Source organism: Streptomyces doebereineriae (assembly GCF_031845645.1).
Taxonomy (GTDB): Bacteria; Actinomycetota; Actinomycetes; order Streptomycetales; family Streptomycetaceae; genus Streptomyces; species Streptomyces canus.
Window position 1 is genome coordinate 343237 of sequence record NZ_JAVREZ010000007.1, and the last position, 57072, is coordinate 400308.

Below are 57072 nucleotides of genomic sequence, written 5' to 3' on the forward strand. Positions count from 1 at the left end.
CCAGCTTGAAGTCGCGCAGGTGGACGGCCGGGGTGGAGTAGAGATAGACCGAGCGGAAGATGCCGCTCAGCCGGATCATGTCCTGGTCCTCCAGCCAGTCGCCGTCGGAGTAGCGGTAGACCTCGACCGCGATCTGGTTCGTGCCCGGCTTGAGGTGCGGGGTGATGTCGTACTCGGCGGGCGTGTAGGAGTCCTCGTGGTAGCCGACGAGTTCACCGTTGATCCACACGTAGTGGGCGGACTTGACGCCTTCGAAGTGCAGGAAGGTCCGCCGTCCCGACCAGTCCTTCGGGACGGTGAAGGTGCGTCTGTACTGGCCGACGGGGTTGTAGCGGGTGGGCGCGGCGGGCGGCTGCGCCTCCTCGCCGAGGCCGTTGGGGCCCCACCAGGGGTAGGTGATGTTGATGTAGATCGGGAAGTCGTAGCCATGCACCTGCCATACCGAGGGGACAGGAATGGTGTCCCAGTCCGAGTCGTCGACATCGGTGCGGTGGAAGTCGGTGTCGCGGTCATCGGGGCGGTCCGCGTAGGCGAACCTCCACCTGCCGTCGAGACTCAGGCGGTACGGCGAGCGGGTGCGGTCGGCGGCGAGCGCCTGGCCGGTGCCGGCGTACGGCATGAGGGTGGTGTGCGGGGGCTCGGTGCCCACCCGGAAGAGGTCGATGGCGCCGTTCCACTCCGGGGCGCCCTCCGCCGCGTGGCCGCGACCGGCCAGGGGACCCGAGGAGAGGGCGAGGGCGCCGAGGACGGCGGCCCCCGACTCCAGCAGACGCCGGCGGCTGATGGGGGCAGGCAGATACGGGTGGGGCATCGGTGGAACCTTCCTCGGGACGACAGTGCGGTGTACGTACTGAGGGAGCGTCAATTCCTGTGCGCTATTGGTGACTTTGAGGCACAGGATGCGACTCAACCTAGATCCCGAAGACTTATGAGGCAATGACTCTGTCGGACTTTGTGGGGTCCTGGTGACATGACGACATGCGACACCCCCGCGTGCGCTCACGCGGGGGTGCCGTGGGATGCCGTGGCGTCAGCCGGCGGCCGGCAAGGAGGGCAGTCCGCCGCCGAGGAGCCCGGTGACGGCTCCGACCACGGAGCCCAGGAGGCCGGTGACCGAGCCCACCACACCGCCCAGATCCAGCGAGGTCAGTGACGTGAGCAGGTCGTCGACCGCGGACTGGAGCGCGGCCAGGAGGTCGGAGACCGGGTCGGCCGCCGCCACGGACCGGTCCGTGTCGCTGAGCTGCCGCAGCTGTTCCTGGACCTCGGCGTTCGCCGCCTTCACGGCCTTCGCGTGGGCGGCCGCCTCGCTCGCGTCGAGGTGGGTGCCGTCCAGGGCGGTGAGGTCGGTGACGGCGTCCAGGAGGGGCTGGAGGACGCTGCCGTGCATGGAGCGGTCCAGTGCGTCGAGGCGGTCCGTCAGGGTGTCCGAGTCGTCGGTGCCGTACCAGGTGGCCGCCTGTGCCACACCGTGGTCCGACGCGCCGCGGCCTGCGTCGACGACGGCGGCCGCGGTGCCGACCGGGCCGAGGATCAGCGCGGTACAGACCAGCGTCGGCAGGAGGAGGCCGCGGGAGACGAGGGGGCGCATGCAGGGGTCCTTTCGAAGTGCTTCCTTTGGCCCACCGTGAGAATCCCTCCCGCACCTCGCAACCGGTCACGGGGCCCACACTCGGACGAGCATCGCGCTGAGGCGCCCCTGACCAGCGGTTTTCCCCCGCCTGCACCCCCGCTTTCGGCGCCCGCGGCCATTCGGCCGTCAGGGTAGGAGCCCGGCGAGGTCAGTCGACCTGTCGCGCGAACGCCTGGTACGCCTTCTCGTCGAACAGCACGAACCGGGCTTCCTCGACCCCGGTCTCCGCCTTCCGTACGGTCTCCACGGCGATCCGGGCGGCGTCGTCGATCGGCCAGCCGTAGATACCGGCGGAGACGGCAGGGAAGGCGACGGTCCGGGCGCCCAGTTCGTCGGCGACGCGCAGCGACTCCCGGTAGCAGGAGGCCAGCAGATCCGAGCGGTCCTCCTGCTGGCTGTAGCGGGGGCCGACGGTGTGGATCACCCAGCGCGCGTCCAGGTCGCCCGCGGTGGTGGCGACCGCCTTTCCGGTGGCGAGCCCCTTGCCGTAGTGACCGGCGCGCAGCTTGCGGCAGTCCGCCAGGATCGCGGGGCCGCCGCGGCGGTGAATGGCGCCGTCGACTCCTCCGCCGCCGAGGAGGGAGGAGTTCGCGGCGTTGACGATCGCTTCGGCGCTCTCTCGGGTGATGTCGCCCCGGACGAGCCTGATGGTGGTCATGACCACCACTCTTCCAGCCCGCCCCGCCGGGGGCAGCCCGGTCAGATCTGCTGTCGCAGCCTCCGCCATACGGCCTTCGCGGCGTTGTGGCCCGACATGCCGTGCACGCCCGGTCCCGGCGGGGTCGCCGACGAGCAGATGAAGACGGCCGGGTGAGGGGTGCTGTACGGGGACAGGGAGAGCTTGGGGCGCAGCATGACCTGGAGTCCGCTGACCGCGCCGGAGCCGATGTCGCCGCCGACGTAGTTGGCGTTGCGGGCGGCCAGTTCGGGCGGGCCTGCGGTGGCGCGTGCGAGGACGCGGTCACGGAACCCCGGGGCGAAACGCTCCAGTTGACGCTCCATGGCGTCGGTGAGGTCGCCGGTCCAGCCGCTGGGCACATGGCCGTAGGCCCAGAACACGTGCTTCCCGGCGGGGGCGCGGCCGGGGTCGACGACGCTCGGCTGCACCGTGATCATGAAGGGCCTCTCGGGTGCGCGGTCCTCCCGGGACGCGGCGCGCAGGGCGGTGCCGATCTCCGCGGAGTCGGCGCCGATCTGCACGGTGCCCGCGCCGCGCGCCTCCTTCGCGGTCCACGGCACGGGGCCGTCGAGGGCGTAGTCGACCTTGAAGACGCCCGGGCCGTAGCGGTAGCCCTCGTAGTAGTTGCCGAAGCCGGCGATGCGGGCCAGGGCGGTGGGCGAGGTGTCGAAGACGTACGCGCGCGCGGGCGGCAGGTCGTCGAGCCGCTTGACCTCGTAGTCGGTGTGGACGGTGCCGCCGAGATCCTTGAGGTACGCGGCGAGCGCGTCGGAGATGGACTGGGAGCCGCCGCGGGCCACGGGCCAGCCGCGGGCGTGCGCGGCGAGGGCGAAGACCAGGCCGATGGCGCCGGTGGCGAAGCCGCCGAGCGGGGCCATGACATGCGCGACGAGCCCGGCGAACAGGGTCTTCGCGCGCTCGTCGCGGAACCGGCGCATCAGCCAGGTCGACGGGGGCAGGCCGACGAGACCGAAGCGGGCGAGGGTGACCGGGTCACGGGGCAGCGCGGTCGCGGGCAGGGACATGAAGTCGCGGGCCAGGGTGTCCCACTGGGGCAGGAACGGCTCGACGAGCCTTCGGTACGTCCCCGCGTCCCGCGGTCCGAACGAGGCGGCCGTCTCGGCGACCGACCTCGACAGCACGGCGGCGGTGCCGTCGGTGAAGGGGTGCGCCATGGGCAGCTCGGCATGCAGCCACTCCAGGCCGTAGCGCTCCAGGGGCAGGGCGCGGAACGCCGGGGAGTTGATGCCGAGGGGGTGGGCCGCGGAGCACGGGTCGTGCAGGAAGCCGGGAAGGGTCAGTTCCTCGGTGCGGGCTCCCCCGCCCACGGTGTCTCGCGCCTCGAAGACGGCCACGGAGAAGCCGCGGCGGGCCAGCTCCACGGCAGCCGTCAGTCCGTTCGGCCCCGCACCCACTACGACCGCATCGAGCATCGACGGCACCTTCGGACCCCTTCGTCAGCCGATGGCCAGAGGATCAGGATATGCCGGGGGACCGACAGTCTCGGGGTTCGGGGGTAAGTCGGGGTCGGTTCGGGTTCCGGGGCCGCTCCGGCCCGGCTGCGGCGCCCGACTCGGGGTTCCGGGGGAAGCCGGGGCCGGTTCGGGTTCCGGGGCCCCTCCCGTTCCGACGCATGCACCCGCCTGGGCGTTCGGGGGCAGGCGGGCACGGTTCGGGTTCCGGCGCCCGCTCCGGCTGCGGCGCCCGACTCGGGGTTCGGGCGGAAGTCGAAGCCGGTTCGGGTCCCGGCTCCAGCCCCCACGGCTCCCACTCCGGCGCCCGACTCGGGGTTCGGGCGGAAGCCGAGGCCGGGCCGGGTTCCGGGGCCGCTCCGGCTCCAGCTCCGACGCCAACGCAGGCTCGCTCCAGCCCTGGCCTCCCGGCGTGGGCCCCGCCCGCCCCCGCGGTCGCGTCAGGCCTCGGCCGCCAGCAGCGCCCGCACCCTGCGGGCCGTCGCCGCGTCGCGGGCCGCGGTGAAGGGGAGGGTGTTGCCGCCCTTGATGCGGAACGGTTCGCCGGTGAGGGTCAGGTGGGTGCCGCCCGCCTCCTCGACCAGCAGCAGGCCCGCCGCGTGGTCCCAGGCCGCCTCCCAGGAGAAGGCGACGGCATCCGACTCGCCGCGGGCGACGGCGAGATACTCCAGGCCGGCCGAGCCGCACGCCCGCGGTGTCACGCCGTCCGTCCACAGTCCCAGCAGGCCGCGCTTCTGCTCGTCCGTCGTGTAGTCCGGGTGGGAGGTGGCCACTTGGAGGTCGCGGCCCGGGTCGGGGACGCCCGCGTACAGCCGCTCGCCGTCGAGGAACGCGCCCCGGCCGCGTATCGCCGTGGCCAGTTGGTCCCGGGCCGGGGCGTACGTCCAGGAAGCGAGCAGAACACCGCTCTTGGCCAGCGCGACCAGCATGCAGAAGCCGGGGTCGCCGTGCACGAACTGCCGGGTGCCGTCGACCGGGTCGACGATCCAGACCGGGGTGTCGCCCTGCAGCGCCTCGTACGACGCCGGGTTGGCGTGGACCGCCTCCTCGCCGACCACGACCGAGCCGGGCAGGAGGGCGCCGAGTGCCTCGGTGAGATACCGCTCGGCCAGCCGGTCGGCGTCCGTCACCAGGTCGTGCGGTCCGGCCTTCTGGTCGACCTCGTGCGCGGCGAGCCGCCGGAAGCGCGGCATGACCTCGGCCGCGGCGGCCTTGCGCACCGCCTCTTCCACGTCGTCCGCGTGCCGGTCGAGAAACTCGTCGATGGTTTCCGTGTCTTCGATCATGACTCCATGAGAGCACGCGGGACTGACAATCCCCACCCGCCCGGTGGAGGGTGAGTGGAATCGCCGTGAACACCGGGATCCGGAAGCAACGAGGCGTATATCGGGGCAAATTACGCAGTCAGGATCCGAGACGCAGACCTCGTCCACACCGGCGGGCCCCGCGCAGCTTCGTCACCGCCCCACCGCATACCCCTGCATCCCTCGCGGATTGGCCCCCGCCGACAGCACCCCCGTCTCCGGGTCCCGGGCCACCGCGCACAACCGTCCCTCCGACCACGGCTCCCCCACCGTCACGTCGTGCCCCCGCCGCCGCAGCCCTTCGACCACCCCGGGATCCGTCCGCGCCTCCACGGTGACGCTCCCCGGCCGCATCCCCCGCGGATAGAACGACCCCGGGAAGCTGTCGTTGTGCCAGTTCGGGGCGTCGATCGCGCCTTGGAGGTCGAGGCCGCCGCGGACCGGGGAGCGCAGGGCGAGGGCCAGGAAGAAGTGGAGCTGCCACTGGTCCTGCTGGTCTCCGCCGGGTGTGCCGAAGGCCAGCACCGGCACCCCGTCGCGCAGGGCGATCGAGGGGGTGAGGGTGGTGCGGGGGCGGCGGCCGGGAGTGAGGGAGTTGGGCAGGCCCTCCTCCAGCCAGGCCATCTGGAGCCGGGTGCCCAGGGGGAAGCCCAGTTCGGGTACGACGGGGTTGGACTGGAGCCATCCCCCGCTGGGCGTGGCGGCCACCATGTTGCCCCAGCGGTCGACGACGTCGAGATGGCAGGTGTCACCCCGGGTCGTGCCGTCGGGGCCGACCTCGGGTTCACCCGGCACGGGGGACGTGGGGTTCTTCGCGACCGTCGGCTCGCCCACGCCCATCGGGCTGAAGCCGGGCTCGTCGGTGACGACCACGCGCGCGTGCGCGCTCAGCCGGGGAACACGCCCACCCGGACCGCCCGGCCGGAGCTCGTGGGAGGCCTTGTCGCCGACGAGCTCACGCCGTCCCGCGTTGTACTGCGCCGACAGCAGCTCACCCAGCGGCACCTCGGCCGCGTCCCCGTACCAGGCCTCCCGGTCGGCCATCGCCAGTTTGCAGCCCTCGACCAGCAGATGGACGTACTCGACGGACCCGTAGCGCGGCAACTCGGGCGGCAACAGCGCGAGCTGCTGGAGGAGGACGGGACCCTGGCTCCAGGGGCCGGCCTTGCACAGGGTCCAGCCGTTCCAGTCGTACGTCGCCGGCGCCTCGTAGGTCGCGGACCACCCGGCGAGATCGGCGGCCGTGAGCGTGCCGGTGTGCCGCGAGCCGCTGGTGTCCATGGTGGGTCGCCGCGCCTGCCGTACGAGCGCCTCGGCGATGAATCCGGTACGCCACACCTCACGCGCCGCGTCGATCTGCGCGGCCCGGTCGCCCGTCCCCGCCACCTCGTCGATCAGCCGCTTCCAGGTGGCGGCCAGGGCGGGGTTGCGGAACAACTCGCCGGGCCGCGGGGCCTTGCCGCCCGGCAGGTACACCTCCGCCGACGAGGTCCACTCCGTCTCGAACAGCTCCCGCACACTCTCGACGGTCGCGCCGACGTTCTCCACGGGCGCGTGCCCGTCCTCGGCATATCCGATGGCGTACTTCAGCACATCGGCGAGGGACTTGGTGCCGTGATCGCGCAGCAGCAGCATCCAGGCGTCGAAGGCACCCGGGACGGCGGCGGCGAGGGGGCCGGTGCCGGGGACGAGGTCCAGGCCCAGCCCCTTGTAGTGGGCCACGGTCGCCCCGGCGGGCGCGACGCCCTGCCCGCACAGCACCCGCACCTCCCCACCGGCGGGCGCGAGCAGGATCGGCACCTCACCGGCGGGCCCGTTGAGGTGCGGCTCGACGACGTGCAGCACGAAGGCCCCGGCCACCGCCGCGTCGTACGCGTTGCCGCCGTCCTCCAGCACCGCCATGGCCGACTGCGAAGCCAGCCAATGGGTGGAGGACACCATGCCGAAGGTGCCTTGAAGAGTGGGACGGGTGGTGAACACGCCTTACACCTCGCAGTTTCCGCGCATCGGCCGGACCTCTCCCCGACAGGCTATCGATCGCCCTTCGCAGGTCGGCACGACGGGAGGTGAGCGTCGTGGTTCTCGCAACGCACAGGCCGGACTACGAAGACTTTGCGATCGCACGAGAAGTCCATGAACCACCCCTCACCTGCACGGAGTCCCTTTTGCCTGACCGTATGGACCGCCGGTAACGCCGAGTTCACCGGACGCCTCTTCCCGCGCGTTCTACGCGCGTGGTGCCATGCGGATGCCCGCGACCCCCACGCGGGCATCAACTCGACCAGGAGTCACGCATGTTGTGGAAGGTCCTCACCCGTACCGGTGTAGCTGTCGCCGCCGGTGCCGCCGTGTTCGCCGCCTCCGTCCCCGCCAGTGCCGCGAGCTACACCGCCTTCGCCTTCTCGCAGAGCGGCGGTCAGCCCACGATCTACGACTTCGTCAATTCGGCGACCACCTCCCTCGACATGACCATGTACGAGCTCGAGGACACCACGGCCGTCAACGACCTGATAGCCCTCAAGAACAAGGGCGTCACCGTGCGGGTCGTCCTGGACCGTGCGCACCAGAGCGCCAACAGCTCGGCCTACACGGCGCTGACGAACGCGGGCGTGGGCGTGGTGTGGTCGCCGTCGAGCTTCGTCTACACGCACCAGAAGACGATCACCGTGGACGCCACCAAGTCGCTGGTCCTCACCGGCAATCTCACCTCCCAGTACTACGCCACCGGCCGTGACTACGGCGTGTTCACCGACGACACCCGCGATGTCGCCGCGATCGAGAAGGTCTTCGCCGCGGACTACGCCGGCACCTCGGTCACCCCCACCGACGGCGACCACCTGCTCTGGTCCCCCACCGATTCCCGCAGCCGTCTGCTGTCCGTCGTCAACGCCGCCACCAAGACGCTCGAGGTCGAGGAACTGGAGTTCAGCGACAGCACGGTGGTGGACGCCATCGCGGCGCGCGCCAAGGCGGGGGTGAAGGTACGGGTGGTGCTGGAGACGCCGGGCGACTACGCGAGCGAGGTCTCCGAGATCAAGGCGGCAGGCGGGACCGTCGTCGGGTACTCCGACCCCGACGGCTTCTACATCCACGCCAAGGCCATGGTCGCCGACTACGGCCTCGCCACCCAGGAGGTGGAGGCCGGCTCCATGAACATCAGCAGCAACTCGCTGTCCAACAACCGAGAGTTGGGCATCGTCCTCACTGGCACCGGTGTGGCGCAGTCCGTGGCCACCACGGTCGAGGGGACGTTCAACAGCGACTACTCGGGCGGTACGGCCGCCTAGTCACCCCCGGGCAGACGGCCGCCCTGTCACGCCGACGGCCGTCTGCCCACGGTGAGCAGATGCCCGCTCGCCCCCAGCAGCGTCGGCTCCGACTCGATGTGCCGGCACGCTGCCAGCACGGTCTCGCGCCGGGCCGGGTCGTCCAGCCAGTCCTCGACGCCGCCCATCAGCCAGGCCACACCCTCGACGCCGTACTGCCCCTCGACGGCCAGCCGCGCGTCGATGAACTCCGCCGTCACCTGGCCCGGTTGGGCGAAGTGGGCGACCGTGAAGAAGCCCTCGTCATGGAACGGATGCCGGCCGTCCGCGAGGACGGCGTCGGTGCGTTCGCGGTGCTCCGGGGTGAAGTAGCGCTCCTCGCGCAGCAGGTCGTGCAGTTGCGCGTACCGGTTGATGCTGGCCGCGACCACCAGCCCGCCCGGCCGGACCACCCGGCCGGACTCGGCCAACGCCCGTACGCGGTCGGTCTGTTCAGGCAGGTGGTACAACGGGCCGAGCAGGAGCACCACGTCGTACGAGGAGTCGGACGCGGCCAGCTCACGCGCGTCCCCGAGTTGAGCGGCCACCCCCGGCAGCCGCGAGGCCTGTTCGACGTGGAGCGGCACGGGGTCGACGAGTTCGACCGCGTACCCGTCCCGCGCCAGCCACTCCGCGTGCACCCCGCTGCCGCCGCCGACGTCCAGCACGCGCGCGGGCGCGGCCGGCAGCAGCCGTCGCAGTACGTCCTGCGTGCGCCAGAACTCCAGCCGTCCGGACGGGGCGCCGCCCGGTCTGAGGCGGGCGTCCTCCTTGCCCCGGGCGTAGTAGGCGAGGATCTCTTCGCGCATCCGCGGTGGTGTCTCGGTCATCGCCTCAGAGTGCTGATCGCAGGCCCTGGCGGGCAACGGAATTTCAGGAGCCGCGTGCCGTCACCAGCCCCGACTCATAGGCGAACACGACCAGTTGGGCGCGGTCACGGGCACCCAGTTTCGTCATCGCCCGGCTGATGTGCGTCTTGGCCGTGAGGGGGCTGATCACCATGTGCTCGGCGATCTCCTCGTTGGTCAGGCCGCGGGCGGCCAGGGCGGTCACCTCGCGTTCGCGGCGGGTGAGGCACTCCAGGCCGGGGGCGGTGGACCGGTCGGGTGGGCGGGAGACGAACTCGCCGATCAGGGTGCGGGTGACCGCGGGGGACAGCAGTGCCTCGCCCCGGGCCACCACCTCGATGGCCTGGAGCAGGTCGGCCGGTTCGGTGTCCTTCAGCAGAAAGCCACTGGCGCCCGCCCGCAGTGCCTCGAAGACGTACTCGTCGAGACCGTAGTTGGTGAGGATCACCACGCGGACCCCCGACAGCTCCGGATCGGCGGCGATCCGCCGGGTCGCTTCGATGCCCGTCATCACCGGCATCTGTACGTCGATCAGCGCGATGTCGGGCACCTGCGCGCGCACCAGCTCCACGCCCCGCTCCCCGTCCGCCGCCTCCCCGACCACCTCGATCCCGTCCTCGGCGTCGAGCAGGGCCCGGAACCCGGCCCGCATCAACGCCTGGTCGTCGACGAGCGCCACCCTGATCACCCCGACACCCCCACGCCCACAGAGAAGCCGCCCCTCGCCTTACTCACGCCGCCCCCCGACACCGGTACTGGGCCCCCGGGAAGCCGCGGCGGTCGATCCCGCGCCCACTGTGAACCCGCCCCGCGTCCTGGCGAGCGATCCCCCGCACACCGTGAAGCCACCCCCCGCCCCGATCACACCGCCTCCCCCACCCCCAAAGGCAGCTCCGCCCGCACCGAGAACCCGCCCTCCGCGCGCGGGCCGGTGTGCAGTGTGCCGCCCAGGGCCGTGACACGTTCGCGCATGCCCGTGAGGCCGTGGCCGGGCTGCGGTGGTCGGTCCGGGTTCGCGGCCCCGTCGTCGTCCACTCGGATCGTCACGTCGTCCTTGCCGTAGGACAGTTCGACCCGTACCTTGGCCGGTCCCGCGTGCCGGGCCGCGTTCGTCAGGGACTCCTGGACGATGCGGTACACGGCCCGGTCGAGCGGAGCGGGCAGGGCGCACTCCTCGCCCGTCACGCTCAGTTCGACGGCGAGGCCCGCCGCCCGTGCCCGCTCCACGAGCAGCGCCGGGGTACCGGTCGGCTCGTCGGTGCGCAGGACCTCGAGAGTCGCGCGCAGCTCGCGCATGGCCTCGCCGCCCGCCTCCTGGATGGCGAGCAGGGCGGGCGGCACCTCCTCGCCCCGCTTGCGGGCCAGATGGACGGCCACGCCCGCCTGGAGCTTGACGATGGAGATGCTGTGGGTGAGGGAGTCGTGCAACTCCCGGGCTATCCGCAGCCGTTCCTCCCCGGCGCGGCGCAAAGCGGCCTCCTCCCGGGTGCGCTCGGCCTCCAGCGCGCGCTGTTCGGTCTGACGCAGATACGCCTGCCAGTTGCGACCGGCGAGGCCCGTCACCACCGCGCACACGAACCAGCCCGCGAGCAGCCCGGTCTTCTCGACCGCATCCTGCATTGTCGGGCCCGTGATCGCGTACGCCCCGAGGAAGACCCCGCTCGCGGCGGCCGCCCAGCCCCGGTGCCCCAGCTGGGACGCCAGGTGCACGGCGGCGAAGACGGACAGCGCGCCGAGGGACCCCGGGTGGGCGTGCAGGACATAGGCCGCCCCGCTCACCGTGGCCACGGCCAGCACCGCCAGCGGCACCGCGCGGTAGAACGCGAGAGCGGCCGCACTCACCACGAGGAGTCCGTAGTCGAGGGCGGTCGTGTCCGCGTCCAGAGCCGCCGCGACCACGACGAGTGCGCCGACCACGACCACGAGGGCCAGATCGGCGAGTCGCTTGGAGGTGGCCGAGTCGACCGCATGCCCGCTCATGCCCACACGCTAGACCGCCGCACCGTCACCGGCGTCAGCCCTGTGGACAACTCCCGCGCTACTCCCCCCGTAGTAGTCCCCGACCTGGCCCGCGCTCACCGATGCAGCACCAACTCCCTTCGACCGTACGACGACCAGGGCCGCGGTCGGGGCGCACGCTGCTGTCCATGTCCACACCCTTCCGCTACACCCGGCCCCTGCCGCCCAAGGCCGCCACCGGCCATGTCGCCGAGGTCTATGAGCAGCTGTCCCGCGACTTCGGCATCGACGAGCCCGTCACCTTCGTGGTCCTCTCCTCCGCGCCGGAGCTCCTCGCCCCCACATGGGCGCTGATGCGCGAGTCGCTGATCGCGGGCCCCGGCAGCCGCACCGGCAAGGAACTGGCCGCGCTCGGCGTCTCGCTGGCCAACCGGTGCCCGTTCTGCGTGGACGCGCACACCATGCTGCTGCACGCCACCGGCGACCACGCACTCGCCGAACGCATCGCCCGAGGAGAGCGGCCGGAGAACGAGGAACACGCGCGCGTACTGGACTGGGGGAGGCACACGCGCGTGCCGGGCGGCCTCGGCGCCGGGCCGTACCCGTTCCCGCGCGAGCACGCTCCGGGCTACCTCGGCACGGCGTTCGCCTTCCACTTCATCAACCGGATCGTGTCCGCCCTGCTCACCGAGAACCTGCTGCCGGGCAACGCCCAGCGCTTCCGGGCCGTCCGCAGCCTCGCGGGCCGCACGCTCGGCCGGACCGTGCGCCGACCCGCCCGGCCCGGCGCGTCCCTCGCGCTGCTCGACCTGCCCGACCCCGGTGAGGCCCCCGCGTGGGCGGACGGTACGCCCGTCGGGCTCGCGTACGCGGCGCTGCTCCGGGCGGCCATGGCGGGCGCCCGCCTCCTCGGCCTCGAGGACCAGGACCTCGTGGAGGAGACCCTGCTGGACTGGGACGGATCACATCCGCCGCTCGACCTGAGCGGCTTCCCGGACCGGCGGGAGCGTCCCGGCGCGCGTCTGGTGCTGCTGGCCGCGCTCGCGCCGTACCGGATCACCGACGAGGACGTGGCGGCCTGGCGGCGGCCCGAGCACACCGACCAGCTTCTGGTGCATCTCGTGGCCTACGGGGCGTTCCTGGCCGTGGACCGCGTCGAATCGGCCCTCTACCGACCCATCGCCCGGACATAAAGGGACACATGACGCATCGACGGCAGGGCACGGTGACGGCTCAGGTACGGAGCGAGTTCACACTTCCACCCCACAGGCAGACGTGTGAAACTGGCGTCCCGTCCGCAGTGCGGACCCGTCCGCACCGTCCGTCCCCCACGAAAAGTGCGCCGTGCGAACTTTTTCCCTGCCGCTCGCCCTCACCGCGCGCATCTCGCCCGTCGTCGTGCTCGCCGCGGCGGGCTGGGCGCTGACGTCAGGCCCGGCCACGACGCCGGCCGCCGAGAAGGAGTCGGCGCCGCAGTCCGCCGACGAGACCCCCTCGGGCGCGTCCACGGCAGCGGCCTCGAAGCAGTACGCCGCTGCCCCCGCACCCTGCGGCAGCATCGCTACGGCCACGATCAAGTCGCTCGTGCCGGGCGCCAAGACGGCCGGCAAGGAGATCCCCTCCACGGACACGGCCCTGCGTCGCACCTGCTCGTGGAACGCGCTCAAAGGGTACGACTACCGCTGGCTCGACGTCTCCTTCGAGATCACGGAGTCCGACGCGGCGGCCGCCAAGTCGTACAAGGAGAACACCGCCGAGAGGAGCGGCGGCGGGAGTGTGCCCGGCGTCGGCGACGCCGGCTACTCGGTGGTGAACCTCACCACCGAGGACAAGCAGCAGACCCGTGAGGGCGTGGTCATCATCCAGGCGTCCAACGCGCTGGTGACCGTGACGTACAACGGCAGCGACTTCGAGTCGAAGAAGGCGCCCAGCACGGACGAGATCAACAAGGGCGCCATCAAGGCCGCCAAGGAGGCGGTGGCGGCACTGGAGAGCGGCCAGAAGGCCTGAGCCGACAGGCCGGGGCCGAGCCCGACCGCCCTCCACGCGCGCGTGACGCGAACCGTCAGGCCGCGATGCCCTCCTGCTCCCTGCCCTTCGGCAGCATCAGCGCGATGTACAGCAGCAGGGACGCACTCAGGCCCACCGCCCAGCCGTAGTCGGCCAGTGGCTTGAGGAACGGGATCAGACCGTCGGTCGGGAACGGCCCCGTCTTCTTTCCGTCCGCGCCCACCCCCGAGTACGAGCCGCCGACCGCGAGCAGACCGCCCACCACGAAGGCGACGATCGCCCGCCAGTTCCAGCCGTTGGTGTACCAGTAGCGGCCGCCGGGTGTGTAGAGGTCCGCGAGGTGCAGGACCGTACGCCGGACGATCCAGTAGTCGGCGATGAGGATGCCCGCGACCGTGCCGAGCAGACCGCCGACCACGCCGAGCCAGGTGAAGATGTAGAACTCCGGCGTGGAGATCAGCTTCCACGGGAAGATCAGGATGCCCACGACACCCGTGATCAGCGCGCCGGTGCGGAAGTTGATGAACTTCGGGGCCAGGTTGGACAGGTCGTACGCCGGTGAGACCACGTTCGCCGCGATGTTCACGGAGATGGTGGCGACCAGCACGATGATCAGCGCGAAGAGCAGCCCGAACGCGTTGTCCGCCTTGGCCGCCAGTGCGACCGGGTCCCAGATGGCCTCGCCGTAGACGACCTCGGAGCCGGAGGTGACCAGCACGGCGAGGACCGCGAAGAGGGTCATCGTGGTCGGCAGCCCCAGGGACTGACCCCAGGTCTGCGCCTTCTGACTGGCACCGAAACGAGTGAAGTCGGGAATGTTCAGGGACAAAGTCGCCCAAAAGCCGATCATTCCCATCAGGGACGGGAAGAAGACCGGCCAGAAGTCGGGGCCCCAGCCCAGCTTCGACGGCTGGTCGAGCAGCGCGCCGAAGCCGTCGGCCTTGACCGCGATCCAGATGAGCAGCACGAGCGCGCCGGCGATCACGAAGGGCGCGGCCCAGTTCTCGAAGTGGCGCAGGAAGTCCATGCCGCGGTAGATGATCGCTATCTGGAGCGCCCAGAACAGCAGGAAGCAGAGCCACAGGGGCCAGGGGTTGCCCGCGATCTTGCCCGCGTTCTCCCAGTGGCCGCCGGTGAGCTTGGAGCCCAGCGCGAAGATGCCGCTGCCGCCGATCCAGGTCTGGATGCCGAACCAGCCGCAGGCCACGGCCGCCCGGATCAGCGCCGGGATGTTGGCACCGCGCAGCCCGAAGGAGGCGCGGGCGAGGACCGGGAAGGGGATGCCGTACTTGGGTCCGGCGTGCCCGGTGGCCAGCATCGGCAGCAGCACGATGATGTTGGCCAGGGCGATGGTGAACACGGCCTGCTTCCAGTCCATGCCGAGGGCGACCAGGCCGGAGGCCAGGGTCCAGCTGGGGATGCAGTGCGCCATGGAGATCCACAGGGCGGCGAAGTTGTACGTCGTCCACTTGCGCTCGGAGACCGGTACGGGACGCAGGTCCTCGTTGGCGAAGGGGCTGTCGGCGGGGAAGGCCTCGGGGGCGAGCTCGACGCGGCCACCGACGGACTGGGATATCGGGGACCCCGTGGGGACTGTTTCGGTCATGGGCAGGCCAATCGATCAGAGCGGGACGGGAAAGGCCGTGCGGGGGCCTTGGGCCCCTCTCCGCCCCGGGACGGCGGGGAGGAGAGGGGGGAACAAGGTGTGGGGGGTCGGGGAGCGAGGGTCGGAAGTCAGGCGTTGAGGGCGGGGATGACCTTCGAGCCGTACGCGTCGATGGTGGCTTCCTGCGCGTCGTGCATGTCGTAGACGGCGAACTGGTCGACGCCCAGCTCGCGCAGCGCGTTCAGCTTCTCGATGTGCTTCTCGACCGGTCCGATGATGCAGAACCGGTCGACGATCTCGTCGGGCACGAACGCGGTGTCCGGGTTGTCGGCCCGCCCGTGGTGCGAGTAGTCGTACCCTTCCCGCGACTTGATGTAATCCGTCAGCTCGTCGGGGACGGCGGCCGAGTGCTCGCCGTACTTGGAGACCAGGTCGGCGACGTGGTTGCCGACCATCCCGCCGAACCAGCGGCACTGCTCGCGCGCGTGGGCGAGTGCCTCGGGGGAGTCGTCCGCGGTGACGTAGGCGGGGGCGGCCACGCAGATCTTGACCTCGTCCGCCGAGCGTCCGGCGGCGACGGCCGCGTCCTTGACCGCCTTCACCATGTACTCGGTCAGGTACAGGTCGGCCAGCTGGAGGATGAATCCGTCGGCCTCCTCGCCGGTCATCTTCAGCGCCTTGGGGCCGTACGCCGCCATCCATACGGGGAGTTCGGCTCCCGGCTTGATCCACGGGAACCTGATGACCGTGCCGCCGAGGTCGGCCTCGTCGCCCCGGCCGAGCGCCCGGATGACCTTCATGGCCTCGCTGATGCGGGCCAGTGTGTTGGGCTTGCGGCCCGCGACGCGCATCGCGGAGTCGCCGCGGCCGATGCCGCAGACCGTGCGGTTGCCGAACATGTCGTTGAGGGTGGCGAAGGTGGAGGCGGTGACCTCCCAGGTGCGGGTGCCCGGGTTGGTGACCATCGGGCCGACCTTCAACTTCGTGGTGTTCGAGAGGATCTGACTGTAGATCACGAACGGCTCCTGCCAGAGCACGGCGGAGTCGAAGGTCCACCCGTAGGTGAAGCCGTTGCGTTCGGCCCGCTTCATCAGGCTGATGACCTTCGAGGCGGGCGGATCCGTCTGCAGGACGAGTCCGAAGTCCATGGGCGCCGCTCCTAGTTGAGGTACTGACAGGTGGAGCGGGGGGTGTAGGTGCCGTGCCCGGCGTGCCCGGTGTACTCCCGCTCGGTGATGACGAGTTCGCCGCGCGAGAGAACCGTCTCGACGCGGCCCGTGAGGCGCTTTCCTTCGTACGCCGAGTAGTCGACGTTCATGTGGTGGGTCTCGGCGGAGACGATCTGCTCGGCGTGCGGGTCGTAGATGACGACGTCGGCGTCGGCGCCCGGGGCGATGGTCCCCTTCTTCGGGTACATGCCGAACATCCGGGCCGGGGTGGCGCAGGCGATCTCGATCCAGCGGCGGCGCGAGATGTGTCCGTCGACGACCCCCTGGTGGAGCAGGTCCATGCGGTTCTCGACGCCGGGGAGGCCGTTGGGGATCTTCGAGAAGTCGCCGCGGCCGAGCTCCTTCTGGCCCACGAAGCAGAAGGGGCAGTGGTCGGTGGAGACGACCTGGAGGTCGTTGGTGCGCAGGCCCTGCCAGAGTTTTGCCTGGTGCTCCTTCGGCCTCAAGGGAGTTGAGCACACGTACTTCGAGCCCTCGAAGTCCGGCTCCGCGAGGTTGTCCGTCGACAGGAACAGATACTGCGGGCAGGTCTCGCCGAAGACGTTGAGCCCCTCGTCCCGCGCCCGCGCCAGCTCGGCCACTGCCTCCATGGCCGAGACGTGCACGACGTAGAGGGGCGCGCCGGCGACCTGCGCGAGCTTGATGGCGCGGTGGGTGGCCTCGGCCTCGAGGAGGGCCTTGCGAACCTCGCCGTGATAGCGGGGGTCGGTCTCGCCGCGCGCCAGCGCCTGCTCGACCAGCACGTCGATCGCGATGCCGTTCTCGGCGTGCATCATGATCAGCCCGCCGTTCTCGGCGGAGCGCTGCATGGCGCGCAGGATCTGGCCGTCGTCGGAGTAGAAGACGCCGGGGTAGGCCATGAACTGCTTGAAGGAGGTGACCCCCTCCCCCACCAGCAGATCCATCTCCTTGAGCGTCTCCTGGTTCACATCGGAGACGATCATGTGGAAGCCGTAGTCGATGGCACAGTTGCCCTCGGCCTTGGCGTGCCAGGCGTCCAGGCCCTCGCGCAGTGAGTGGCCGACGCTCTGCACCGCGAAGTCGACGATCGTGGTCGTCCCGCCCCAGGCGGCGGCCCGGGTGCCGGTCTCGAAGGTGTCGGAGGCGAAGGTGCCACCGAACGGCAGCTCCATGTGGGTGTGGGCGTCGACGCCACCGGGGATGACGTACTTCCCGGTGGCGTCGATGGTCCGGTCGGCCGTGAATGACTCGGCTGCCGAGGTGCCCGAGGCGGCGAGGGCGGCGATGCGGCCGTCCTCGATCAGCACGTCGGCGTGGATCTCGTCGGACGCGGTGATGACGAGGCCACCGCGGATGACGGTACGGCTGCTCATGTTCCCTCTCCTGCCAGAGTGGACGGTTCGGTCAGGGTGCGGTCAGCGGGGGGTATGCGTCCGGACGGCGGTCGCGGTAGAACTGCCAGCGGTCGCGGACTTCCCGCAGCTTGGCCATGTCCAGGTCCCGGACGACCAGTTCGGTCTCCTTGTCGCTCGCCACCTCGCCGACGAACTGGGCCTCCGGGTCGACGAAGTACGTCGTCCCGTAGAAGTCGTTGTCGCCGTACTCCTCGACGCCCACCCGGTTGATGGCGCCGATGAAGTACTCGTTGGCGACGGCCGCGGCCGGCTGCTCCAGCTGCCACAGATAGGCGGACAGACCGCGCGAGGTGGCCGACGGGTTGAAGACGATCTCGGCTCCGGCCAGGCCCAACGCCCGCCAGCCCTCCGGGAAGTGGCGGTCGTAGCAGATGTACACACCGATCTTCCCGACCTTGGTGTCGAAGATCGGCCAGCCGAGGTTGCCGGGTCGGAAGTAGAACTTCTCCCAGAATCCCGGCACTTGGGGGATGTGATGCTTGCGGTACTTGCCGAGGTACGAGCCATCCGCGTCGATCACCGCGGCGGTGTTGTAGAGGACGCCGGGCTGCTCCTCCTCGTACATCGGCAGGATGAGGACGATGCCCAGCTCCTTGGCCAGCGCCTGGAACCGCTTGACGATCGGGCCGTCCGGAATCTGCTCGGCGTACTCGTAGAACGCCTTGTCCTGGACCTGGCAGAAGTACGGCCCGTAGAACAGCTCCTGGAAGCACAGGACCTGAGCACCCTGCGCGGCCGCGTCCCGGGCCGCCTGCTCGTGTACCTGGATCATCGACTCCTTGTCGCCCGTCCACGCGGTCTGGAAGAGGGCGGCACGAATCACTCTGCTCATCGGGACCTCCGGTCACTCGGTGTGCGAGAAGACTAGGAAGTCCGAAAACTGGCTTTGAGTTGCACGGTGTCACGTCTGCGGGCCTTGGGCGTGCCACGGTGTCACCCTGTCGTGAGCCCATGTTTCACCGCCGTTTTCCCAGGTCGTGGCATGTTTCAGCCCTGTTGCGCGTCGTGCGCGAGGAGCGCGATGTGCACGGAGGCCGCCTGTTCGAAGTCGTCGAGGTCGACCCCGAGGCGGCCCTGTATCGCTTCCAGCCGCCGGTAGAGCGCGGGGCGGGAGACGTGGTGGAGCTGGGCGGTGCGGGACTTGTTGCGGCCGGTGGCGAGATAGGTGCGCAGCACCGCCAGCAGATCCGCTCCCGCCCCGCACAGCAGCCCGTCCAGCTCGCGCTCGGCGAAGGACTGGACGTGCGGGTCGTCGCGCAACAGCCGGATCAGACCGCGCAGATGAACGTCCTTGAGACGGACGACGGCCGGGAGATCGAGGACCCCCGAGGCGACGGCGTCCGCGACATGCCGGGCCTCACGCATACCGGCGGGAACGTCGTCCCAGGCGGTCCTTGGATCCGCTGCCGCCACGACCGTCCCCGACAGCCGGGCCGCGAAGTTCGCCGTGAGCACGGTGGCGTCCTGGTCCCGGGCCAGGCTCAGCAGGACGGCGGTGGCTCCGTCGGCGAGCTCGGCGACGATGCCGGGCAGGCCCAGCAGCCGTAGCACCCGGTCGAGTTCGGCCGGATCGCCGTCCCGCACGACGAGCGGCACGAAGGTGCGCCGGTTGACGGGCAGGCCGGCCGCCCGCGCGCGGGGGAGCAGCTGCCTCGCCGGTACGACCCCGCTGACCAGGTCGGTGAGCAGGCTTTGCGCGGACTGCTCCTCCCAGGTGTGGGCGGAGGTGCCGCCCAGCATGCGGTGCAGGACGAGGGCCTCGGCGGCACGGTCGGCGAGCAGCCGCCCGGTGGCGGTGTCGCCCCGGTAGCCGCACAGCATGATCTGACCCCAGCGCTCCCCGCGGCCGCCCAGTTCGGCGCGGATCCAGCCGTCGCCCTCGCTGCCGCCGGCCTGGCGGGCGATGCGTTCCCAGTCGCGCAGCACGTCGTCGACCGCGGAGCGCTCCCCCGCGGTGGCGAGGACGCGGTGGGCGAGGTTGGTGACGACGACGGGACAGCCGCTGTGGTGGGCGATCTCGTCGAGCATCCGCTGGAGCGGGGCGCCCGCGGTGATGAGTCCGGTGAGGGCGGTGCGCACGGCCTCGGACATGCTGACGGCGGCGAACTTCCGCCGGATGAGCCGGGCTTGGACCTCCTCCGTCAACTCCGCGAAGGGGAAGGGCCGGTGGAGGACGACCATGGGCAGCCCGCACCGCTCGGCGGCCCGGCGCATCACGTCCGGCGGGGCCGGGAAGGCGCGGCCGAGTCCGAGGACCACGGCCGCGGCCTCCGCGCGGTGCAGAGACCGGATGTACTCGGCCTGCTTGTCGTCGTCACCGGCGAGCAGCACTCCGGTGGTGAGGACCATTTCGCCGCCGCTGAGCATGACGCCGACGTCGGCGGCCTCCGCCACGTGCACCCAGCGCACGGCCCGGTCGAGCTGGCTCGCACCGGCCACCACCTCGGGCTCCCCGGCCAGGACCCGTTCCAGCATGAGGACCTGACGGACCGACAGGGTCGGCGCCAAGGACTCCAGGGGCTCCAAGGTGGTGCTCATGACGGTGTTCCCTCGCTGTGGACCTACTGGATGGTGCTCCTCAGAGCGTGTTCGAGGATCGCGGCGCCCTCTTCGGCCTCCGCGACGGTCAGAGACAGGGGCGGGGCGATCCGCAGGGCGCTGGTGTTGTGCCCGCCACCCTTGCCGAGGAGCAGCCCCTCGGCGCGGGCCGCCTCCAGTACGGCGGACGCGGCCTGCGGGTCGGCCTCGTCCGTGCCGGGCTTCACCAGCTCGACGCCGAGCATGAGCCCACGCCCACGCACCTCCCGTACGCCCGGAACCTGCGCCGCGACGGCCCGCAGCCGCTCGATCAGCAGCCCGCCGACGCGCCGGGCGTTGCCCTGCAGGTCGTGTTCCAGGAGATACGTCAGGTTCGCGAGGCCGGCCGCCATGGTGATCTGGGTGCCGCCGAACGTCGAAATGCTGTTGGAGTCCAGGCAGTTCATGATCTCGGCGCGGGCCACCACCCCACCGATGGACATGCCGTTGCCGATGCCCTTCGCGAAGGTGAGGATGTCGGGCGGACCCGACCGGTCGTGCGCCTGCCAGCCCCAGAAGTGGTCGCCGGTGCGGCCCCAGCCGGTCTGCACCTCGTCGGCGATCCACAGGATGCCGTGCTCGTCGAGCACCTCGCGGAAGGCCGCGTAGAGGCCGTCGGGCGGGGAGGTGAAGCCGCCGACACCCTGGATCGGCTCGGCGATCAGGGCGGCGGGCGGGCGGGTGTGCCCGAGCAGGTCCTTGAGGTCGTCGACGCAGGCCGCGATGAAGTCGTCGTCGCCGAGGGAGGCGTACGGGCCGCGGGTGCGTACGCCTCCGTGGACGTACAGCGTCTGGAGCGGGGACAGCGAGGTGGGTGACCAGCCGCGGTTGCCGGTGATGCCGACCGCGCTGAAGGAGCGGCCGTGGTAGCTGTTGCGCATCGCCAGGATCGTGTTGCTGCGGCGGTAGGTGGTGGCGAGCATCAGGGCGGTGTCGTTGGCCTCGGTGCCGGAGGTGGTGAAGAAGACCCGGGCGTCCGGGATGCCGGACAACTGAGCGATGCGCTCGGCGAGTTCGACCATCGGACGGTTCAGGTACAGGGTCGACGAGTGGATGATCCGCCCGGCCTGTTCGCTCACCGCCTTGGTGATCTCGGGCAGGGCGTGCGCGGTCATCGTGGTCAGGATGCCGCCGAAGAAGTCGAGGTACTTGTTGCCCTCGGCGTCCCACACGTGCCGGCCCTCGCCGTGTGTGATCTCCAGCGGGTCCTGGTAGTAGAGGGCGAGCCAGTCGGGCAGGACGGCACGGTGACGTCCCAGCAGATCCTCGGTCACGGCTGCACCAGCCCTTCGTAGGCGTCGGGGCGGCGGTCGCGGTAGAACGCCCACTGCTGGCGCACTTCCTCGACGAGGTCGAAGTCCAGGTCGCGGACGACCAGCTCCTCCTCCTTGTCGCTCGCCGTGTCCCCGACGAACTGACCGCGCGGGTCGACGAAGTACGACGTCCCGTAGAAGTCGTTGTCGCCGTACTCCTCGACGCCGACCCGGTTGATCGCGGCGACGAAGTACTCGTTGGCGACGGCGGCCGCGGGCTGCTCCAGGCGCCACAGGTGGGAGGAGAGTCCCCGGTGCGTGGCGGACGGGTTGTAGACGAGCTGGGCGCCGTTCAGGCCCAGCTGCCGCCAGCCCTCCGGGAAGTGGCGGTCATAGCAGATGTAGACGCCGATCTTGCCCACGGCGGTGTCGAAGACCGGCCAGCCGAGGTTGCCGGGCTTGAAGTAGTACTTCTCCCAGAAGCCCTTGACCTGCGGGATGTGGTGCTTGCGGTACTTGCCGAGGACGCTGCCGTCGGCGTCGATCACGACCGCGGTGTTGTAGTAGAAGCCGGACTGCTCGACCTCGAACACCGGCACGACGATCACCATGCCGGTCTCGCGCGCGAGTTCCTGCATACGACTCGTGGTGGGGCCGTCGGGCACCGGCTCGGCCCAGCGGTAGTGCTCCGGTTCCTGGACCTGGCAGAAGTAGGGGGCGTTGAACACTTCCTGGAACCCGATGATCTTCGCGCCCTGTCGGGCCGCCTCGCGGGCGTGCTCCTCGTGTTTCGCCACCATGGACTCGGTGTCGCCGGTCCAGGTGGCCTGGACCAGAGCGGCACGTACGACGTTGGCCATGAGCTGCTCCTTCGGCGGGACGTCAGAGCCTCTACGCCCGTAGATGTAGCCGTAGAGGGACGAACGTAAGCCTCCTGGAGAGGCTTGCCAAGACCATCGTCGTTAACCCGCGAAGTCGATCACGTTTCACACTCCACTGGAGGAGTGACGCGGCCGGTCAGTGGGTTGTGGGGGACCTGTCAGGCGGAGAATCCGGCGACCCGCAGGGCGTGGACCAGGTCCCAGTGCCGCTCGTCCGAGACGCCTCGCGCGGCGGCCAGCAGGAGCGGTACGAGGGTCTGCGGGCCGGGCTCGGCGCTGCGGGCGGCCTCCTCGGGGGTGCGGACCCGGACGTAGGCGTCGAGGAGCGCGGTGACCTCACGGCGGCGGCCCTCGGCGACCAGCCCGAGCACGGCGGTGCCGATCTCACCCGCGGGCCGTGCGACGCCCTGCCGGAGCACCTGCTCCCCGTCCGCGCTCCGCCCGGCCGCGACCAGCGCGTCGGCCGCCGCCACCAGCCGGTCGGCGGGCAGCGAGGCGGCCTCCCACAGCAGGGTCGCCCAGTCGGCGCGGAGACCGGCGTGCTGAAGCTCCGCGGCGAGCAACGGAAAGCGGTCGGCGGGCCAGTGGGCGATCTCGGCGAGCAGCGCGTGTGCCTCGCCGGTCCGTCCCTCCGCGCGCAGCCGCATCAGCGTCGCGATGGTGTCGGCGGTCTCCCTCCGAGCGGCCACGTCCGCCGCCTCGCCCCGCTGTCCCGACCGCTCCTCCACCGCCTCCGCGGCCCCGGCGAAACGGGCCCCGCGCGGGGTGCGCCCCTTCGACACGGGCACGGTGGGCAGATCGGGCACGGCAGCCGGGGGTACGACGACGGGGGCGCCGCCCTCCTCGGCCATACCGGCGAAACGGGCACTGCCACGGCGGCGCTTGCGCTTGGACGTGAGGGCGGGAGCCTCCGGCGGTTGGGCGGCGGGGGTCGGCTGTTGCGGGGCCTCGGCGTCGGGCCGGGTGACTGCGGGCGAGGCCTGCTGATACGGGGCGTACGTCGTGTGGGACGCGTCGGCCTCGCTGTGCTGGTGCGGGCCGGGGCGTGTTGCGTCGGCGGAAGCGGAGGGATGCTGGCTGTATCCCGGACGGACCGCGTCGGAGGAGCCCGACCACTGCGGGGTACGCCCCGAGCGGGCCGCTTCGGCGGGGCCCGGCCACTGCTCGGCGGGGCCGCCGTGGGTCGCTCCGGTACCTGTGGTCGACGTGGTGTCGCGCTGCTGGGGCATGTCGGGGAACTCGTCGCCTCGGCCGTCGGCTCCGCGGACACCCGACTCGTGGCTGCCGAATCCAGTCACGGCATCCCCGTAGCGGCCGGCTTCACGCCCCCTGAGCCCGGTATCACCGGCTACGTGCCCACCACCCCCAGCGGCCTCACCCGCATAGCCGCCCAGCCCACGCCCACCGCTCCCGGCGTCACCCCCGTAGCCCCCGTAACCCCCGGCACCGCCTGGCGCATGCCCGCTCCCCCCGGACGCGTCGCCCCCGCCCTCGTACGCCCCCCGGAACACTCCACCGTCCGCGACCTGTCCCCGCCGGATCGCCCGGGCCCGGCCGCCCATCGACCGGCCGTCCAACTCTGCCATCCGGGACTGGAGTTCGGCGCAACGGCGGACCGCGCGCTCGTGGTCGTCGCGGGCCCAGGCGAGGTCCAGGCGGATGGCGTCGGCCTCCTCCTGGGTGGTGGCGGAGGCGAGCAGGCGGCCCAACTCGGCCTGCCGTTCCGCGGCGTAGCGCTGTTCGCGGAGCATGACGTCGAAGCGGTCGCCGAGGGCGTCCCGGCCGCCGGGGCGGGCGTCATGGGCGGCCTGGGCGGCGGCGTGCAGGGGGCGGGCCCGTTCCGCCTCGACGTGGGCCACCTCGGGGCCGTACGCCGTGGCGAGGTCCTGCAGGAGGGCCTCGACCACGTCCCAGGGCGGCACTTCGCGGCCGTCGAGGCAGGCTTGCATACCGTCCGGGTCGCGCTGCCAGAACACCGCGCACCAGCCGCCGCCCTGATCCAGGCGCGCCAGCAAGCCGTCCAGGTAGGCCACGAACTCCCGCAGCCGCCCCGGGAGTTGATCCACTGCCATCGCTCAACTCCCGTTAGACCGGAGCACTCCGGCCGTAAGGCAACACCAGCAGTGTTACGAACGGGCTACAGCCAGTTTGCAAAGGAGCAGCAGGAGCCTCCTGACGCGATCCCCGGCCGGTGAGCGAACTTCCGTCACACGCCCGCCAACTCGCACAGTCCGGCCAGCTCGTCCATGGAGAGCCCGAGGGCCCGGGCAAGGGCGGCCACCGTGAAGAAGGCCGGCGTGGGAGCCCGGCCGGTCTCGATCTTCCGGAGGGTCTCCGGGGAGATCCCGGCACTCGCCGCGACCTCGGCCATACTGCGGCCGCCGCGGGCTTCGCGCAGCAGCCGGCCGAGCCGCTCGCCGCGTTCGTGTTCTTCGGGAGTGAGAGGGGTGCGCACCATGCCCCCATTCTAATACCGGTATAGTAATTGGCATGGTGGAGCTGAAGACAGACACATCTATCGAGGCCATGTACGAGGCGGGACAGGTGGTCGGGCGCGCCCTGACCGCCGTACAAAAAGCCGCTGACGTGGGCGTTTCCCTGTTGGAGCTGGACGAGGTGGCACATGGGGTGCTGCGGGAGGCCGGGGCGTCCTCGCCCTTCCTCGGCTATCGCCCCACCTTCGCCACCACCCCCTTCCCCGCGGTCATCTGCGCCTCCGTGAACGACGCGATCGTGCACGGCATCCCCACCGGCTACCGGCTGCGCGACGGCGACCTCGTCTCGATCGACTGCGGGGCCCAACTCGGCGGCTGGGCCGGAGATTCGGCGATCAGCTTCACGGTCGGCAGGCCGCGCCCCGCCGACGTCCGGCTGATCGAGACCGCGGAGCAGGCGCTGGCGGCCGGGATCGCGGCGGCGGTCGTGGGCAACCGCATCGGGGACATCGCGCACGCGATCGGCACGGTGTGCCGGGACGGCGGCTACGGCATCATGGACGATTTCGGCGGACACGGCATCGGCCGCCGTATGCACGAGGACCCGCCGGTGCCGAACGAAGGGCGCCCGGGACGGGGCCTCGCACTGCGCCACGGCATGGTGCTCGCGATCGAGCCGATGCTCATCGCCGGCGGCACCGACGAGTACCACGCCGCGCCGGACGGCTGGACGCTGAAGACCAACGACGGTTCGCGGGCGGCACACACCGAGCACACCGTGGCGATCACGGACGCGGGCCCACGCGTCCTGACGGCGCGCTGAGTTAGCCTGCGTCCCTGGTCATCGCCGGCTCGGGGAGGGGCGCACGTGGGGTTCAAGCGGCTGTTCGGGGTCGGGGACACCGGCGACGCGATCGAGGTGGACACACACATCCTCGGCCCGGCGCTGCCCGGCGGGGAGTTGAGGGGCGAGGTCCTCCTCAGGGGCGGTCGACGCGACACGTACATCGACTACGTCGACCTGCACGTCCACGTCCGGTGCACCGACCACGACGGCCGGCAGAGCACGTACGAGATCGACACGCACTCGGCGGAGCCGGGTCGACTGACCCTGCGCAAGGGCGAGGAGCGGCGGCTCACGTTCTCACAGCGGCTGCCCTGGGAGACCCCGCCGAGCGAACTCGGCGGACGGGCCCTGGGCGTCGCACTCTCCGTGCGGAGCCGGATCACGCGCGGCGACGGTGACGACGGCATCGACGTCGACGAAGACCTGCTGCACGTCTCGGCGCTGCCGCTGCACGAGGCCCTCCTCGACCTGTTCGCCGAGGAGGGCTATCTCTGCGACGCGGCGGAGGTCGTCGAGGGGGATGTCCCGGGCACCGAACAGCGTCTCGGCATCATCCAGACCTTCCTGCTCACCGGCCACGTTCCCGGACCGGACCGGCCGGACGCGCTGGAGGTCACCTTCCAGACGAACGCCGTCGGCGCCACGGTCCATGTGCGGCGCGCCGCGCCCGGCGAGCGGTACTGGGAGGACAAGCCGCCCGCCCGCCGCTTTCCGGCCGCCCATCACGAGGTCGGCACCGTCGACTGGCAGCCGCAGGTCCGCGAGGCGCTGAGCGGACCGGCATGGCCGGCCCACCGCTGAAAGTGCCCCACTCCCCCATCCGTGCGAAGGTGTAACCGGCTGACACCCGGGTTACCCGGCCCCGGCACGTCGATCAGCGAGGGCATCCCCGGCCCTCTTCCAGTCCTCGAACGGGCTCGGCCCGGGGGGACCCTCATGGGGATGCCGGATGGGAACGCCATGACCAGCGGATTCAGCGGACCGGAAGGCTACGACGCCTTCGGAGAGTTTCTCGCCCGTTTCTTCGGCGGACCTCGTCCCGGCCCCCGGCAGATCAACATCGGCCAGCTGCTGAGCCAGCCGGCCCGGGAGCTGGTGCGAGGCGCCGCCCAGTACGCCGCCGAGCACGGCAGCCGGGATCTGGACACCCAGCATCTGCTGCGCGCCGCGCTCACCGCCGAGCCGACCCGGACCCTGCTGAGCCGGGCCGGTGCCGATCCCGACTCGCTCGCCTCGGAGATCGACGAACGCTCCGGCCCCGTCCAGCACCAGCCGGAAGAGGCCCCTCCACCCACCTCGCTGTCCCTCACCCCGGCCGCCAAGCGGGCCCTGCTGGACGCACACGACCTGGCCCGGGCCCGGGGCGCCGGTTACATCGGCCCGGAGCACGTCCTGAGCGCCCTGGCCGCGAACCCCGATTCGGCCGCCGGGCATATCCTGAACTCGGCCCGGTTCGCCTCCACCGGTCTGCCTCCCGAGACCGCCCCGGATTCCGGACAGCCCCGCGGCGAGGCACCGCGCAGCACGGGCACGCCCACGCTCGACAAGTACGGCCGCGATCTCACCGACCTGGCCCGCCAGGGCCGTATCGACCCGGTGATCGGACGGGACGAGGAAATCGAGCAGACCATCGAGGTGCTGTCCCGGCGTGGCAAGAACAACCCGGTGCTCATCGGTGACGCGGGGGTCGGCAAAACCGCCATCGTGGAGGGCCTGGCCCAGCGGATCGTCGACGGGGACGTGCCCGACGTACTGACCGGGCGTCGGGTCTTCGCCCTCGACCTGACCGGGGTGGTGGCCGGCACCCGCTACCGGGGCGACTTCGAGGAGCGCCTGACGAACATCGTGGGCGAGATCCGCGACAACTCCGACCGGCTGATCGTCTTCATCGACGAGCTGCACACGGTCGTCGGCGCGGGCGGGGGCGGCGAGGGCGGCTCGCTGGACGCCGGAAACATCCTCAAGCCCGCCCTGGCCCGCGGCGAGCTGCACATCGTGGGCGCGACCACGCTGGAGGAGTTCCGCCGGATCGAGAAGGACGCGGCCCTGGCCCGCCGCTTCCAGCCGATCCTGGTGCCGGAACCCACCGCGGCGGACGCGATCGAGATCCTGCGCGGCCTGCGCGACCGCTACGAGGCCCACCACCAGGTCCGCTACACCGACGAGGCACTGGTGGCCGCCGTGGAGCTGTCCGACCGCTATCTCCCCGACCGCCGCCTGCCGGACAAGGCGATCGACCTCATCGACCAGGCGGGGGCACGGGTACGCCTTCGCGCACGGACCAAAGGCACAGACGTACGAGCCCTGGAGCGCGAGGTCGAGCAGCTGACCCGGGACAAGGACCAGGCGGTCGCCGACGAGCAGTACGAGCAGGCCACACAACTGCGCGACCGCATCACGGAGTTGAAGCAGCGGATCGGCGAGGCCAATGGGCACGACGAGGCCGACGAGGGCCAGAACCTGGAGGTCACCGCGGAGGCCATCGCCCAGGTGGTGTCCCGGCTGACGGGCATCCCGGTGAGCAGCCTCACCGAGGAGGAGAAGGACCGGCTGCTCGGCCTGGAGCAGCACCTGCACGAGCGGGTGGTCGGCCAGGACGAGGCCGTACGGGTCGTCTCGGACGCCGTGCTGCGCTCCCGCGCGGGCCTCGCGAGCCCGGACCGCCCGATCGGCAGCTTCCTCTTCCTCGGCCCGACGGGCGTCGGCAAGACCGAACTGGCCCGCGCCCTCGCCGAGTCCCTGTTCGGCAGCGAGGAGCGCATGGTCCGGCTGGACATGAGCGAATACCAGGAGCGGCACACGGTCAGCCGTCTGGTGGGCGCCCCGCCCGGATACGTCGGCCACGAGGAGGCGGGCCAGCTCACCGAGGTGGTCCGCAGGCACCCCTATTCGCTGCTGCTCCTGGACGAGGTGGAGAAGGCCCACCCGGACGTGTTCAACATCCTCCTCCAGGTCCTGGACGACGGACGGCTGACCGACTCCCAGGGCCGCACGGTCGACTTCACCAACACCGTCATCGTGATGACGAGCAACCTGGGCTCGGAGGCGATCACCCGCAGGGGCGCGGGCATCGGCTTCGGGCCGGGCGGAGCGGACTCGGACGAGGAGGCCCGCCGAGAGCGGATCCTGCGCCCCCTGCGTGAGCACTTCCGCCCCGAGTTCCTGAACCGCATCGACGAGATCGTCGTCTTCCGGCAGCTGACGGGTGATCAACTACGCGAGATCACCAGGCTGTTGCTGGAGCGGACCCGCCGCCTGCTGCACGCCCAGGGCGTCACGGTCGACTTCTCCGACAGCGCGGTGGACTGGCTCGCCGAACGCGGCTACCAGCCGGAGTACGGCGCCCGGCCGCTGCGCCGCACGATCCAGCGGGAGGTGGACAACCAACTGTCCCGTCTCCTCCTGGACGGCAGGATCGCGGACGGCGGCCGGGTGACGGTGGACACGGAGGCAGGCGGCTTGACGTTCACCGCGACTGCGTAGGTACTACGGCGCGGGGTGCACCACTTGCGCGGAGCCCCCACCCCGGCGGACAGTCTCAGCGGCCGCCAACCACTCCCCGCCGGGCAACCGCTGCACGCCTGTCGCCGCCCCGATCTCCGGATTCAGCTTGAACGAGTGCCCGATCGCCTCCAGCTGAGACCGCACCCCACTGCTGTACAGCGCCGGCTCCAGCTCGGTCTGCGCGGCATTGCGCTGACTCGCCCGAGGCGCGGCGATCGCGTCCACCAGCGGCAGGCCGCGATCCACGAACTCGGTCAGCACCTGCAGCACGGTGGTGATGATGGTCGCCCCACCGGGTGAACCCAGCGCCACCACGGGCTTGTTGTGCCGGTCGAGCACGATCGTCGGCGAGATCGAGGACCGCGGCCGCTTGCCGGGGCCGGGCAGATTCGGGTCATGAACAGCCGGGTTGGCGGGTGCGAAGGAGAAGTCCGTCAGCTCGTTGTTGAGGATGAACCCACGCCCGGGCACGGTGATCGCGCTGCCACCGGTCTGCTCGATGGTCAGCGTGTAGGCGACGACGTTCCCCCACTTGTCGGCCACCGTCAGATGCGTGGTGTTCTCACCCTCGTATGTCGTCGGAGCCGCCATATCCCCGTCCGAGCAGGCCGCGGGATCGCGCGGGTCCCCCGGCGCCAGCGGACTTGTGAGCACCGCGTCGTCCCTGATCAGACAGGCCCGCGAGTCGGCGAACCGCTGCGACAGCAGCTCCTTCGTCGGTACGTCCTCGAAGGCGGGGTCGCCGACCCAGCGTCCCCGGTCCGCGAAGGCGATCCGGCTGGCCTCGATGTAGTGGTGCAGGTACTGGACCTCACTGGCCTTCGAGAGGTCGGTGTTCTCAAGGATGTTGAGGGCCTCACCGACCGTCGTGCCGCCGGAGGAGGAGGGCGCGATGGAGTAGACGCCGAGCCCTCGGTAGGAGGTGCTGGTCGGTTTCTGGAGCTTGGCCCGGTAGGCCGCGAGGTCCTTCTCGGACAGGTCCCCGGGCCGCGCGTTCCACCCTGAAGCCGGGTCCACGGGCGGGTTGTTCACGGTGTCGACGATGTCGTCACCGAGGTCGCCGTGGTAGATCGCGCCGACGCCCTTGCGGCCCAACTCCGCGTACGTGCGCGCGAGATCGGGGTTCTTGAAGGTGGAGCCGACGGCCGGCAGTTGCCCGCCCGGAAGGAACAGCTTCGCCGTGTCCGGGAAGTAGCGGAACCGCGTCTCGTTGGACGCGGTCTGCGAGCGGAAGGTGTCGTCGACGACGAAGCCCTGACGGGCGATCCGCTCGGCGGGCTTCAGGACGTTGCCGAGCGATCTGCTGCCCCACTGGCCCAACGCCGTGGCCCAGGTGGCCGGCGTGCCCGGCGTCCCGACGCTCAGTCCGCTGCTGACGGCGTCGGCGAAGGCGAGCGGCTTGCCGTTCTCGAGGAAGAGGTCGGAGTCGGCGGTCAGCGGTGCCGTCTCGCGCCCGTCGATCGTGTGGACCTTACGGGACTTGGCGTCGTAGTAGACGAAGTAGCCGCCTCCGCCGATGCCGGAGGAGTACGGCTCGGTGACACCGAGCGCGGCGGCGGTGGCGACGGCCGCGTCGACCGCGTTGCCGCCGCGCCTCAGGACCTCGATGCCCGCGGCGGACGCGTCCGCGTCGACGCTGGACACGGCGCCGCCGTAGCCGACGGCGACGGGGACTTTCTCGGGTGCCGAGGTGGCTTGGGGCGGCGCTGCCGCCCCCACCGACACCACGGCGGCCGAGACCGCCAGGACCGACAGTTTCCGTGCGACAGGGCGACGCATCCGTACCTCCAGGCCAGGACCGTCCGCGCAGCGTAACCACATCACCGGGGCCCCGACAGCCCTCATCGGGTCAGGTGTCATGCGAATGCCACACTTCGAACACCGGTACGTACCAACCGTGTCGGCCCGCTACCATGCGCGCACATGACTGACGACGTGCGCAATATCGTCCTGGGCGTGGTGGCGGCCGGCATCAGTGCCGCGCTCGGCTGGCTCGCCCGGACGTATCTGTGGAAGCGGAAGCTCCGCCGCAAGCAGGCCTTCTTCGGGCTGCCGGACAACTCCGAGTCGCTCCTGGTCGTGAACCGCGGCGCGAGCGGCCCGGACCTCGCGGTGATGCGCTACGACGTGTTCGCCCTCCTGGAGCTCGCCGCGCTCATCAAGGACTGCAACGCACACGCCCAGGTCCTCCCGCACGACGCGGCACGGCAGGGCTTCGGCGAGCGTACCGAGTTCTGTGTGGGCGGACCGGCCTCGAACCGCCGTATGGCCGCGCATCTTTCGTCCCTGCTGCCCGGAGTCCGCGTGAACGTGGACGCCGAGCCGAGCCCGGACCGCGGCGCCTTCCAGGTCGGCACCGAGCGCTACCGGGTGGAGGTCGGCACGACCGAGTACGCGCTCCTCGGCCGGCTCACCGTCGACCAGAGCAACGGCGCCCGGCCGGTCTTCCTCTTCTGCGGCCAGACTGCGATCACCAACCAGGCGGCGACCCGCTATCTGGCCCGCAATCAGGAGCGGTTGACCCGCAAGTACGGCGACAGCACCTTCGTGCTGCTGCTGAAGGTGGTCAACTCCGGGGCCTACGGGCCGGATGTCGTGGAGCTGGTCGCGGATGTGACTCGGGAGGCCAAGACGCCTCTTCCGGCGTCCGCTGCTCCACGCAACTCCCACCGCGCCTCCTGAATTGATTCACACCACAACAATCGTTACTCCCACGTAACTTACCGACGGGTTACCTCCGGTAAAGCGACGAGGTTACCGTCTGGTCACTTTGCAGTGACACGAGTAGGAAGTGACCCGTGGGACACCCTCGCAAGGCCCTGCGTACGACCACCGTGGGCGCCGTCTCCGCGACTCTGATCGCCGGTAGCGCCCTCGGACTCGCCCCCAACGCCCAGGCGGCGGACGCCATCCGCTTCGTCGACATCGCCGGCGACGGCGGCACGGTCCTCAAGGCGAACGTCATCACGCCCGCCGGAGCCGACGGCACCCGGCGCTACCCGTTGCTCGTCCTGCCCACGAGTTGGGGCCTGCCGCAGGTCGAGTACCTCGCCCAGGCCCAGAAGCTCGCGAACTCCGGCTACATCGTGGTCAGTTACAACGTCCGCGGTTTCTGGCAGTCGGGTGGGGAGATCGAGGTGGCGGGCCCGCCCGACATCGCCGACGCGTCCAAGGTCATCGACTGGGCGCTCGCCAACACCCCTGCGGACGAACGGCACATCGGCATGGCGGGCGTCTCCTACGGCGCCGGCATCAGCCTGCTCACCGCCGCAAAGGACAAGCGCGTCAAGGCGGTCGCGTCTCTCAGCGGCTGGGCCGACCTGATCGACTCGATCTACTCCGGCCGCACCCAGCACGTCCAGGCCGGGGCCCTGCTGGACGGCGCGAGCCTCGTCACCGGCCGCCAGAGCGCCGAGATCCGGCAGATCTTCGACAACTTCTACGCGTCGAACCTGTCGAAGGAACAGGAGATGATCGATTGGGGGAAGAAACGTTCGGCCGCCACATATGTGGACCAGCTGAACCAGAACGGCGCGGCGGTCATGATGGCCAACGCGTGGGGCGACACGGTCTTCCCGCCCAACCAGTACGCGGACTTCTACGAGAAGCTGACCGGCCCGAAGAGACTGGAGTTCCGTCCCGGCGACCACGCCACCGCCGAGCTGACCGGGCTGTTCGGTCTGCCCAACGACGTGTGGACCGACACCGAGCGCTGGTTCGACCACTACCTCAAGGGCGTGGACAACGGGATCAACCGCGAGGAGCCGGTCCGGCTCAAGTCCCGTTCCACAGGCGGCTACGAGGGCTATCCGGACTGGAAGTCGGTCGGCGCGACCCGAAAGAAGATCGCCCTTACGGGCACCACCACGATCCACACCAACGTCGACTCGGGCGCCGACGGCGGGATCGTCTTCCTGTCCAGCATCCTCGACCAGATCGCCCAGGCTCCCCCGGTCGCCTCGATCCCCCTGCTCCCCCGCCGCTGGGCCGCCGTATGGCAGTCGGAGAAGTACACGACCGCCCAACAGGTGCGCGGCACGGCGAAGTTGCACACCACGGTGACGCCCACCAAGGAGAGCGGCACCCTCGTCGCCTACCTCTACGACGTGGGGCCGCTCGGCCTCGGCAAGCTGGTCTCCAACGCGCCCTACACCTTCCACGGGCAGACGCCCGGGAAGCCGATCGGCGTCGACCTGGAGCTGTTCTCCACGGCCTACGACGTCCCGGCAGGGCACCGGCTGGCCCTGGTGGTCGACACGGTCGACCCGCTCTACATCGAGCACAACCCGTCCGGCGCCCAGCTGACCTTCTCCTCGCCGTCGAACGACCCGTCGTACGTGTCGATTCCGCTGCGCGAGCAGTGATCTCCGGCCGGCGCCGGGCGGGTATGGCTCTGTGACTGCCGCCCCCTACGGTTCTCAAGGGCCGTGGGGGTACCCCCAACCCGGCAGCGGCGACCCGGGAGGCTCGGTCGCCATCTCCGTGGGGAGGAGCGGACCATCGTAGTCGAGGTTCAAGGACATGGCCGCGCCCCCTCTCAGTGTTTGAGGATCTTGGAGAGGAAGTCCCTGGCGCGCTCGCTGTCGGGGTTGGTGAAGAAGTCGTCGGGTGCTCGGTCCTCGACGATACGGCCGTCGGCCATGAACACCACGCGGTTGGCGGCCGAGCGTGCGAAGCCCATCTCGTGGGTGACGACGACCATGGTCATGCCCTCCTGGGCCAGTTGACGCATGACTTCCAGCACCTCGTTGATCATCTCCGGGTCGAGGGCCGAGGTGGGCTCGTCGAAGAGCAGAGCCTTGGGCTCCATGGCGAGGGCACGGGCGATGGCCACGCGCTGTTGCTGGCCGCCGGAGAGTTGGGCCGGGTACTTGTCGGCCTGGTCGGCGAGGCCCACCCGGTCGAGGAGTTCACGGGAGCGACGGTCGGCCTGCTCCTTCTTGCGCCCCCGGACCTTGACCTGGGCCAGGGAGACGTTCTGCAGGACCGTCTTGTGGGCGAACAGGTTGAAGGACTGGAAGACCATGCCGACCTCGGCACGAAGCTTCGCGAGGGCCTTGCCCTCCTCGGGCAGCGGCTGCCCGTCGAGCGTGATGGAACCGGACTTGATGGTCTCCAGGCGGTTGATCGTCCTGCAGAGCGTGGACTTGCCCGACCCCGAAGGGCCGATGACCACGACCACCTCCCCCTTGCCGACGGTGAGGTTGATGTCCTGCAGGACATGCAGCTCCCCGTAGTACTTGTTGACGTCACGCAGTTCGATCAACGGATCGACAACGGCCATACCCAGCCCTACCCACTCTCAGCTGTGTCGTGGTTGCCGCAACTTATCGAGGCAAGATCGCACTTAAGGAACGACACGCACTTTTCGGTCATAAGCCGTATTTACGCCGCGCTTACGGCCATGGTTTCACTCCTCGGCGACCTCCGCGTAGAGCTGGGACAGCTCAGGCACCCCGCTCGCGGCCCACTCGTGTCCGGAGGCCACCACGTCGAACTCCCGGCCGGATTCCAGCCGGATCACGGGCTGGCCGTCCGAGCGCAGATCCCAGGCCGCTCCGGGCACGGTCCGCACGATGACCGTGCCCAGGTAGAGCCCGGCGTCGTTGCCCAGCCAGAGCAGGATCTCCTCGTCGTCGCGCCAGCCCGGCACCAGCTGATCGAGCGCCTCCAACGAGGCCGCCGTGTCGTCCAGTCGGACACCCGAACGGGACGCGTGGGAGCGCAGCAGCTCACACTCGGAGAGGAGTTCGGCGATGCCCTCGGGGTCGCGGGTTCCGGGCTTCTCACTCCGGCCGCCCAGAAAAGGGATCTTCATACGCCCAGCGTGTCACTCACCCGGCCGCATGCACCACAGGCGCGCGGGCCCTCGTTTCCGGCCGACTTCGCGCCCACTCCGCGCAGGACGCGTTGACGTGCCGCCGATGTCTCCTTGGCGGCGCGATGCGCCTTTCGTCCCTGTCGTGGGGCCTAGACGTCCAGGTCCACGACCACCGGCGCATGGTCGGACGCGCCCTTGCCCTTGCGCTCCTCACGGTCGACGTACGCGTCGGTGACGGCCTTCGCGAAGGGCTCGTTGCCGTACACCAGGTCGATGCGCATGCCGCGGTTCTTGGGGAAGCAGAGCTGGCGGTAGTCCCAGTACGTGAACGGGTGGTCGTACTTGAGGGGCCGCGGGACCACGTCCGACAGGCCGGCCTCGCGCAGGGAGGCGAGGGCCGCGCGCTCGGCCGGGGTGACGTGGGTGAGACCCTCGAAGGCGGCCACGTCGTGGACGTCGTCGTCCGTCGGCGCCACGTTGTAGTCGCCCAGGACCGCGAAGGGGCGGCTGCCCGCGGCGTCACCCGCCACGGCGGCCCTGAGGGCCTCGAACCACTGGAGCTTGTAGGCGTAGTGCGGGTGGTCGACCTCGCGGCCGTTCGGCACGTAGACCGACCAGACGCGGACCGGGCCGCAGGTCGCGGAGATGGCGCGGGGCTCCGGGGCGCCGTCGTAGCCCGGGTCGCCTGCCAGGCCCTTGACGACGTCCTCCAGGCCGACTCGGGAGATCACCGCCACGCCGTTCCACCGGCCGGTCGCGTGCACCGCCGCCTCGTAGCCCGCCTCGCGCAGCTGGTCGAACGGGAACTGCTCCTCGGCGATCTTGGCCTCCTGGAGGCACAGCACATCGGTGCCGGTGCTCTCCAGCCAGGCCAGCAGCCTCGGGAGACGGGCGGTGATCGAGTTGACGTTCCAGGTCGCGATGCGCATGCCCGACAACCTACCGGGCGGCACTGACACTCAGAGTGCCGTGCTCTCCCTCGGCTGTAGCCGCAGGTGCTCCGCGCCGCCGAGGGCGCCGATCTGGTTGTCGTAGACCGGGCGCGCGAGGTCCGTGAGAAGGGCGTCGTGGATGTCGTAGGCGCGCTGGGGCCTGACCTCACGGACGTAGTCGATGACCTCGGAGATCTTGCTCCAGGGGGCCATGACGGGAAGCATCAGCGTCTCGACGGCATGGTCGGGGACGGTGAGGGCGTCGCCGGGGTGGAAGATCTGGCCGCCGTCGACGAGGTAGCCGACGTTGGTGATGCGCGGGATGTCCGGGTGGATCACGGCGTGCAGTTCGCCGTGGACCTGGACGTCGAAACCCGCGGCGGTGAACGTGTCACCGTGGCCGACGGTGTGCACGCGGCCCGGGAAAGCGGTGGAGATCTTCTCGGCGACCGATTTCAGCGTCCAGATCTCCGCGGCCGGGTTGGCGTCCAGGGCCGTCCGCAGCCGCTCCTCGTTGAAGTGGTCGGGGTGTTCGTGCGTGACGAGGATCGCGTCCGCGCCGAGGGCGGCGTCCTCCTCGCTGAAGGCCCCGGGGTCGAGGACGAGCGTCTGTCCGTCCTTCTCCAGACGGACACAGGAGTGCGACATCTTCGTGAGCTTCATGGGTCCATCCTGCCCCTCGGCGAAGCGCCCGGCTCACTCGGTGGGGGTGGTCTCCTCGCGGATCACCTGCTGGGCCACCTTGAACGCGCTGTTGGCCGCAGGGACACCGCAGTACACGGCCGCCTGAAGGAGCACCTCCTTGATCTCGGACGGAGTGAGGCCGTTGCGCAGGGCGGCCCGGGTGTGGAAGGCGAGCTCGTCCAGATGTCCGCCCGCGACCAGAGCGGTGAGGGTGATGCAGCTGCGCGAGCGGCGGTCGAGGCCGGGCCGGTCCCAGATCTCGCCCCAGGCGTAGCGGGTGATGAACTCCTGGAAGTCACCGGAGAACTCGTCGGCCTGCGCGAGCGCCCGGTCCACGTGCGCGTCGCCGAGCACCTCACGGCGCACCTTGATGCCCGCGTCGTACGGGTCGGGACGAGTCCCGGACTGGGGGGCGGGGGCGATCTCGGCGATCGGCACCGGCTGCGGCGGCGCGGCCGTCAGGACCGCCTGGAGCGGGGTCGCGGGGATCGCGGTCTGGCCGGTGGCCGAGTCGAAGGCGGGCTGCCAGGCGGTGGAGAAGTGTCTGACCAGCAGGTCGGTGACGGCCGCGGGCTGCTCGACCGGCACCAGGTGGGAGGCGCCGGGCACGACGGCGAGCCGGGCGTCCGGAATGCCCGCGACCAGGGTGCGGGCCTCGGCGGGGCCGGTGACCTGGTCGTCGGAGCCGACGAGGACGAGGGTCGGCACCCCGACCCTCGCGAGGTCGGCCCGCATGTCGAACGCGGCGAGCGCCTCGCAGGCGGCGATGTAGCAGCCCGGGTCGGTGGTGCGCACCATCTGCACGGCCCACTCCGTGATCGCGGGCTGGGCGGCGGCGAACCCGGAGGTGAACCAGCGGTCGGGCGAGGTGCGGGCGATGGGATCGAGCCCGTTCGTCCGTACGATCACTCCGCGCTGGCGGAACTCGTCGGCCGTGCCGAAGCGGGGCGAGGCGGCGATCAGCGCGAGCGAGGCGAGCCGCTCCGGGTGGCGCAGCGCCAGCTCCATGCCGACCGCGCCGCCCAGCGAGCAGCCCGCGTAGCCGAAGCGCTGCACGCCGAACTGGTCGAGCGTGGCGAGCAGCCGGTCGGTGAGATCGCGGACCGAGCCCGCCGGGTAGGCGGGCGCGCCGCCGTGCCCCGGCAGGTCGAACCGGAAGATGCGCCACTGCTTGACCAGGTCGGGGACCTGGCGGTCCCACATGTGCCACGTGGTCCCGAGCGACGGCCCCAGGATGAGTACCGGGGCGTCTTCCGGGCCGTCGAAGCGGTACTGGAGGGCGGGGGTCTTCGTCTCACTCACGGCCCCCACGCTAACCGTCTTTTCTTACGTTCCGGACCCTGGGCCCTTGCTCCCCACACCTGGCTCCCGAACATCACCGCCGCACTCTCACACGGCCTTCACCGGGTGCCGGACTGCAGCGGCGTCGAGACGGCTCCTGGCCCGTGGGTGTCGAGGAGGGCGGCGCCCGGACGGGGGCGGTCCGCGGTCTGTGGGCACCGTCGATCCCTCGATCCTGTGGATCCGTCTGCGGAAGTCGGGCCGCAGGTGTCAGGACGCGGGCGGCCGGGCCGGGCACGTGCGGGGCATCGGTCGAGCCGGGTCTCGATCAGGCGCGCGGTCGGAGAGGGAGCGGGACAGGCGAGACGGGGGCCGACCTGGGTGTGGCCCGGTGGGACGGTGTCCCTGACCGACGTCTTGGGCCCGCAATGCCCTCACCCGCGGCATCGAACTCGCCCGAGAAAGTCCCGTCCCCTGCGACCGGAACGGACGAGCGCCGTTCCGGATGCGGCCGGATGGGGCGGACCGGGCGCGGACCCACGGGCAGGAACGATGGAGGGCCAATTCCGCTGTAGTCGGGTGAGACGGTGCCCCTGACCCACACAGCGGTCGGCTCCGGGGGTGGTCGAGTGGGAGGGTCCAGACATGGGGACGAGTCGTCCGGGGGCCCGGGGCGTGGGCGTCGGTCGGGTCAGAGGTCGGTCGGTGTGCCCAGGCCTGTGAGGGCGCCGACCGGGTCGAGGTCGGGGGTGCCGCGGGGCCACCAGTCGTCGTGGCCCGGTTCGGACTCGTAGGCGTACCACAGGCCGTCGCGGCCGAGGCGGAGTTGGATGTGGCCGCGCGGATGGGTGAGGTGGTTGTGCCAGGGGCGGAAAGCGGGGAGGTCGGCGGCGAGGAGGAGGGGGCGGGCGCGGTCGAAGCGGCCGGCCGGTGGGTCCCAGGGTTCTTCGAGGACGGCGAGTCCTTCGATCCCGCCCTGTCTCCAGGCGGCGACCGCGCGGGCCAGATCGGCCGGGGTGCGGTCGGTGGCTGCGGCGAGGGAGGCGTAGAGGGCTCGGGTGCCGGCGGTGAGGCCGGAACCGGGGCGGGCGGCGGCGAGGCGTACCGCGTCCTGCCACAGGGTGAGTTCGCCCACCGGATCGCGGCCGGTGCCGAGCAGAGCGTGGGCGCGGGCGGCGGCGTCGGTGGCCAGCTGGTCCAGGGCGAAGGGGTCGGGGCCGCCCGGGGACGCGGGGTAGGCCGGGGGCTGCTCGGGGTGCGCGGGGGCGGGCAACGGGGCCGGAAGCGGCGGGAGTCGGCGGGGCGCGAGGGCTTCACTGGCCCGTACGCCGGGCAGTGGCGCCGGTTCCTGTTCCTGGGCGGCACGGGCCGCGCGGGCGGCGCTGAGGCGGGACAGGGCGTCCAGCAGTTCCCGTTCGCCCCGGCCGCGCAGCAGGAGCAGGACGAAGGGATCGGCGTCGAGCAGGCGTGCCGTCTGGTAGCAGAGGGCGGCGGCGTGCTTGCAGGGGTGACCGCGGTCGGGGCAGCTGCACTGCGGTTCGAGGTCGCCCGGACCGGGGAGCAACGGCACTCCGCACTCGGCCAGCGCCTGAGGCATCTCCTTGTCGAGGAGTGCGGCGATGTGTCCGGTCCGGTCGGCGGCGAGGTCCAGGAACCGGTCCCAGTCGGCATCGCCGAGCGTCCGCAGCCGCACCTGCACGCGGTACGGCCGGGGGCGGCTTCCCTGGACATAGGCGAGCACCAGCCCCGGCGTCACGGTGATCGCGTCCACATGCCCCTGCTCGGCATAACTCCGGCCGCGCGCAAGCCGCTTGGCGTCCAGCGCGCCCTCCTCCAGCGCGGAGACCCAGGCGTTGCCCCACCAGGTGGCGGCGAACCGGGCGTCCTCGGAAGTCCGGGGAGGGAAGGCGGGGAAGGTGCGACGCAGGTCGTTGTCCCGGTTGGGGGCGGCCATGGAGTGGGGGCGTTGTGGGGAGGCCGGGGTCGGCGCGGGTGCGGGTGCCGGGAGGAGCCAGTTCTGGTCAATGCCGGTGTCCGTGGGGGCGTCGCCGGGCGGGCCCGACGGAGCCGTGCCGGTTCGGTTGCCGGTGCTCGGAGAGCTGTCGTCGGCAGCGGGTGGCCGTGGAACGTAACTCCCCTGCCGCATACCGTCGTTGGTCTCTGGGTCCTCCCCCGGCAGATCCACATCGTCGGGCATCCGGAACGCGTCGGCCAGCAACTCCCGTACATCACGCGCCCGGGCGCCGGCGGCTGGACGCGGTGCGGGGCTTGCGTCGCGGGATGCGGCCGGGGTGGTACGACGCGGCCGACCCGCGAGTGCGGCCTCGGCGGCATCGGCGGCCGCCCGCCTCTTGCGTGCCTCACGCAGCGCTTCACGGGCGGCATCCGCAGGGCGCGCCTCGGGACGCGCGGGCGCGGCGTCGTGGACAGCCGGGGCAGGCGGAGCCGGCTCGGCGACTTGCGTTTCCGCACCCGGGGAGTCGGCGGAAGCCACGGAGGGAACACCCGCTTCAAGCCGACCCGAGTCGACGTCCGTATCCGCACTCGGGGCACTCCGGGCCGCGACGGCTCCCCGTAGGGCCGCGCGGGCCGCGTCGGCTGGGCGGGACTCGGGCGGGGCCGGGTCGGGCACGGCGTTCTCGGGCGCCGCGCCCTCCGGGTCCTGATCGCCGGGTGTCCCTGGCTCATCGGCATCCGCGTGCGCCCGGTGAGCCGCACTCCCGGCCTCCGAGCGGTTCACCCCTTCGGCCACGAGACCATCGGCGTCCTTCGCCGCGGGACCTCCGACCCCGTCGCCCTCATGGCCCCCCGCGCCCCGCACCGCGAAGCCACCGACCCCCTCGGCAGCGGGGCCCTCCGTCCCCTGCACCGCAGAGCCGCCCGCCTCCTGCGCTTCCCCGCCGTGCGCCCCGGTGACCGTCTGCCCGCCCGCGTCCTCCGTCCCCTCCCGGCCCGCCCGCTCCCGTGCCGCTCGCAGGGCACGGCGGGCCTCGTCGGCGGGGCCGGGGGTCATGACGGCCTCCGGAGAGAGACCAGGTCGGACAGGTCGCGGTCGGTGAGTTCCGTGAGGGCGGACTCGCCGGAGCCGAGGATCGCGTCGGCGAGAGCGCGCTTGGACTCGAGCATCTCGGCGATACGGTCCTCCACCGTGCCCTCGGTGATGAGGCGGTGGACCTGGACGGGCTGGGTCTGGCCGATGCGGTAGGCGCGATCGGTGGCCTGTTCCTCGACGGCCGGGTTCCACCAGCGGTCGAAGTGGACGACATGGCCCGCGCGGGTGAGGTTGAGGCCGGTGCCCGCCGCCCGCAACGACAGGACGAGGACCGGAATCGCGCCGCTCTGGAAACGGTCCACCATGCGCTCGCGCTCCGGAACCGGCGTACCGCCGTGCAGCAGGTCCACCGGGACCGCGCGGGCGGCGAGGTGGGCGGTGATCAGACGGGCCATCCCCACGTACTGCGTGAAGACGAGCGCGGAGCCGTCCTCGGCCAGCAGGGTGTCCAACAGCTCGTCCAGCAGGGCGAGTTTGCCCGAGCGGGCGACCAGCCGCTCGCCGGCCGTCGGCGGGACCTCCTCCTTCAGATACAGCGCGGGGTGGTCGCAGATCTGCTTCAGCGCCCCCAGCAACTTCAGCACCAGGCCCCTGCGCGCGATGCCCTCCGCCGTCTCGATCGCCAGCATCGACTCGCGCACCACCGCCTCGTACAGCGAGGCCTGTTCGCGCGTGAGGGGGACCGGATGGTCCGTCTCCGTCTTGGGCGGCAGCTCGGGGACGATCCCGGGGTCGGACTTCTTGCGGCGCAGGAGGAAGGGCCGCACCAGTCTCGCCAGCCTGGTCACCGCCTCCTCGTCCTCGCCGTTCTCCACCGCGCGCGCGTGGCGGGCGCGGAAGGACTTCAGGGGGCCGAGGAGTCCGGGGGTCGTCCAGTCGAGCAGTGCCCACAGTTCGGAGAGGTTGTTCTCGACCGGTGTGCCGGTCAGGGCCACGCGCGCGGGCGACGGGATCGTGCGCAGGGCCTTCGCGGTCGCCGAGTACGGGTTCTTCACGTGCTGGGCCTCGTCCGCCACCACCATGCCCCAGCGCTGCTCGGCCAGCCTCACCGCCGCCGCCCGCATGGTGCCGTACGTGGTGAGGACGAAGCCGCCGTCCAGGTCGTCCAGGCTGCGGTCCGTGCCGTGGAAGCGGCGGACCGGGACGCCGGGCGCGAACCGGGTGATCTCCCGCTGCCAGTTGCCCAGGAGCGAGGCCGGGCAGACGACGAGGGTCGGCTCGCGGCGCGCCCGGCGCAGGTGGAGGGCGATGACGGTGATCGTCTTGCCGAGTCCCATGTCGTCGGCGAGGCAGCCGCCGAGGCCCAGGGAGGTCATGAGGTCCAGCCAGGCCAGGCCGCGGAGTTGGTAGTCGCGGAGGGTGGCGTGCAGGCCCGCGGGCGGTTCGGCGGGGTGGACGCCGGTCGTCAGGCGGTCACGCAGGGCGGCGAGCGCGCCGGCCGGCACCGCCTCCACCGTCTCTCCGTCGACCTCGGCGCTGCCGGTGAGGGCGACGGAGAGCGCGTCGACCGGGTCGAGCAGGCCCAGTTCACGCTTGCGGGCCTTGCGGACGAGGGCGGGGTCGACCAGCACCCACTGGTCCCTGAGGCGTACGACGGGGCGGTGGGCCTCGGCCAGCGCGTCCATCTCGGCCTCGCTGAGCGGGTCGCCGCCGAGCGCCAACTGCCAGCGGAACTGGAGGAGTTCCTCGCTCTCGAAGAAGCCGGTGCCGTCGGTCGCCGAGCCCGGCGCGGGTCGTACCACCGCCGCCGCGGTGAGGTCCTGGGCCAGGTCCCGCGGCCAGTGCACCGCGACTCCGGCAGCCGCGAGCCGGGGCGCCGCCACGCCGAGCAGGTCGCCCAACTCCCCGTCGGACAGGGCCAGTACATCGGGGACGTCCTGCTCGGCAAGCCGGTCCAGGGGCGGCCACACCCGGGCGGCGCGCCGCACCGCGAGGGCCGCGTCGACGCGTGCGCGTGGTCCGAAGACGGCGTCGGCGTCCCCCGCCCACAGGGCCGCCGCGTCGGCCACGAGGGTCGGGTCGGCGAGGCTGTGCACCTGGACGATCGCGGCGCCCGCGCTGCGCGCACCGTCGGCGTCGGCGTTGAACAGGTTGTACGCCGACAGGTCCAGGCGGAGCGAGATCCGCACGCCCGCGTCCATCCCGGCGGCGACCTCCGCGGCCCAGTCGTGGGCGTGCGGCAGCCGCTGCGGTGCGCGGGCCGCGAAGGGCTTGCCGGAGGCGAACGGCGCGGCGCGGGTGCGGGGCAGGGTGTCGGCGACCGCGTCCAGGAAGGAGCGCATCAGTGCTTCCGGTTCCGGCAGCCGGAGCGGGCCGGGGCCGGGCAGCGGGACCGCGTGGCCCTCGTGGGGCAGGGCGGCCGCGACGGCGCGGAGGTGGGCGATGTCGTCCGGGTCCAGCGGTCCGGCCCGCCAGGCGTCGTGGCCGGTGGCGGTGAGTCCGGGCAGCAGGCGGCCGCGGACGGTGAGCCGCAGCGCGTGGAGGGCGGCCGCGCCCCAGCAGGCTGTGGCGGGATGGGCGGCGGGATCGCGCCGGGCCCGGACCAGCAGGGGAAGGGCCGCGCCGACCGGGAGCGAGAGGGCGGGGGCGGTGCGACGTCGGACTCCCGCTCCGTGCGGTCGTACGACAGTGAGCTCGGTGCGCTCGAGCGACGCGGCGTCGGCCTCGGCCTCGGGGCTCTCGGCCGGCAGGGGCGCGCCTTCGGGATCCCAGAAGGCGATCCGCCCCTCACGGGGAAGTGGTGCGGGCAGGAAGACGGCTGCGAGCCGGACAGGAACGGCCGCCCTCTGCTGCTCGCCCGTGCGCTCGGCCACCACGGCGCTGTCGCTCATACGTCCTGTCACCTCCCGCCCGCATGTCGGATCACTCGTCTTCGACTCTACGGGCGAGGTCTGACAATCGGCTCCGGCGACGGGATCAGGGAACCGTGCGCGAGACGACGTACACCTTCGGGGCGTTCGGCACGGTCAGGTTGACCATGACGTCCTGCGTGGGCGCCGGGTCCTTCTGGGAGTGGCTCAGCCCCCACCAGGAGCGCGGTCCGTCGAACCGCCAGCCGCTGACCTTCTGGTCGCGTTCGCTGATGGAGATGTCGCCCTTCTTCAGGTCGGCGCGGCTGACACCCATGCCGGTGAGGAAGGCGGCCAGACCGGCGTCGGTCGTCCGGAACTTGACGTAGAGGCGGCTGGTCTTCCAGTTGTTGGTCTCGTAGGAGGCGACCAGGTCCGCGGGGTGCGGGACCGGCACCTGGTAGAGGCGGCGCTGGACCTTGGACGGCCAGCCGGGCGTGAGGCCCGTGGCCGAGTACTTCGCCTCCTTGTCCTTGCCGCTGTCCCGGCTCTGGTTGGCGGAGATCACCAGATAGCCGGCCGGGACGCCGATGAGCAGACCGATGATGAGCAGCGTGATCGCCCGGCGGCGGATCTTGTGACGGCGGTCCTCGGGGGGCCGCTCCGGCCCGCCGGGGGGCGCCGAGGCCTGGTGTGGCAAGGATGCCGTCATGCGGTGTCCCGGGACGTGCGGCGGGCCTCCACGTACCGTTCGTAGCGCTCGTGCCGCTCCACCCGGCGCCGGTTGGCACGCCGGAAGCGGCGGGCGACCAGGCGGGCGAGGTCGGCGGCGCCGACCATGCCGGCCTCGGGGCCGAGCTGGGCGCGGGCGATGCGGGCCTCGGGACGGTAGCCGCGGCCGGTGAGCTGGCGCTTGAAGGCGTCCCGCGCGGGGCCGATCAGCAGGTCGTCGGCCGCGCTGACGCCGCCGCCGATGACGAAGCAGGACGGGTCCAGGGCGGCCGCGAGGTTCGCGATGCCGACGCCGAGCCACTGGCCGATGTCCTGGAGCAGCTCGATGCACATCGCGTCGCCGTCACGGGCCAGCTCGGTGATCATCGGACCGGTGATGTCGGCGATGTTGCCCTTGACGTGCTCGATGATCCCGTACGCCACCGGGGAGTCCGCGGCGGCCAGCTCCCTGGCCTCCCTGACCAGCGCGTTGCCGGAGCTGTACTGCTCCCAGCAGCCGCGGTTGCCGCACGGGCAGCGGTGGCCGCCGGGGACCACCTGCATGTGACCGAACTCGCCGGCGACACCGTACTTGCCGCGCTTGACCTGGCCGTCCTCCAGGATCGCGCCGCCGATGCCGGTGCCGAGCGTGATCATGACGAGGTGGTCCTCGCCACGCCCTGCGCCGAAACGCCACTCGGCCCAGGCGGCGGTGTTCGCGTCGTTGTCCACCAGGACGGGGACCGCGAGGCGCCCGGCGATGCGGTCGCGCAGCGGCTCGTTGCGCCAGGACAGGTGGGGGGCGAACAGCACGCGGTTGCGGTCGGCGTCGACCCAGCCGGCCGCGCCGATGCCGACCGCGTGCACGTCGTGGCGGTCGGACAGGTCCAGGACCAGTTCGACGATGGTGTCCTCGACGACCTTGGGGCTCTTGGACTTGTCCGGGGTCTCGGTGCGGACCTTCTCCAGGATGTTGCCGTCGGCGTCGACGACACCCGCCATGACCTTGGTGCCGCCGATGTCGATGCCCACCGTCGGCACGCGGGGTGCGGTCAGGTGTGAGCGGCGTTCCCGCGTGCCGACGGTCCGCAGGGCGGGGGCGCGGCGGGAGCCTATGGGGGCGCTGAAGTTGCCGTAGGTGCTCATCGGCGTTGATTCTGCCGCACCCCCCGGGTCGGTGCCGAACGGGGGAGCGACGGGGAGCGCGCGTCATGCCGGGTGCGGGTGGTTCGTGGCTGGTCGCGCCGTCCCCGCGCCCCTTACGGGCGCACCAGTAGCTGGAATTCGAATGAGTAGCGCGTCGGCCGGTATGTGTGGGTGCCGTACTCCACCGCTCGGCCCGTGTCGTCGAACGTGACGCGTTGCATGGTGAGCAGGGGAGCGCCCGCCTCCTCGGCGAGGCGTTCCGCCTCCGCCTGCGTGGCCGCTCTCGCGCCGATGGACTGGCGGGCGCTGTGCAGGGTGATGCCGGCCGCGCGCATCATGCGGTACAGGCCGGTGGCCTCCAGCTGGGCGGTGTCCAGGTCCAGGAGGGCCGGGGGAATGTAGTTGCAGAGGTACGCCATCGGCTCGCCGTGGGCCATGCGCAAGCGTTCCACCCGGTGCACGTCGCTGCCCTCGGCGACGCCCAGCGCCGCGGCGATCTCGGCGGTGGCGGAGACGACGGTGTTGACGAGGACCTTGGTCGCGGGGCGCTGACCGGCCGCCTCCAGGTCGTCGTAGAGGCTGCTGAGCTCCAGGGGGCGCTTGACCTGGCTGTGCACGACCTGGGTGCCGACTCCGCGGCGCCGGACCAGCAGGCCCTTGTCGACGAGCGACTGGATGGCCTGGCGCACGGTGGGCCGGGACAGGCCGAGCCGGGCGGCGAGCTCGATCTCGTTGCCCAGCAGGCTGCCGGGGGTGAGCGTCCCGTGCTCGATCGCGGCCTCCAACTGCTGGGACAGCTGGAAGTACAACGGCACGGGGCTGCTGCGGTCCACACTGAGCTCGAGCGTCACGGTCGGGTCCACTCCTGGTTTCGGCACGGGCCCGAGCGTAGCTCCGTGCGTTGTTGACGGGAAGTCGTGTAGTCAGATTGTCCGGACATACAGATTGACAGCAGGGGGTTCCCGACCACACTTTGTTCACATGCGCATCGGGGTCATAGGGACGGGCCGCATCGGCACCATTCATGCGAACACGCTCAGCCGCCATCGGGAGGTCGGCTCCTTAATCCTCACGGACGCGGACGGCGCACGGGCCCAGGAGCTCGCGCACCGCCTCGGGGAGACCGCTGCCCCGGGCGTCGACGAGATCTTCAAGTGGGGCGTGGACGCCGTGGTGATCACTACGGCGACCTCGGCCCATGCCGAGCTGATCGGCCGGGCGGCGCGCTCGGGACTGCCGGTGTTCTGCGAGAAGCCCATCGCACTCGACCTGCCCGGCACGCTGCACGCCATCGCCGAGGTGGAGACCGCCGGGACGGTTCTCCAGATGGGCTTCCAGCGCCGCTTCGACGCGGGCTACACGGGCGCGCGCGAGGCGGTGCGCTCGGGACGGCTCGGACGGCTGCACACCGTGCGGGCGCTGACCTCCGACCAGGCGCCGCCGCCGGTCGAGTGGCTGCCGCTGTCCGGCGGGCTGTACCGGGACACCCTGATCCACGACTTCGACATCCTGCGCTGGGTGACCGGGCACGAGATCGTCGACGTGTACGCGGCCGGGTCCGACGCCGGTCCGCCGATGTTCCGGGCCGCGGGGGACGTCGACACCGCGGCGGTCCTGCTGACCCTCGACGACGGGACCCTCGCGACGGCCACGGCGACACGGCTCAACGGGGCCGGGTACGACGTGCGCATGGAGCTCGCCGGGGAGCTCGACCAGGTCGTGGTGGGCCTGGACGACCGTACGCCCATCGCGTCCACCGAGCCCACGGGGCCGCCCGCGGCGGACAAACCGTGGACGGGGTTCCTGGAGCGCTTCGGTCCGGCCTACGAGGCCGAGCTGGCCGCGTTCATCGAGGTGGTCCGGGGCGAGAGAGCGAACCCCTGCGACGGGCGCGAGGCGTTGCAGGCGCTACGGGTCGCCGAGGCCTGCGAGGTGTCCCGGCGCGAGCGCAGGGCCGTGCGGCTGGCGGAGATCCCGGGCGGCGCGAGCGCGGCCGCGTTCTGAACCCGTCACGCCCGATCGACCTTCACTCCAGCACACCCACCAACAGCCCCGCCCAGCCCTACCACCGCACCGGCAGGCTCCGCACTCCTCTGATCAGCATTCCCGGCAGCCACTCCCCCGCGGGCCCGGCGAGCGCGAGGGCCGGGGCACTGTCCAGCAGGGTCCGGATCGCCGTGCGGGCCTCCAGGCGGGCCAGCGGGGCGCCCAGGCAGTAGTGGATGCCGTGGCCGAAAGCGAGGTGGCCGCGGGGGTCGCGGCGGATGTCGAAGCGGTCCGGCGCCGGGTAACGGGAGTCGTCGCGGTCGGCCGCGCTCAGGCAGACCATCACCGGGTCGCCCTTGGCTATGGCCCGTCCCGCTATCTCCAGGGGCTCGGCGGCGAACCGGAACGTGGCGTTCTCCACCGGGCCCTCATAGCGCAGCGTCTCCTCGACCGCGCCGTCGATGAGGCTCATGTCGGCGCGCAGGGCGGCGAGTTGGTCCGGATGGGAGAGCAGGGCGTGCACGCCGTTGGTGATGAGGTTGACCGTGGTCTCGTGGCCCGCGATCAGCAGCAGGAAGGCCATGCCGCGCAGTTCCGACGGAGAGAGCCGGTCGCCGTCCTCGGCGGTGGTGCGAATGAGGTCGCCGAGCAGGTCGTCGCTCGGTCCGGCGCACCGCTTGTCCTCGATGAGCTCCGTCAGGTACTCGCCGAGGCGCAGGACGGCGTCGTACGAACTCTCCGCGCTGGTGGGTGCCACCACCTCCGTGGACAGCTTCCGGAACTCCGTGCGGTCCATCTCGGGTACGCCGAGGAGCTCGCAGATGACGGTGATCGGCAGCGGGTAGGCGAGGGACTGCACCAGGTCGGCGCGGCCGTGCGGCAGCATCGCATCGAGGAGGTCGTCGGTGATCTCCTGGATCCTGGGCCGCAGTTGCTCGACCCGGCGCATGGTGAAGGCGCGGGAGACGAGTCCGCGCAGCCGGGTGTGCTCGGGCGGGTCGCTGCCCAGCAGATGGCGGCCGATCAGCTCCTCGTCGTGGAACACCGCGCCGATTCTGCGGCCGTCCTTGGACAGCCTCGGATCGGCGAGTGCCGCGCGCGCCTCCTCGTGCCCGACGACGAGCCAGGTCGAGTAGCCGGCGTCGGAGCCGGGCGGTCGCACCCGGTGCACCGGGCCGAGGCCGCGCAACTCGGCGTACACGGGGTGCGGGTCGACACGGAACGCGTCGCCGTACTCCCCGAGATCGATCACTGCTTCGGTCATGGACTCCCCCTTCACACTGTCAACGCCCCGTGACCGCGCCTAGTGCCCGTCCGGCTCGGATTCCGCGGACTGTTCCAGCAGTCCCGCGTCGTACGCCAACAACGCGATCTGCACCCGGTTGTTGAGGTCGAGCTTGGCCAGCACCCGGGAGACGTGGGTCTTGACCGTGGCGACGCTCATGTAGAGGGCGGCGGCGATCTCGGCGTTGGACAGGCCCTGGCCGACGGCGACGGCGACCTCGCGTTCGCGGTCGTTGAGGGCGGCGACGCGCTCACGCGCGCGTGCCCGTCGGGTGTCGGCGGCGGTGCCGGCCGCGTGCTCCATCAGCTGGCGGGTGACGGTGGGCGACAAAACGGGGTCGCCGGCCGCGACCCGTCGTACGGCGGCGAGGATCTCGGCGGGCGGAGTGTCCTTGAGGACGAAACCGGCGGCGCCCGCGCGCAGGGCGCGCAGGACCTGCTCGTCGGCGTGGAAGGTGGTCAGGACCACGACCTGGGGGGCGTCGGGGCGGCCGCGCAGCCGTTCCGTGGCCGTGAGGCCGTCCACCGACGGCATTCTGATGTCCATGAGGACGACGTCCGGGCGGGTCCGGTCCACGGCCGCCTCGACCTCGGTGCCGTCCGCCGCCTCTCCGACGATCTCGATGTCCTCGGCGCCGCCCATCATCAGGGACAGGCCGGCCCGCACGAGGGGGTCGTCGTCGACGAGGAGCACTCTGATCGCAGTCATGGGCCTACGTAATCACGCGGAGGCAGGGCGCAATCACCCTTGTGGCCGGGCGAGTTGCACCACCGACGACAGCAAGGAACGTCACCCCCACGGCAGCCACGCCCGTACCCCGAACGCGCCGTCCGGCTCCGCCCCGTACTCCAGCCGGCCGCCGGCGAGCGTGGCGCGCTCGGTGAGGCCGATCAGGCCCTGTCCCGAGCCGGGGACGTGCGGCACCTCTCCCTCGGGCGCGGGGTTCTGCACGGTCACGACGAGGCCCTCGCCCGGGCCGCCGGTGACGGTGACCGTGACCTCCGTGCCCGGGGCGTGCTTGCGGGCGTTGGTGAGGCTCTCCTGGGCGATGCGGTAGGCGGTGCGGCCCACGGACGCGGGCACGGCGGCGGGCTCGGCCACGCGACTGTCGAGGATGACCTTCATGCCGGCCTCGCGGGACTCGGCGACCAGTGTGTCCAGCGCGGCGAGGGTCGGCTGGGGTCGGCCCGTGTCGTCGTGGTCCGCCGCCCGCAGCACCCCGATGATCTCCCTGAGATCCTGGAGCGCCTCGTGCGCGCTCTCCCGGATGACACCGGCCGCCCGCGCGACCTCCTCCTGGGGCGCGTCCGGCCGGAACTCCAGGGCACCCGCATGGACACTCAGCAGCGTCAGCCGGTGCGCGAGGACGTCGTGCATCTCGCGCGCGATGGCCTCGCGGGCGAGCCGCTGCGCCTGCTCGGCCCGCAGTCGCGCCTCGGTCTCGGCGCGCCGGGCGCGGTCACGCAGGCTGAACATGAGCTGCCGTTTCGCCCGCACCAGCAGGCCCCAGCCGACGATCGCGGCGACCAGCACCACGGAGAGGACGACCGAGACGAGGTACGGCAGGTCCGCGTCGGGCCGCAGCCGGAAGGTGAGTGGGGCCACGGCGATGTTGATGCCGCCCACCCAGGCGACGTACCGGAAGGGGCGGTGCACGGCGAGGGTGAAGACGGCGATCATGCAGGCGCCGCCGGCGGTGTCCGAGAGCAGCCCGAGCGGGATCGTGGCCAGGGCGAGGCCGAACGGCCAGCGGCGGCGCAGCCACACGGCGGCGCAGGCGAGCGCGCCGAGCAGCTGGTCGAGGGTGGCCGCGGTGTGCGACACATGGGGGTTGTTGCCCACCGCGTCCGCGGCGATCATGCCGATCAGGACGGCCAGGAGGAAGCAGGAGAAGTCGACGATCCAGTCGCGCGCGGTACGCCGTGGCCGCCGTCCGGGCCGAACGGCGGACGGGTCGAACTCGTGGATCACCGCGGACGGCAGCAACCAGCGTCGGCCGGGGAAGGCCGGAGGCTCGGGAACCGTCTTGTCTTCGCTCACGGTCGACAAATCTACGCAGCGCGGGCCCGCCGCACCCGTCCGTGGACGGCATCCGCGACCAAAGTCGCGACACCTCAGACTTTCGGCGCGGGCGGCCGCATGGTTCCGATGCTTTCGCGGGAGGAGGCTCGCCCCGCGGCCGATGTCCGTGGGGGGTCCGCGGGGCGAGGGTCCATCCATGAAGCAACTGCTGGAACTGCTCGGTTTTCTCGCGCTGGTGCAGGGCGGGGCGGGTCTGCTGCACGAGTTCACCGACTGGCACGTCGGCCTCGTCCAGCGCATCGGTTTCCTCGACGGCTACGAGGTCTACGCGAGCGTCGCCCTGATCGTGCTGGCGTTCGCGCTGTTCGCCGCCGCCGAGAGCCGGAGGTCCGGCTGAACGCCGCCGGACCTTCGGCCGGTCGCACCGTTCTCCGGGCTGCCGGGTGGGGGCTCAGCAGCCGTAGTCGACCAGGTCGAACGTGTCGTAGTGGTCGGCCGTGTAGTAGTCCTCCTGGGTCTTCTCACCGGTGACGATCCGGCGAGCTCCGCGCGTGGAGGATCCGGGCGTGATGACCGTGTACTCGTGGTAGTAGCCGGTCGATTGGCTCGGCAGGACGCCTTCGCGGTTCTGGAAGACGACGCCGTCCTGCGAGTAGGGGTAGGGGCCGCCCTGCTCGATGAGGTCCAGGGTGTCGTACGCCTGGGAAGGCAGGTCGCTGTAACAGATGCTGCCGACCGCGGCGGCCGCCGGGGTGGCGGTGACGGCGCCGCCGACGAGGAGAGCGGACAGGACCGCGGCCGCGGCGCCGATGCTAGTGATCCGTGGGGGGAATCTCATGCCCTCATGATGACGCGCGTAGACAGTGGCATGTCAATGACAACTCAGGAGATTTTCCCGTCAAGTCCGATGAGTTTTCGGGAAGTTAACCTGCGGCCCGGAGCCTTCACGCGAGGGGGCACGGCATGGATCAGGACTGGCTGCGGAGGTCTTCGATCCGTTGGGCGAAACTGTGGAACGAGTTCTGGACGTCCATGACTTCGGTGCGGGACGCGCGCTGACCGACCGGTGCTGAGGTCGGTGTCCGAGCGCCGCCAGCGATTCCGGGTCCGCGCCGGTGGGATGGGTGTCATGACAACGACTTACGGAACTCTGAACGGCAAGGTCGCGCTCGTCACCGGGGGCAGCCGGGGGATCGGTGCGGCAACCGCGGTGCGGCTGGCGCGAGAGGGCGCGGATGTGGCCCTGACGTACGTGGACGGCAAGGAGGCGGCCTCGGACGTCGTACGGCGGGTCGAGGCGCTGGGGCGGCGGGCCGTCGCCCTGCGGGCGGACTCCGCGGACGCGGAGGACGCGGCGGGGGCGGTTCTCCGTACGGCGGAGGCGCTCGGTGGGCTGGATGTGCTGGTGAACAACGCGGGCGTGGGGGTGCTCGGTCCGCTGGGCGAACTGTCCCTCGCGGAGGTCGACCGGGTGCTGGCCGTCAACGTGCGCGGGGTGTTTCTGGCCTCTCAGGCGGCGTCCGCGCGGATGCGGGACGGGGGGCGCATCATCACGATCGGCAGCTGTATGACCCAGCGGGTGCCGGGTCCGGGCGGGACCCTGTACGCGACGAGCAAGTCGGCGTTGACCGGGCTGACGAAGGCCCTCGCGCGTGAGCTGGGACCGCGGGGGATCACGGCGAACATCGTGCATCCCGGGCCCACGGACACCGACATGAACCCGGCGGACGGGCCGTTCGCGGCGGGACAGGCCGCGATGACCGCGGTGGGGCGGTTCGGGACGGCGGAGGAAGTGGCGTCGATGGTGGCGTATCTGGCGGACGCGGCGTACGTCACCGGCGCGGAGTTCTCGGTGGACGGGGGGCACGCGGCGTGAGGTAGCCGCCTGCTTCTCGCTCCCGCCGCCTCTCCCCCCGGGGTCCCCCGGGGGGAGGGCCCCGCTCAGCCGCCGAGCTCCTGGTGCCTCGCCGACAGCGTCGTCGCGCCGCCCTCCGTCAGCGAGCCGAACAACCGCAGTCGCGAGATCCCCCCGTCCGGGAAGATGTCCACGCGCGCGTGCGTGCCCACCGCAGGCGTCGGCAGCACGAAGCGGTGGTTCGTGTCGGGCTGGAGGCGCGTGCACGGGAGGATCTCCTGCCAGTCGCCGTCCTCGCCGTCGCGGACGGACACCGATGCCCAGCCCGCACTGTTCCCCTTCAGATACGCCGTGTCGATCTCGATCGCGCGGATCTGGGACTGGGCCACCAGCCGGTAGCGGATCCAGTCGTTCCCCTGGTCACGACGGCGGCGGGTCTCCCAGCCGTCGTCCATCTTGCGGGAGCGCCCCGGCTGGATGGTGTTCGACGCCGGCGAGTAGAAGAGGTTGGACGCGTCCTCCGCCTGGCCGCCGTTCTCCAGGGCGACCACGTCGAAGGTGCCGAGGATCTCCAGCCACGCGGGGTCCGGGACGACCTCGCCGTACACGCGCAGGCGGGCGATGCCGCCGTCGGGGTGCTGGTTGACCCGCAGGTGCGTGAAGCGCTGTTCCAGCGACACGGAGAAGCCGTTCGCCGCATGGCCGCCGACCGGCGTCCGCGGAACGAGCGTCGTCCACTTCACGTCGTCGCCCAGCAGTTCCTCGGGGGACGGGGAGCCTGCCACGGATGCGCCTTCGACCGACACCGCCTGCGGGTAGTTGCCGCGGAAGTGTGCCGTGTCGACCACGATCCCCCGGATGACCCCGGGCGCGCCCAGGCGCACCAGCGCCCAGTCGTGGTCCTCCGCCGTCGGCCAGGGGTGTTCGGCCGAGGCGCCCCGGCGGCGCCGCGTCTCCCAGCCGTCCATGATCTTGCCCTTGTGCCCGAAGTGCTCGGGGTCGAACTCGGCCCGCCCGGGCATCAGCAGGTTCTCGCGCTGGGCGAAGAACTCGTCGTTGGCGGCGATGACTCCGGCGCCGAGCGTCCGTGCGGCGAGGTTGGCGTACTGGGTGAAGGGGAAGTCGGCGGTGCGGTAGTCCGCGTACGGGTCACCGCCGCCGTACGGGTTCGCGTCGCCGGTGAAGCTGGGAATCGCCGTCACGTACATGTGCCTTTCTGGAGTGGGCCGGTGCGGGTGGATCAGGGCGTACGGGTGAGCAGTTGACCCTTGGGAGCGGTGAACTCGCCGTCCGTCACGATGCGTTCGCCGCGCAGCCAGGTCGACTTCACCACGCCGGACAGGGTCTTGCCCGCGTATGCCGTGACCCGGTTGCGGTGCTGGAGGGCCGCCGGGTCCACGGTGAAGGTCTCGTCGGGCGCGAGGACCGCGAAGTCGGCGTCGCGGCCGGCCTCGATGGCGCCCTTGCGGTCCAGGCCGACCAGTTGGGACGTCCGCGCGGACATCCAGCGGACCACGTCCTCCAGCGAGTGACCGCGCCCCCGGGCCTCCGTCCAGACCGCCGCCAGACTCAGTTGAAGGCCCGAGATGCCGCCCCACGCGGTGGCGAAGTCGTCCGTCTTCAGGTCTGCCGTGGACGGCGAGTGGTCGGTGACCACGCAGTCGATCGTGCCGTCGGCCAGCGCCTGCCACAGCAGGTCCTGGTTTGCGGACTCACGGATGGGCGGGCAGCACTTGAACTCGCTGGCGCCGTCCGGGACTTCCTCGGCGGTGAGGGTGAGGTAGTGCGGGCAGGTCTCGACCGTGATGCGAACGCCCTCCGCCTTGGCCCGGGCGATCAGCGGCAGGGCGTCGGACGACGACAGGTGAAGCACGTGCACGCGCGCGTCCAGCCGCTTCGCCTGGGCGATGAGCTGGGCGATCGCCGTATCCTCGGCGTCGCGCGGACGGGACGCCAGGAAGTCCGCGTACCTGGGACCGGCCTGCTGGGGGGCGGCCTCCAGGTGGTGCGGGTCCTCGGCGTGCACGATCAGCAGGCCGCCGAAGGAGGCGATCTCGGCCAGGGACCGGGCGAGCCCGTCCTGGTCGAGATGCGGGAACTCGTCCACACCCGACGGGGACAGGAACGCCTTGAAGCCGAAGACACCGGACTCGTGCAGCGGACGCAGGTCCTTGACGTTGTCCGGCAGGGCGCCGCCCCAGAAGCCGACGTCGATGTGGGCCTTGTCGGCGGCGACCGCCTGCTTGGTACGGAGGTTGTCGACCGTCGTCGTGGGCGGGAGGGAGTTGAGCGGCATGTCGACGAGGGTGGTGATGCCACCGGCCGCCGCCGCGCGCGTGGCGGTCCAGAAGCCCTCCCACTCGGTGCGGCCGGGGTCGTTGACGTGCACATGGGTGTCGACGAGGCCGGGCAGCAGGACGTCGTCGCCGAGGTCCTCCATGCGGGCGCTCCCGGAGACGGAAGCCTCGTACGGCAGCACGGCCGTGATCCTCCCGCCGGCGACCGCGACCGACGCGGCCCGCGTCCCCTCGGGTGTGATGACGCGCGTGGAGCGCAGCACCAGTTCAGTGTCGGACACCCGGACCCCTCTCTGCCGCCGTTAACTTCCGCGTAACGGAATTCAACTTTCTGTTGAAGGAGTCTTCACTCCCGGTCGTGCGTCGTCAAGGGCGCACTTCCCCACAGTGCACCCTGTGCCGACACTCTGGACGTTTCCACAAAGCGGAATTAGAATTCCAACAAGCAGAACGTAGCTATGCACCAGCGGGGAGTCAACCGACTGCCGGGTAGGCTTCTGCCCTCCTGCCCAGACCCGAAAGGCAGCTCCGAAAGGAACGCGCCGTGCCGACGTCCAGCGCCAGCACCACCGACTCCGCCAAGTCCGCCGGCGGCGGGGTCCAGTCCCTCGAGCGCGCCTTCGATCTGCTGGAGCGGATGGCGGACGCGGGCGGAGAAGTCGGACTGAGCGAACTGTCCGCGAGCAGCGGGCTGCCGTTGCCCACCATCCACCGCCTGATGCGGACCCTCGTCTCCTGCGGATACGTCCGCCAGCAGGCCAACCGGCGCTACGCCCTCGGCCCGCGCCTGATCCGCCTCGGCGAGTCGGCCTCCCGGCTGCTCGGCACCTGGGCCCGCCCCTACCTCGCCCGCCTGGTCGAGGAGACCGGCGAGACGGCCAACATGGCGCTGCTCGACGGGGACGAGATCGTCTACGTCGCCCAGGTGCCCTCGAAGCACTCGATGCGGATGTTCACCGAGGTCGGTCGGCGCGTCCTGCCGCACTCCACGGGCGTCGGCAAGGCCCTGCTCGCCCACACCCCCGACGACGAGGTCCGCGCCCTTCTCTCCAGGACCGGCATGCCGGCCGCGACGGAGAAGACGATCACCACGCCGGACGGTTTCCTCGCGGCCCTCAAGGAGGTGCGCGGCCAGGGCTACGCGGTCGACGACAACGAGCAGGAGATCGGCGTCCGCTGCCTCGCGGTCTCGGTGCCCAACTCCCCCACCGCCGCCGCCATTTCGATCTCCGGACCGGCAGGGCGGGTCACGGAGGCGGCCACGGAGAAGATCGTCCCGGTGCTCCAGCAGGTCGCCTCGGAGCTGTCGGAGGCACTGGCCAGCCAGAACCCGGGGTGACGGCCCCGCACCGACCTAGCGCCGCGGCTCCCTGAACGACTCCACCGCGTTGCGTACGTCGGTCAGTCCCCGCGACAGCGCGCTCACCGATCCGATCGCCCCCGCGATCAGCAGCAACGACCTTCGCAGGCGCGGGATTTCGGGCGTTCCGTGGCTCGTCATGGCGGCCAGCGCGGCGAGTTCGTCCTCGGCGATGCCCCGATCGGGGAACTCGGCCGGGTGCGCGGCGAGTTCGCGGCGCAGCCGGGACACCGCGGTCCGTAGTTCCGCCACTCTCGGATCGTTGTCGCTGCCGGTCACTGGCCTCTGTCCCAAGCTCCGCAACACAGCTCTCCCCCTCGCACACCTTCGTGCGCCCAGCACCGTGAAGCCCCGTCGGCGTTGGTCGGACCCCTGGGGACGCGGGTCAGTAAACGCCACGCAGGGCGCCGCGCGCCACCGTACGGACCGAAATTCAGCCCGTGGAAACCCGGCGCACGCCGGCGCGTCAGGTATGCAGGACGCATGACGGAGAACGAACAGCAGGTCGCCGGACTCCTCCTGGCCGCGGGCGGCGGACGACGGCTCGGCGGGCGGCCCAAGGCGCTGCTCGAACACCGGGGCCGCCCGCTCGTCGAACACGCGGTCGGCGTCCTGCGCGCGGCCGGCTGCACCCGCGTGCACGTGGTCCTGGGGGCCGCCGCGGCGGTCGTACGGGAACGGGCGGAGCTCGGTGACTGCGTACTCGTGGAGAACCCGGAGTGGGCCGACGGCATGGGGTCCTCACTGCGGGCCGGGCTGGACTCGCTCACCGGAACGAAAGCGCGGGCCGCGCTGGTCTCGCTCGTCGACCAGCCCGGCATCGGGGCGGCGGCGGTGCGCCGGGTGCTCGCCGCGTACGAGGACGAGACCTCGCTCGTCTCGGCGGCCTACGACGGGGTACGCGGCCATCCCGTCCTCCTCGGCGCCGCGCAC

Annotated in this window: 49 protein-coding genes (2 of these 49 cut by a window edge); 13 read left to right on the top strand and 36 right to left on the bottom strand. The window is 71.4% G+C overall.

Features of this window, described 5'->3' with window-relative positions:
• From RNB18_RS22500 to RNB18_RS22525, 6 genes are all read right to left on the bottom strand, one after another.
• Nucleotides 1-811, bottom strand: partial view of a glycoside hydrolase family 2 TIM barrel-domain containing protein gene (locus RNB18_RS22500; protein ID WP_311715893.1) — the start only. The gene continues 3047 nt to the left of window position 1, outside the view; the window shows 811 of its 3858 coding nt (coding positions 1-811); the start codon lies at nucleotides 809-811; its stop codon lies beyond the left edge, outside the window.
• Between the two features lie 219 nt (nucleotides 812-1030).
• Nucleotides 1031-1591 (bottom strand): hypothetical protein, encoded by a 561-nt coding sequence (locus RNB18_RS22505; protein WP_311715894.1) that lies wholly within the window; start codon nucleotides 1589-1591, stop codon nucleotides 1031-1033.
• Between the two features lie 190 nt (nucleotides 1592-1781).
• The gene (locus RNB18_RS22510; RefSeq protein WP_311715895.1) at nucleotides 1782-2291 is read right to left on the bottom strand and encodes an O-acetyl-ADP-ribose deacetylase; all 510 of its coding nucleotides are present in this window, start codon (nucleotides 2289-2291) and stop codon (nucleotides 1782-1784) included.
• Nucleotides 2292-2332: 41 nt separating this feature from the next.
• Complete coding sequence (locus RNB18_RS22515) at nucleotides 2333-3745, bottom strand: phytoene desaturase family protein (protein ID WP_311715896.1); 1413 nt, start codon at nucleotides 3743-3745, stop codon at nucleotides 2333-2335.
• 479 nt (nucleotides 3746-4224) lie between these two features.
• Nucleotides 4225-5070: an inositol monophosphatase family protein gene (locus RNB18_RS22520; RefSeq protein ID WP_311715897.1), complete on the bottom strand. Its 846-nt coding sequence runs from the start codon at nucleotides 5068-5070 to the stop codon at nucleotides 4225-4227.
• A 171-nt stretch (nucleotides 5071-5241) separates the two neighbouring features.
• Nucleotides 5242-7068, bottom strand: coding sequence for a gamma-glutamyltransferase family protein (locus RNB18_RS22525; protein ID WP_311715898.1), 1827 nt, complete (start codon nucleotides 7066-7068; stop codon nucleotides 5242-5244).
• A gap of 314 nt (nucleotides 7069-7382) precedes the next feature.
• On the opposite strand from RNB18_RS22525, the gene RNB18_RS22530 reads away from it, so the two are divergent.
• Nucleotides 7383-8375 carry a phospholipase D-like domain-containing protein gene (locus tag RNB18_RS22530; protein ID WP_311715899.1) on the top strand — a complete coding sequence of 331 codons (993 nt, stop codon included), beginning with the start codon at nucleotides 7383-7385 and terminating at the stop codon, nucleotides 8373-8375.
• Between the two features lie 26 nt (nucleotides 8376-8401).
• On the opposite strand, the gene RNB18_RS22535 is transcribed toward RNB18_RS22530, so the two are convergent.
• The 3 genes from RNB18_RS22535 to RNB18_RS22545 form a co-directional block, all read right to left on the bottom strand.
• Entirely contained in the window at nucleotides 8402-9223 is an 822-nt protein-coding gene (locus tag RNB18_RS22535; RefSeq protein ID WP_311715900.1) for a class I SAM-dependent methyltransferase, read from the bottom strand.
• A 43-nt stretch (nucleotides 9224-9266) separates the two neighbouring features.
• Nucleotides 9267-9929 (bottom strand): response regulator transcription factor, encoded by a 663-nt coding sequence (locus tag RNB18_RS22540; RefSeq protein WP_311715901.1) that lies wholly within the window; start codon nucleotides 9927-9929, stop codon nucleotides 9267-9269.
• 173 nt (nucleotides 9930-10102) lie between these two features.
• Nucleotides 10103-11221, bottom strand: coding sequence for a sensor histidine kinase (locus RNB18_RS22545; RefSeq protein ID WP_311715902.1), 1119 nt, complete (start codon nucleotides 11219-11221; stop codon nucleotides 10103-10105).
• Between the two features lie 167 nt (nucleotides 11222-11388).
• Between RNB18_RS22545 and RNB18_RS22550 the strand changes: the two genes are divergently transcribed.
• Both RNB18_RS22550 and RNB18_RS22555 read left to right on the top strand, forming a co-directional pair.
• Complete coding sequence (locus RNB18_RS22550; protein WP_311715903.1) at nucleotides 11389-12393, top strand: carboxymuconolactone decarboxylase family protein; 1005 nt, start codon at nucleotides 11389-11391, stop codon at nucleotides 12391-12393.
• 151 nt (nucleotides 12394-12544) lie between these two features.
• The gene (locus RNB18_RS22555) at nucleotides 12545-13210 is read left to right on the top strand and encodes a hypothetical protein (RefSeq protein ID WP_311715904.1); all 666 of its coding nucleotides are present in this window, start codon (nucleotides 12545-12547) and stop codon (nucleotides 13208-13210) included.
• 55 nt (nucleotides 13211-13265) lie between these two features.
• Here the strand turns inward: RNB18_RS22555 and RNB18_RS22560 are convergent, their stop codons facing one another.
• The 9 genes from RNB18_RS22560 to RNB18_RS22600 form a co-directional block, all read right to left on the bottom strand.
• Entirely contained in the window at nucleotides 13266-14816 is a 1551-nt protein-coding gene (locus tag RNB18_RS22560) for an NCS1 family nucleobase:cation symporter-1 (protein ID WP_311715905.1), read from the bottom strand.
• 128 nt (nucleotides 14817-14944) lie between these two features.
• A complete protein-coding gene (locus RNB18_RS22565; protein ID WP_311715906.1) occupies nucleotides 14945-15964 on the bottom strand; it encodes a TIGR03842 family LLM class F420-dependent oxidoreductase in 1020 nt (339 codons plus the stop codon).
• 11 nt (nucleotides 15965-15975) lie between these two features.
• On the bottom strand, nucleotides 15976-17379 hold the full coding sequence (gene hydA / locus RNB18_RS22570) for a dihydropyrimidinase (protein WP_057608298.1): 1404 nt from the start codon (nucleotides 17377-17379) through the stop codon (nucleotides 15976-15978).
• 31 nt (nucleotides 17380-17410) lie between these two features.
• Entirely contained in the window at nucleotides 17411-18253 is an 843-nt protein-coding gene (locus tag RNB18_RS22575) for a nitrilase-related carbon-nitrogen hydrolase (RefSeq protein WP_311715907.1), read from the bottom strand.
• A 155-nt stretch (nucleotides 18254-18408) separates the two neighbouring features.
• Nucleotides 18409-19959 carry a PucR family transcriptional regulator gene (locus tag RNB18_RS22580; protein ID WP_311715908.1) on the bottom strand — a complete coding sequence of 517 codons (1551 nt, stop codon included), beginning with the start codon at nucleotides 19957-19959 and terminating at the stop codon, nucleotides 18409-18411.
• A 23-nt stretch (nucleotides 19960-19982) separates the two neighbouring features.
• On the bottom strand, nucleotides 19983-21272 hold the full coding sequence (locus RNB18_RS22585; RefSeq protein WP_311715909.1) for an aspartate aminotransferase family protein: 1290 nt from the start codon (nucleotides 21270-21272) through the stop codon (nucleotides 19983-19985).
• Complete coding sequence (locus RNB18_RS22590) at nucleotides 21269-22111, bottom strand: nitrilase-related carbon-nitrogen hydrolase (protein WP_311715910.1); 843 nt, start codon at nucleotides 22109-22111, stop codon at nucleotides 21269-21271. The genes RNB18_RS22585 and RNB18_RS22590 overlap by 4 nt, the downstream gene beginning before the upstream one ends.
• A gap of 179 nt (nucleotides 22112-22290) precedes the next feature.
• Nucleotides 22291-24204: a hypothetical protein gene (locus RNB18_RS22595; protein WP_311715911.1), complete on the bottom strand. Its 1914-nt coding sequence runs from the start codon at nucleotides 24202-24204 to the stop codon at nucleotides 22291-22293.
• Nucleotides 24205-24338: 134 nt separating this feature from the next.
• Nucleotides 24339-24590 (bottom strand): helix-turn-helix domain-containing protein, encoded by a 252-nt coding sequence (locus RNB18_RS22600; RefSeq protein ID WP_020119078.1) that lies wholly within the window; start codon nucleotides 24588-24590, stop codon nucleotides 24339-24341.
• Between the two features lie 32 nt (nucleotides 24591-24622).
• Between RNB18_RS22600 and map the strand changes: the two genes are divergently transcribed.
• The 3 genes from map (at nucleotide 24623) to RNB18_RS22615 (ending at nucleotide 28897) form a co-directional block, all read left to right on the top strand.
• A complete protein-coding gene (gene map / locus RNB18_RS22605; RefSeq protein WP_311715912.1) occupies nucleotides 24623-25390 on the top strand; it encodes a type I methionyl aminopeptidase in 768 nt (255 codons plus the stop codon).
• A 45-nt stretch (nucleotides 25391-25435) separates the two neighbouring features.
• Entirely contained in the window at nucleotides 25436-26215 is a 780-nt protein-coding gene (locus RNB18_RS22610; RefSeq protein WP_311715913.1) for a sporulation protein, read from the top strand.
• A 159-nt stretch (nucleotides 26216-26374) separates the two neighbouring features.
• Complete coding sequence (locus RNB18_RS22615; RefSeq protein ID WP_311716028.1) at nucleotides 26375-28897, top strand: ATP-dependent Clp protease ATP-binding subunit; 2523 nt, start codon at nucleotides 26375-26377, stop codon at nucleotides 28895-28897.
• A gap of 3 nt (nucleotides 28898-28900) precedes the next feature.
• On the opposite strand, the gene ggt is transcribed toward RNB18_RS22615, so the two are convergent.
• Entirely contained in the window at nucleotides 28901-30697 is a 1797-nt protein-coding gene (gene ggt, locus RNB18_RS22620) for a gamma-glutamyltransferase (protein ID WP_311715914.1), read from the bottom strand.
• A gap of 144 nt (nucleotides 30698-30841) precedes the next feature.
• Here ggt and RNB18_RS22625 point away from each other — a divergent pair, with 144 nt between their 5' ends.
• A complete protein-coding gene (locus RNB18_RS22625; RefSeq protein ID WP_208617036.1) occupies nucleotides 30842-31600 on the top strand; it encodes a hypothetical protein in 759 nt (252 codons plus the stop codon).
• A 116-nt stretch (nucleotides 31601-31716) separates the two neighbouring features.
• The gene (locus RNB18_RS22630; protein ID WP_311715915.1) at nucleotides 31717-33282 is read left to right on the top strand and encodes a CocE/NonD family hydrolase; all 1566 of its coding nucleotides are present in this window, start codon (nucleotides 31717-31719) and stop codon (nucleotides 33280-33282) included.
• 173 nt (nucleotides 33283-33455) lie between these two features.
• Here the strand turns inward: RNB18_RS22630 and RNB18_RS22635 are convergent, their stop codons facing one another.
• The 10 genes from RNB18_RS22635 to RNB18_RS22680 form a co-directional block, all read right to left on the bottom strand.
• A complete protein-coding gene (locus RNB18_RS22635; protein WP_306974395.1) occupies nucleotides 33456-34202 on the bottom strand; it encodes an amino acid ABC transporter ATP-binding protein in 747 nt (248 codons plus the stop codon).
• Between the two features lie 126 nt (nucleotides 34203-34328).
• Nucleotides 34329-34736 carry a DUF6278 family protein gene (locus RNB18_RS22640; RefSeq protein WP_266509876.1) on the bottom strand — a complete coding sequence of 136 codons (408 nt, stop codon included), beginning with the start codon at nucleotides 34734-34736 and terminating at the stop codon, nucleotides 34329-34331.
• 152 nt (nucleotides 34737-34888) lie between these two features.
• A complete protein-coding gene (locus RNB18_RS22645) occupies nucleotides 34889-35668 on the bottom strand; it encodes an exodeoxyribonuclease III (protein WP_311715916.1) in 780 nt (259 codons plus the stop codon).
• Nucleotides 35669-35698: 30 nt separating this feature from the next.
• Complete coding sequence (locus RNB18_RS22650) at nucleotides 35699-36334, bottom strand: MBL fold metallo-hydrolase (protein ID WP_311715917.1); 636 nt, start codon at nucleotides 36332-36334, stop codon at nucleotides 35699-35701.
• A gap of 33 nt (nucleotides 36335-36367) precedes the next feature.
• The gene (gene pcaDC / locus RNB18_RS22655; RefSeq protein WP_311715918.1) at nucleotides 36368-37657 is read right to left on the bottom strand and encodes a bifunctional 3-oxoadipate enol-lactonase/4-carboxymuconolactone decarboxylase PcaDC; all 1290 of its coding nucleotides are present in this window, start codon (nucleotides 37655-37657) and stop codon (nucleotides 36368-36370) included.
• 670 nt (nucleotides 37658-38327) lie between these two features.
• Nucleotides 38328-40649, bottom strand: a complete 2322-nt coding sequence (locus RNB18_RS22660; protein ID WP_311715919.1) for an SWIM zinc finger family protein — start codon at nucleotides 40647-40649, stop codon at nucleotides 38328-38330.
• Complete coding sequence (locus RNB18_RS22665; RefSeq protein WP_311715920.1) at nucleotides 40646-43519, bottom strand: SNF2-related protein; 2874 nt, start codon at nucleotides 43517-43519, stop codon at nucleotides 40646-40648. Before RNB18_RS22665 ends, RNB18_RS22660 begins: the two co-directional genes overlap by 4 nt.
• Before the next feature lie 85 nt (nucleotides 43520-43604).
• Entirely contained in the window at nucleotides 43605-44189 is a 585-nt protein-coding gene (locus tag RNB18_RS22670; RefSeq protein ID WP_311715921.1) for a sugar kinase, read from the bottom strand.
• A complete protein-coding gene (locus tag RNB18_RS22675) occupies nucleotides 44186-45334 on the bottom strand; it encodes an ROK family glucokinase (protein ID WP_031051879.1) in 1149 nt (382 codons plus the stop codon). The genes RNB18_RS22670 and RNB18_RS22675 overlap by 4 nt, the downstream gene beginning before the upstream one ends.
• Before the next feature lie 113 nt (nucleotides 45335-45447).
• Nucleotides 45448-46185, bottom strand: coding sequence for a GntR family transcriptional regulator (locus RNB18_RS22680; RefSeq protein ID WP_311716029.1), 738 nt, complete (start codon nucleotides 46183-46185; stop codon nucleotides 45448-45450).
• A gap of 130 nt (nucleotides 46186-46315) precedes the next feature.
• Between RNB18_RS22680 and RNB18_RS22685 the strand changes: the two genes are divergently transcribed.
• Nucleotides 46316-47338 (top strand): Gfo/Idh/MocA family protein, encoded by a 1023-nt coding sequence (locus tag RNB18_RS22685; protein WP_311715922.1) that lies wholly within the window; start codon nucleotides 46316-46318, stop codon nucleotides 47336-47338.
• 58 nt (nucleotides 47339-47396) lie between these two features.
• On the opposite strand, the gene RNB18_RS22690 is transcribed toward RNB18_RS22685, so the two are convergent.
• From RNB18_RS22690 to RNB18_RS22700, 3 genes are all read right to left on the bottom strand, one after another.
• Nucleotides 47397-48584: a cytochrome P450 family protein gene (locus tag RNB18_RS22690; RefSeq protein WP_311715923.1), complete on the bottom strand. Its 1188-nt coding sequence runs from the start codon at nucleotides 48582-48584 to the stop codon at nucleotides 47397-47399.
• Nucleotides 48585-48623: 39 nt separating this feature from the next.
• Entirely contained in the window at nucleotides 48624-49313 is a 690-nt protein-coding gene (locus RNB18_RS22695) for a response regulator transcription factor (protein ID WP_311715924.1), read from the bottom strand.
• A gap of 81 nt (nucleotides 49314-49394) precedes the next feature.
• A complete protein-coding gene (locus RNB18_RS22700; protein ID WP_311715925.1) occupies nucleotides 49395-50654 on the bottom strand; it encodes a sensor histidine kinase in 1260 nt (419 codons plus the stop codon).
• 169 nt (nucleotides 50655-50823) lie between these two features.
• Between RNB18_RS22700 and RNB18_RS22705 the strand changes: the two genes are divergently transcribed.
• Nucleotides 50824-51024 (top strand): hypothetical protein, encoded by a 201-nt coding sequence (locus RNB18_RS22705; RefSeq protein WP_311715926.1) that lies wholly within the window; start codon nucleotides 50824-50826, stop codon nucleotides 51022-51024.
• Between the two features lie 54 nt (nucleotides 51025-51078).
• On the opposite strand, the gene RNB18_RS22710 is transcribed toward RNB18_RS22705, so the two are convergent.
• Nucleotides 51079-51465 (bottom strand): ribonuclease domain-containing protein, encoded by a 387-nt coding sequence (locus tag RNB18_RS22710; protein ID WP_311715927.1) that lies wholly within the window; start codon nucleotides 51463-51465, stop codon nucleotides 51079-51081.
• Between the two features lie 282 nt (nucleotides 51466-51747).
• Here RNB18_RS22710 and RNB18_RS22715 point away from each other — a divergent pair, with 282 nt between their 5' ends.
• Nucleotides 51748-52503 (top strand): SDR family oxidoreductase, encoded by a 756-nt coding sequence (locus RNB18_RS22715; RefSeq protein WP_311715928.1) that lies wholly within the window; start codon nucleotides 51748-51750, stop codon nucleotides 52501-52503.
• Between the two features lie 65 nt (nucleotides 52504-52568).
• Here RNB18_RS22715 and alc read toward each other — a convergent pair whose 3' ends face one another.
• Together alc and allB are read right to left on the bottom strand one after the other, a co-directional pair.
• Nucleotides 52569-53684, bottom strand: coding sequence for an allantoicase (gene alc / locus RNB18_RS22720; protein WP_311715929.1), 1116 nt, complete (start codon nucleotides 53682-53684; stop codon nucleotides 52569-52571).
• Nucleotides 53685-53722: 38 nt separating this feature from the next.
• Nucleotides 53723-55060, bottom strand: a complete 1338-nt coding sequence (allB, locus tag RNB18_RS22725) for an allantoinase AllB (RefSeq protein ID WP_311715930.1) — start codon at nucleotides 55058-55060, stop codon at nucleotides 53723-53725.
• A gap of 263 nt (nucleotides 55061-55323) precedes the next feature.
• Between allB and RNB18_RS22730 the strand changes: the two genes are divergently transcribed.
• On the top strand, nucleotides 55324-56118 hold the full coding sequence (locus RNB18_RS22730; protein WP_311715931.1) for an IclR family transcriptional regulator: 795 nt from the start codon (nucleotides 55324-55326) through the stop codon (nucleotides 56116-56118).
• Nucleotides 56119-56133: 15 nt separating this feature from the next.
• On the opposite strand, the gene RNB18_RS22735 is transcribed toward RNB18_RS22730, so the two are convergent.
• Entirely contained in the window at nucleotides 56134-56445 is a 312-nt protein-coding gene (locus tag RNB18_RS22735; RefSeq protein WP_311715932.1) for a DUF5955 family protein, read from the bottom strand.
• A 177-nt stretch (nucleotides 56446-56622) separates the two neighbouring features.
• Here RNB18_RS22735 and RNB18_RS22740 point away from each other — a divergent pair, with 177 nt between their 5' ends.
• A protein-coding gene (locus RNB18_RS22740; RefSeq protein ID WP_311715933.1) for a nucleotidyltransferase family protein crosses the window boundary here: on the top strand, nucleotides 56623-57072 show its 5' portion. Its footprint extends 150 nt past the window's final position; the window shows 450 of its 600 coding nt (coding positions 1-450); the start codon lies at nucleotides 56623-56625; the stop codon falls past the right edge of the window.

Excerpts from the sequence above, each read along its gene's own strand:
- RNB18_RS22590 (WP_311715910.1), bottom strand. The coding sequence starts at position 22,111 with ATGGCCAACGTCGTACGTGCCGCTCTGGTCCAGGCCACCTGGACCGGC.
- RNB18_RS22550 (WP_311715903.1), top strand. The coding sequence starts at position 11,389 with ATGTCCACACCCTTCCGCTACACCCGGCCCCTGCCGCCCAAGGCCGCC.
- RNB18_RS22665 (WP_311715920.1), bottom strand. The coding sequence starts at position 43,519 with ATGAGCGACAGCGCCGTGGTGGCCGAGCGCACGGGCGAGCAGCAGAGG.
- ggt (WP_311715914.1), bottom strand. The coding sequence starts at position 30,697 with ATGCGTCGCCCTGTCGCACGGAAACTGTCGGTCCTGGCGGTCTCGGCC.
- RNB18_RS22535 (WP_311715900.1), bottom strand. The coding sequence starts at position 9,223 with ATGACCGAGACACCACCGCGGATGCGCGAAGAGATCCTCGCCTACTAC.
- RNB18_RS22510 (WP_311715895.1), bottom strand. The coding sequence starts at position 2,291 with ATGACCACCATCAGGCTCGTCCGGGGCGACATCACCCGAGAGAGCGCC.
- RNB18_RS22645 (WP_311715916.1), bottom strand. The coding sequence starts at position 35,668 with ATGCGCATCGCGACCTGGAACGTCAACTCGATCACCGCCCGTCTCCCG.
- RNB18_RS22560 (WP_311715905.1), bottom strand. The coding sequence starts at position 14,816 with ATGACCGAAACAGTCCCCACGGGGTCCCCGATATCCCAGTCCGTCGGT.
- RNB18_RS22600 (WP_020119078.1), bottom strand. The coding sequence starts at position 24,590 with ATGGTGCGCACCCCTCTCACTCCCGAAGAACACGAACGCGGCGAGCGG.
- RNB18_RS22715 (WP_311715928.1), top strand. The coding sequence starts at position 51,748 with ATGGGTGTCATGACAACGACTTACGGAACTCTGAACGGCAAGGTCGCG.
- RNB18_RS22575 (WP_311715907.1), bottom strand. The coding sequence starts at position 18,253 with ATGAGCAGAGTGATTCGTGCCGCCCTCTTCCAGACCGCGTGGACGGGC.
- RNB18_RS22660 (WP_311715919.1), bottom strand. The coding sequence starts at position 40,649 with ATGACCCCCGGCCCCGCCGACGAGGCCCGCCGTGCCCTGCGAGCGGCA.
- RNB18_RS22520 (WP_311715897.1), bottom strand. The coding sequence starts at position 5,070 with ATGATCGAAGACACGGAAACCATCGACGAGTTTCTCGACCGGCACGCG.
- RNB18_RS22685 (WP_311715922.1), top strand. The coding sequence starts at position 46,316 with ATGCGCATCGGGGTCATAGGGACGGGCCGCATCGGCACCATTCATGCG.
- RNB18_RS22615 (WP_311716028.1), top strand. The coding sequence starts at position 26,375 with ATGACCAGCGGATTCAGCGGACCGGAAGGCTACGACGCCTTCGGAGAG.
- RNB18_RS22625 (WP_208617036.1), top strand. The coding sequence starts at position 30,842 with ATGACTGACGACGTGCGCAATATCGTCCTGGGCGTGGTGGCGGCCGGC.
- RNB18_RS22675 (WP_031051879.1), bottom strand. The coding sequence starts at position 45,334 with ATGAGCACCTACGGCAACTTCAGCGCCCCCATAGGCTCCCGCCGCGCC.
- RNB18_RS22710 (WP_311715927.1), bottom strand. The coding sequence starts at position 51,465 with ATGAGATTCCCCCCACGGATCACTAGCATCGGCGCCGCGGCCGCGGTC.
- RNB18_RS22515 (WP_311715896.1), bottom strand. The coding sequence starts at position 3,745 with ATGCTCGATGCGGTCGTAGTGGGTGCGGGGCCGAACGGACTGACGGCT.
- RNB18_RS22545 (WP_311715902.1), bottom strand. The coding sequence starts at position 11,221 with ATGAGCGGGCATGCGGTCGACTCGGCCACCTCCAAGCGACTCGCCGAT.
- RNB18_RS22640 (WP_266509876.1), bottom strand. The coding sequence starts at position 34,736 with ATGAAGATCCCTTTTCTGGGCGGCCGGAGTGAGAAGCCCGGAACCCGC.
- RNB18_RS22580 (WP_311715908.1), bottom strand. The coding sequence starts at position 19,959 with ATGAGCACCACCTTGGAGCCCCTGGAGTCCTTGGCGCCGACCCTGTCG.
- map (WP_311715912.1), top strand. The coding sequence starts at position 24,623 with ATGGTGGAGCTGAAGACAGACACATCTATCGAGGCCATGTACGAGGCG.
- RNB18_RS22595 (WP_311715911.1), bottom strand. The coding sequence starts at position 24,204 with ATGGCAGTGGATCAACTCCCGGGGCGGCTGCGGGAGTTCGTGGCCTAC.
- RNB18_RS22695 (WP_311715924.1), bottom strand. The coding sequence starts at position 49,313 with ATGACTGCGATCAGAGTGCTCCTCGTCGACGACGACCCCCTCGTGCGG.
- RNB18_RS22635 (WP_306974395.1), bottom strand. The coding sequence starts at position 34,202 with ATGGCCGTTGTCGATCCGTTGATCGAACTGCGTGACGTCAACAAGTAC.
- RNB18_RS22530 (WP_311715899.1), top strand. The coding sequence starts at position 7,383 with ATGTTGTGGAAGGTCCTCACCCGTACCGGTGTAGCTGTCGCCGCCGGT.
- RNB18_RS22650 (WP_311715917.1), bottom strand. The coding sequence starts at position 36,334 with ATGAAGCTCACGAAGATGTCGCACTCCTGTGTCCGTCTGGAGAAGGAC.
- RNB18_RS22670 (WP_311715921.1), bottom strand. The coding sequence starts at position 44,189 with ATGACGGCATCCTTGCCACACCAGGCCTCGGCGCCCCCCGGCGGGCCG.
- RNB18_RS22565 (WP_311715906.1), bottom strand. The coding sequence starts at position 15,964 with ATGGACTTCGGACTCGTCCTGCAGACGGATCCGCCCGCCTCGAAGGTC.
- RNB18_RS22705 (WP_311715926.1), top strand. The coding sequence starts at position 50,824 with ATGAAGCAACTGCTGGAACTGCTCGGTTTTCTCGCGCTGGTGCAGGGC.
- hydA (WP_057608298.1), bottom strand. The coding sequence starts at position 17,379 with ATGAGCAGCCGTACCGTCATCCGCGGTGGCCTCGTCATCACCGCGTCC.
- RNB18_RS22690 (WP_311715923.1), bottom strand. The coding sequence starts at position 48,584 with ATGACCGAAGCAGTGATCGATCTCGGGGAGTACGGCGACGCGTTCCGT.
- RNB18_RS22505 (WP_311715894.1), bottom strand. The coding sequence starts at position 1,591 with ATGCGCCCCCTCGTCTCCCGCGGCCTCCTCCTGCCGACGCTGGTCTGT.